Source organism: Bacillus cereus group sp. TH152-1LC, from assembly GCF_027710505.1.
Lineage (GTDB): Bacteria > Bacillota > Bacilli > Bacillales > Bacillaceae_G > Bacillus_A > Bacillus_A mobilis.
Genome location: NZ_JAQFNK010000033.1, coordinates 1 through 41,932 on the forward strand (window position 1 = coordinate 1; position 41,932 = coordinate 41,932).

Sequence of the window (41,932 nt, forward strand, 5' to 3'; positions counted from 1 at the left end):
CAATTTGGTAAACGTTGCTTAATAGACCCTACATGATGTAAAATAACTCATGAGAGTATAGCAAGTGTTTACCTGGTTGTGTCAGGTGGACGGTATATAAAGTGTTGGCGCACGATATATACACGCTGTGCTCTTTTGTTGTATTGGTTATTTCCGCCCACATTTTGCCCACATATTTTGCTTTCAAAAACGTTTTTTATCGATAAAGAAAAATTGTAGATGAAATGCAAGGCTTGTTGTATAAACGTTTTTAACTTTTTAACGTCTAATATCTGATGGTGGATTAAAATACAGTATTATCATTAGCTCCGGAAATTATTGAGGCAGTAAAAGAAGGGAAGATTAAGCGTTTCTTTGTTATCGCAGGTTGTGATGCCCCGGGAAAAGGCGGAGAATATTATCGTGAATTAGCAACGTCACTGCCGCCAGAAACAGTTATTTTAACGACTTCTTGCGGGAAGTTCCGCTTTAATGATGTGGATTACGGTGTTGTACCTGGTACAGAGATTCCACGTTACATTGACTTAGGGCAATGCAATAATTCAATTTCTACAGTGAAAATAGCAGCCGCTTTAGCAGATGCATTTGAATGCGAAGTGAACGAATTGCCAGTTAGTATTGTCCTATCATGGTTTGAACAAAAAGCGGTTGCGATTTTACTTGGACTATTTAGTCTTGGCATTCAAGATATTCGCATCGGTCCAAAGGCGCCTGAATTTATTTCACCTGGCGTGCTTGATGTATTACAAGAAACATTCGGTTTGAAATTGATTACAAATGCAGCGGAAGATATGGAAATGATGTTATCGTAATAAAAGGATGATTTGTCTTATTAAGAAGAAGAGCTAGTCTATAGCATCCCAAAACAAAAATGTAGAATATTTGTTTTGGGGTATTTTCTTTTCTTAGAGGGGTAGGTAATAGTTGATTTTAGAAAAATATAAAAATCGAGTTGACATTTACAACTACTCAGTCATACAATGTAGAAGTAGTAGGTGATACTGAGTAGCGTTGTTTCTCAAAATATTTTCAGTAAACGATAGGTAATAGCGGATTTTAGAAAAATTTTGAAAATCAGTTGACATTCACAGCTACTTAGTCGTACAATGTAGTTGTAATAAGTAATACTGAATAGTGTAATTTCACTCAAAAACTATTCAGTAAAAATTCGCCTTAGTACTCTGTGATACTGAATATAAGTCAGACAGAATAGGGGGTAAAGGAGGATCAGGATATGGAAAATTTAACTGAAATGCTGAAAGGTTCACTGGAAGGGTGTGTGCTGGAAATCATTAGCCGCCGAGAAACGTATGGCTATGAGATTACCCGCCACCTGAATGATCTTGGGTTTACTGAAGTTGTAGAAGGGACGGTTTATACTATCCTCGTACGATTAGAAAAGAAAAAGCTTGTGAATATTGAAAAGAAACCATCAGATATGGGACCGCCTCGTAAGTTTTATTCATTAAATGAGGATGGCCGTCAGGAGCTTGAATTGTTTTGGAAAAAATGGGATTTTGTATCTTCAAAAATTAACGTCTTGAAGTCAAACTAGCTTCATAATATAAAATGTTTCGGCCCATAATTGGAGAGTTTCTTGTTCTGCTTTATAAAAAAGGAGGAAAATAAGATGTTGGAAATGTTTAAAAAATTAATTGGTGATAAAAAAGAATACAAAATGATGATGGCACGTGTTGCAGCACTACCGGAAGACTATCAGTTTGTGTTTAAGAAAATTCAAAACTACATGTGGAATTTCTCAGCAGGAAACGGGATGGATATGCTACACATACAGTATGAATTAATCGATTTGTTTGAAGCTGGTGCAGCGGAAGGCAGACAAGTGCTTGATATTACTGGGGAGGACGTAGCATCATTTGCTGACGAACTAGTGGCAAACGCTAAAACGTATGTCTCTAAGTATCGTGAAGATTTGAATGAAAGTATTATGAAGAAATTGAGAAAAAAATAAATGCAATTAGTAATACCGATTGATTAGCTGGTTACAAATGTGGATTGCCGCCATCGCTATTCAGTTCTATTTTCACACCACTACTAAGTAGTACAGATTATCAGTGATACTAAATAGAGGTTGTAGGTAACCTATTTTAATAAGGGGGAAAAAGTATGAGCAACGCAGTGATTTCTGTAAAAGGGTTAAAAAAATCTTTTAAAGATAAAGAAGTCTTAAAGGGAGTGGATTTTGAGGTGCAGCGTGGTGAAATTTTCGCGCTGCTAGGTTCAAATGGAGCGGGAAAGACGACAACAGTCAATATCCTTTCGACGTTAATGAAACAAGATGATGGTGAAGTAAGTATTTGCGGTTTTGACGTCCAGCGTCAATCAGATCATGTTCGTCAAAGCATCAGTTTGACAGGACAGTTCGCAGCTTTAGACGGCATGCTTACTGGGAGGGAAAACTTGATAATGATCGCCAAGTTACGTGGTGTTTCTAGTCCCGCCCAAGTCGCTGACAATTTACTTGCAAGATTTAGCCTGACAGATGCGGCCAACCAAAGGGCAGATCAGTATTCAGGCGGGATGAAGCGCCGGCTTGATATCGCGATGAGTTTGATCGGGGCGCCAGCAGTTATTTTTCTTGACGAACCAACGACTGGACTTGATCCGGAAGCACGGATCGAAGTGTGGACAGTCAAGGAACTTGCCGGCAGCGGTACAACGATCTTGCTCACAACTCAGTACTTGGAGGAAGCTGAACAACTGGCTGACCGTATCGCTATTTTGCATGGCGGAAAAATTATCACGACGGGTACTCTTACTGAACTGAAAGAGATGTTCCCGCCAGCAAAAGTAGAGTATATCGAGAAGCAGCCAACATTGGAAGAAATTTTCCTTGCGATTATCGGTAAAAAGGAGGAGATGTAAATGAAAAGCAAAACAGGGGTATTACTAGGGCGCTTAATGCGCAATATTATGCGAAGTCCAGATACAATTATTACAGTAGCGATTACACCGATTATGATGATGCTATTATTTGTCTACGTGTGGCGGTGCAATAAAGACAGGAACGGATAACTACGTTAATTATTTATTGCCGGGAATTTTGCTAATGGCTATCGCATCCGGTGTAGCTTACACTTCTGTACGATTATTTACGGATGTAAAGAGTGGGCTGATGGCACGTTTCATTACGATGCCTATTAAGCGCTCATCGATATTGTGGGCTCACGTTTTAACCTCTCTTGTTGCTAATGTGCTTACTATCGTGGTGGTTATTCTTGTTGCACTCTTAATGGGTTTCCGTTCAAGTGCTAATATGCTAGATTGGCTTGCAGTAGCTGGAATACTGGGGATGTTTACGTTAGCACTCACATGGCTAGCTATCATTCCAGGGCTGAAAGCGAAGTCTATGGAAGGGGCGACAGCTTACTCGTACCCGCTAATTTTTCTTCCATTTATTAGTTCAGCCTTCGTACCTACTGAAACGATGCCTAAAATTGTTCGTGCGTTTGCTGAGAATCAGCCTGTAACTTCAATCGTGAATGCGATTCGTGCCCTTTTATATGAAGGTACTGTTGGCAACGATATATGGATTGCACTCGCTTGGTGCGTAGGCATCATGATCATCTCTTATTTTTTCGCTAGTAAAGCATTTAAACGTCAGTTAGGATAAGTGAATTAAGTCACTCGAAATCATATATATTTGAAAAAGCACGGGAGGTTTTCCGTGCTTTTATTATGTATTGTGCTCTCACGGTAAAAAATATGGGCAACTGTTAACGAATTAAACTCAATATTTTTGATTTAACGGATTATCGCTCAAGGGCAATATAAGGATAGTCGCTCTTGTAAATCGTTTAATACTTCTTCAGGCATTTTCCTGATCGTAATATCCTTTCCTAGGAAAAGCAGCCAATTTGCTATCCCTGTCACTTCATCGGAATTATTAACATCGATAAATATTTTTAAAATGGCTGTAGATTGGTAAGGATTTGTGTAAGATATTGAAACTTTGAAAGGGTGGTATTTTTTGAACTGGGCAATCGCTTTCGGCCCAAGTTCAAGTACAAGATTAATTACTTCGTCCTTCCTACTTAGTTTTTCTAAAATCTTTTTTTTACTTAACCTTTTTTTCGTCGTGTATGGTTCAATATTGATGAGGTCATCGACAGGAAAAATCAGCTTCTTTTCTTCTTTTAAGTCAAATCCTTCAATGATCCAATGGCTTTTTTCTTGATAAAGGTGTAATAGATAAATTGGATAAGACTTGATTTCTTCTTCTTTGACGGTAATCAATAAATGTCTATCCGAAAGAAGGATTTGGATGAGTTTTTCTAACATAGGGTGTGGGAGGTCAGAAAGCTCCAGTAGATCGGGATTATGAGGGTTAGTCCCTTCAAAAAGAAAAAGTTGATTTAAAAGAACAAGGTCATCTTGCTGGGTTTCTGAAATGAGACCTAGTAGTTTTTCGGCTAAAGATTGGCGACTTTTTAAATAGGGAAGTTGTTGGTTTCTTGTAGCCATAAAGGCAATAAAAAGAGCTTTGACTTCGTTATCAGTAAAGCGAACAACGGGCAGGATAGAATTATGCATGACAAAATAGCCACCAGTTCTCCCAACTTCAGCGACAAGTGGCATGCCCATAGCTTCAATTTCTCTAATATCTCTAATAGCTGTCGATCGTGATATGTTAAATTCTCGTATGATTTCATTAATTGTAAAGTGGGAGCGATTGTTGATATACCGCATAATTGTATTAATCCGTTCAACTTTTTTCATTGGAGTCTCCTAAACAGTATCATTTTTTGACATGATTTAAAGTTATTATAAACTCATCAGATGAAAAGATAAATCGTTTGATTCATTTTAAAAAAAGGAAGGTATTGAATATGAAAAATTATACGATAGAAGAAAAAGATAGCTTTATTGTGTTAGGTATTGGAACTGAAATTAAGAGTGACTATACAGACTTTGCTGGAATCAATAAAGAAAAGGAAGACTTTTGGTCAGCTGTTAAAGAAGATGGAAGGTTGGACACTTTAAAAGCTCTAGCTACAAACGAATACATTTTTTCTGTGAGCGAAGCAGTGAATAACAAGATGATGTATTATGCTGGTGTCATGACAGAAGCACAAATAGAAGAAGAATCTAGAGTGATCCAGTTTCCGAAGGGAGAATACTTAGTAGTGAAAGGGGAAGACAAAACGGCTGAAGAGCTAAGTAATAAGCTTACTGGTATCGCCTTCGGTCAAGCTTTACGAGAAGCAACGGACTTTGCTTATGTTGGTGGGCCAAATACAACAGTTGAGATGGGGCAAAGTGACGGCTTAGTATTTGGTGAAATGTGGATCCCAGTTGTTAGGAAGTAAAGTGATAAAAGGTACGAATATGGAAAGTAGAGGCTAACAATTTTGAATTGTTAGCCTTTTTGACATGAATATAATATTCATATACTGCTACACATTATGTTCTGTTAAAATGGAATAAAAGGGAATTATTGTAAGGTGGTGGCGGGGTGAATAAAAAAAGGATATTTGAGCTATTCATAATAGCGTTTGTTTTTCTATTCCTTCATGTAAGCACATATACCAATGAAAAATTTAACGATAAATGGGGGTCCTTTACTTTCGTTGTTCTACTTCTTATGGTTTATATTTACGCTTTATTTATAGAGCGGTATTTTGAGGATGTACAAAAGTAGGTTCGAAATATCACAATTTGTTTTGCTTTGTTAGTAGTTGCTGTAGTGTCAATATGGATAGGGTACTTTTAAAGCTTAACTTAATTGATCTTTTCTTTCCTCAGTCATGATAAGATTTACAATAGGAAGTTTTATGTAACATGAAGGGGGAAGGGTTATGGTCAGCTTTAGTACTTTGTTAGCATTTGCAATTGTTTCACTTAGCATGGTTTGTTCACCTGGGCCTAATATGATTTATCTTATCTCTCGTTCCATTACGCAAGGACGTATGGCGGGATTTATTTCTCTCTTGGGCATTATGCTCGGATTTGTAATTTATATAATCGCAACTATGTTCGGACTTACAGTTTTATTCCTTGCAGTACCTGCTGTCTACGAAGCGGTCAAGTGGGCAGGTGCTGCGTATTTACTTTGGCTCGCCTGGAATTCGATAAAACCGGGTGCTACTTCTATTATGGAACCTCGTACTATTTCTAATGAGCCACCACGGAAATTATTTCTAATGGGACTTATGACTAACCTGCTAAATCCAAAGATTGCTATTTTGTATGTGTCACTGTTACCTCAATTTGAAGATCCTGAGAAGGGATCGTTGCTTATACAAGGTGCAGTTTTAGGCCTTACGCAAATTACTGTTAGTTTTATAGTCAACCTTCTAATTGTGTTTACAGCAAGTAAAATGGCTACATGGTTTGGCACACGCCCAACGTGGCTGCGAGTACAGCGTTGGCTTATGGCAAGTGTATTAACCGGTCTTGCTGTACGTCTTGCTTTTGAACGCCGACAGTAGGAGTATCTAAAAATTTGAAGATCTTTTTTAATGTTACGGAAGGAATGTCATTTTTTATTTTAAGGGTAGGATAACAAGGAGAGGTATGTGCAGAATATACAATGATAAATGAAATTCCTACTTACTAGCGATAAGTCAGTTTTTATATAAATATATGAATACACCCCTCTCATAAACAGAAAATACTTTTTATGAGAGGGGTGTATTCAATTTAAGGCTATTAAAAATGGAATAAAAGCAATGCAAGTTCTCACTTATCTAGAATAAGTGAGAAGATGATGTTTTATTTGTTCAATAAAATACTGATGGTGTATATTATCGTTCGATACTCGACTTGCCATAATAGCGCCCTCCATTGAAGATGCAAGAAAAGAAGCGAGCGATATAATGTCCATATCTTCTTTAAGTTCTTGTTTCTCTATTCCTTCTTTTATGAGAGAAGCCATTAACATTACTGTATCATCATAACCCTTTGCTGCTGCTTTTTGTAATTCTGGAAATACTCCAGTACTTTCAATTGCGCTATTAAGCAATGGACAGCCTCCAGCAATAGGGGGATTATTAGCTGCATCTTGATATATAAGGAAAATGGCAAGGATTTTATCGATTGCTGTCTTTTTATTTTCCATTGCTTTATGAAAATGCCCCCACATAATCTCACCACTTTTGTCGTAGGCAGCAAGGACAATTTCTTCTTTATTTTTGAATCTACGATAAATAGCTCCTTTAGATAGTTCAGTAGCTGTCATTATATCCTGGATGGATGTGTAAGTTATCCCATTAGTATTAAATAAATATAAAGATGTTTCAATAATCTTTTCTTTTACCTTATCAACTTTAGTCATGCTTTGTGGCCCTCCTAATAAAACGAACTTAATATTTAAGGTGATTTTTACTATGATTTTTCTTGAATTTTTATTGTAAGTAAAAATAAGTTTAAAGTAAAAATATTTTATCATTCCCTATCTTATAGGAACCTAAAACAATACAGTTTGAGGTTAATTAAATTATATTATCTGCATTATTCGAATGAATTTTCTGTCAATTATAATATGACCAATTGGTTAATTCAGTCATATTATACAACTAATTTTACCTAAAATCGTAGAAGATGTAAAAATATATAGTTAATTTTAGTGCATAGACATATGAGTATTATATATAATCTTTATCAATATGTTTAGCTAAAGTGTTTGAACTACTCCCACTTTCACTTCTTATATAATATTACCTCTCGCAGTTCCTGTGGGTAAAAGCCTGATTACTTCATTCTATAAAAGAAATAATTAATGAGTACTGAAATTTGATTGTAAATAAGAAACTGAGTTATAAATATATTTGCTTTTTTCTATTTTGTTAATCATTTGTAAAAAGGGTTTAAAAAACTAGAAACTTATAGTATCATTAGACTCCGGACCGGACTGTTCGGTTCGTTTGTTTATATGAATATATTTAGAAGGAGAACTTTATGCGGAAAGAAAAATCAAAGATTGTAGGTAATTTAATTAGGAGGATAATAAAATGAACTTTATAAAAATGAATAAAAAAGAACTTATTATGCTAGTAATTTTAACACTGTTCTTACCATTTCAAATGGGTTTGTTCATATTATTTGGCATATCACTTTTAACTAACACCAATTTAGTTGAATCAGAATTTGCTCTTGGTGCCATTGGTTTTACTGTACCTGCTATTGTTGGAATAATTTTATTTAAGAACGAAATTATTGAGAGTTTTGTATATTTTAAAGAGAAAACAATTTTGAAAATAGTAAGTATTCCTATGGTGGTTTTACTTATGGTAATTATTGAAAATTCTATTATGCATTTTCTAGCAACTGGTCAGCCAGAGAACCAAGAACAGCTCCTTGAAGCAGGTGCGGAGGTACCTATTATATTTACATTGCTTGTATTTGGTATTCTGGGTCCAATACTTGAAGAAATTGTGTTTCGTCATATTTTAATAAATCGCTTTTCACATTATATTGGTACTGCTATTGCATCTATCATTTCGATTCTAATCTTTACATTCCTTCATACGAACCAGCTTTCGGATTATGCCATTTATTTACCAGGCGCGGTGATACTTACTATTGCTTATCTGATTTCTAAAAGATCCCTTGCATATGTTATGGCGATACATGTGTTAAACAATTGCCTTGGTTTCATTCTGTAAGAAATTAAACTTAGCTCTGTTACGAAGTTGAAAACTAGATACAGATATTGATAAATGAGGAGTACAATTTAGACAGTGATTTATGATTCATGTAATTCCTTATATAAAAAAACCACAGTTTTGGTGTGAACTGTGGTTTTTTTATATAAGGGCCCAACATATCGCCATCAAGCTTAAAGAACGATTTATCCCCAAACAATAAATACGAACAACATGCATAAAATTTCCGTTCTGGAGGTGGTATGAGATTTTGATTTGATGGAGATTTGACGTTACCCCTATAAAGGTATGGTTTTCGTACTTTTAAATACAATTATGTCACTTAAGTAATGTGAGCGTCGCTGCTATTACATTGTCGACAAATGAACGTTGGGGGCGAGATTTCATCATAACCGTTAGACCGATTAACGATACAATCATTGCCTGTGCCAAAGACTTTGCATCTGTGTTGACTTCCAGCTCACCTGATTGGATTCCTCGTTCGATCGTCTCCTGAAAAATGACGGCGAGGTACATTTGATGTTCTCTGGTCAAAATTTCAAATCTCTCATCATGAGGTGCTAGTTCAACCATTGTATTGATACAAAAACAACCTTTACTAAGATCCCCTGTGTATTCTTCATTGACGACATCGGCAAAGAAAATAGAAAATGCCTCTTTTACAGAGGAGTGACTTTGAAGCCTGTTTCGTATATCAGATGCCCGAGACATTGTATACCTGCGAAGTGCGGCTTCAAACAATTCTTTCTTATCTCCAAAAGCCGAATAAATACTAGGGCGTTGAATGCCCATTCTAGAAGTAAGATCACTTAATGAGGTAGCCTCATATCCCTTCTCCCAAAATAACTGCATTGCTGCATCTAAAACTTGATCCTCATCAAATTCACGGGTTCTTGCCATTAAGAATTCTCCTCTTCAAACTTTGATTTTATTAATTGTTTTAGGATAGGTGTGTAGGTAATTACAATTGGTTTTTTTATTACCAAACAGTATGTAATTATTATATAATTAGCCATTCTTCATGTCAAATCAAGCTCCATTCAGTTAATACAACATAAATTTTAGTGCAAAAAAATCGTTGACATCATGAATAAGACTAAGTTATATTTACCAATAATCATATTGTACTGAACGGTATGTTATGGTTAAAAATCTAATGTGATTGGAGGTCAAGGTATGTTCAAAACAGAGACAAATATAGAAGATGATCCACTCTACACTAAGATAAGTCATAAATCTTCCATAACAAAACCTAATTTGAATCAACAGCCATCCATGTCTCACGCTTTGGCATTATTGTTTGCGGCTGCCTGTGGAATGTCTGTTGCCGATATTTACTTTGCACAGCCGTTGCTTGATCAACTATCTAATGAGTTTGGTATTAACCATTCCATTATTGGTGTTGTTATTACCGTTACACAAATTTTTTATGGAGTGGGCTTACTGCTACTCGTACCACTTGGAGATTTGCTAAACCAGCGACGTCTAATTGTCGGTCAGATGCTATTATCTACAACAGCTCTGGTTATAGTTGGTACTGCTTCCTCCAGCATAGTACTTTTTGCAGGTATGGCTTTGGTGGGTCTGCTTGCAGTTGTGACACAGACTCTCGTGGCGTTTGCAGCGACCATCGCTTCCCCTACAGAAAGAGGACGTTTCGTTGGCATTGTAACAAGTGGGAGATTGTTAGTGGCATACTTCTTGCGCGTACTTTTGCGGGTATATTAACAGATGTTGCGGGATGGCGTTCTGTATATCTATTTTCTGCTGCGCTCATGCTTTTGATGGTTTTTATGTTTATAAAGATGTTGCCCAATGTTGAGCGCGAGGTAAAATCGCTATCTTACCCTCAGTTGATTAGATCGGTGCTTGCTTTGTTTATTCAAGAACGAACGTTACGCGTTCGCTCTGTTCTAGCCATGCTGATTTTTGCTGATTTCAGCATTTTGTGGACTTCACTAGTACTGCCACTTAGTACACCGCCAATTGCTCTATCTCATAGTGCAATTGGCGCATTTGGTCTTGTAGGTGTGGCTGGAGCCTTAGCTGCGGCACGGGCAGGGAAATTGGCCGATCAAGGTTACGGACAACGAACGACAGGCATTGCTTTAGCTCTATTATTGATTTCATGGTTGTTCATCAGTTATATAGAGCAGTCGTTAATCGCATTAGTAATAGGGATAGTTCTACTTGATTTGGCCGTACAGGCAATACATGTCACGAATCAAACCATGATCCTTCCATTGCATACAGAAGCATGGAGTCGACTTACTGCTGGATATATGGTGTTTTATTCTATCGGCAGTGCTGGTGGTTCAATTGCGTCGACTCAAATATACGCACACTTTGGCTGGGGAGGGGTTTCCTTACTCGGAGCCTCTGTCAGTGCTTTCGCTCTTCTTTTTTGGGCTATGACCAGACGAGTTAAGATTTTATGAAATAAACGTGTGTTAGCCAATATGAGAAACACGTTACTTCCATAAAGGAAATGATTAATTTTTTTGACTTAAAATCTAATTGGACTAGGAGAGATAACAAATGGAAATAGGTATTACGTCTTTTGTAGAAACGAAACCAGATGTACATAGTGGTGAAGTGATAAGTCACGCACAGCGATTGCGTGAAGTTGTTGAAGAAATCGTTCTTGCTGATCAAGTAGGACTTGATGTGTTTGGTGTTGGTGAGCACCATAGGGAGGATTATGCAGCATCCTCTCCAGCGATGGTTCTATCAGCGGCGGCACCACAAACGAAAAAGATACGGCTTGCGAGTGCAGTAACCGTGCTTTCTTCAGCTGATCCTGTGCGTGTTTTTCAGGATTTCTCTACACTGGATGGCATTTCAAATGGACGTGCAGAGATTATGGCGGGGCGTGGTTCCTTTATCGAATCTTTTCCACTGTTTGGTTATGAATTGAAGGACTATGATGAACTGTTTGAAGAACATTTGGACCTACTGCTCAAAATACGTCAGTCCGAAAAAGTGACTTGGGAAGGCAGACATCGACCGGCAATCAATAATTTAGGTGTGTATCCAAGACCTGTTCAACATTCTTTACCGATATGGGTTGGTAGCGGTGGGAATCAGGAATCTGCTATCCGTGCCGGTTTTCTGGGATTACCACTTATGCTGGCGATTATTGGTGGTAGCCCAATGCACTTTGCACGAATTGTACAACTATATAAGAAAGCGGCGGCTCACGCTGGTCATGATGTATCAAAACTTCAGGTGGGGTCTCATTCGATTGGATTTGTTGGAGAGAATACGGAATTGGCAGCAGATACATTTTTCCCTTCCACTCAGGCAGGCATGAATAAACTTGGTAAAGAGCGGGGGTGGCCTTATTATGATCGTTCCAGCTTTGATACTGCACGAAGTTTTGAAGGGGCGTTGTATGTTGGTGATCCAGATACAGTCGCCGAAAAAATCATCCATCTTCGTAAGCATGTAGGGATTACACGCTTTATGATGTATGTACCATTAAGTACCATGCCACATGATCAAGTCACGCGTGCCATAGAATTGCTTGGAACAGAAGTTGCCCCTCGTGTAAGAGAGGAAATTGCCAAATGGGAAGCTGAAGGAGAACAGGAGACACATCTATTCCGTTAATTATTCCATAAGGATTGCATCAAGTTTCATTATTTAATTGGAGGAATTTATATGAAAATTGACAGTCGAGTATTACCAGAATTAAAACAGGCTTTCTCACAATTTCCAGGCTTTCAATTAGAGGGGGATTTGGAGGCGAGTCGAAGTCTCTTGTCGAATCCACATTTGGAAAAATCAGAGCTTGTATACATGACCAAGCGAATGATTCCTGGCGCAGCCGGCGAGATGTTAGTTAAAATTTATGAACCCGTTGAGAAAAATCTTGATAAACTTCCAGCTATGCTGTGGATTCACGGTGGTGGATACGTAATGGGCCACCCTGATATGGACGATGTTTTGTGTGAACGCTTTGTTCAGACTGCTGAATGCGTTGTTGTGTCTGTCAATTATCGACTTGCGCCCGAAAATCCTTATCCAGCGGCTATTGAAGATTGTTATGCAGGCTTGGTTTGGATGACAAATGAGGCAGACTCGCTTGGAATTGATGTAAATCGAGTTGCGATCGCCGGCGCAAGTGGAGGTGGTGGGCTAACAGCAGCGCTTGCATTAATGGCTCGTGATAAAGGAGGTCCATCTATTATTTTTCAGATGCCGCTGTATCCGATGCTTGATAGCCACAACGTAACACCATCAAGCTATGAGATTATAGAAGAAAATGCAACATGGAATAGATCAAACAATTTAACGGCTTGGAATATGTACTTGGGAAAGAAGAACGATACTAACGAACAATCTCCCTATGCCGTACCTTCGAGAGCAGACAACTTAGCAGGACTACCACCAACTTATACATGTGTAGGTCAACTCGATTTATTCCGAGATGAAATTATGGAATATGTAACACGACTTGCACAAGCAGGAGTAGATGTTGAATTTCATCTCTACCCCGGCTGCTTCCATTGCTTTGAAGTACTTGTGCCTGAAGCCGAAGTGAGTCAGCGTGCCAGTCAGAATTATTTTGATGCGATGGCACGGGCGCTTCATCCATAACTTATCTTAGTTCAGTCATCGGGGTGTTCAACTGAAGGCATGAGTGATAGCTCTAAATTTATTCGATGAGTAGAGATTACAGAAAGAAGTACAAATAGTGCCACCAGATACTTTAAATTTTGCCCCTTACTCATTGATTAAAAACAGGAAATACTTCAAAGGTGGAATAGTTAACCAAGGTGTCAAAATAGTGTGCTAGCAATTCAACTTTTTTACTGCAGTTACGATGATAAGCACAATCAACACTTTGGAGTGTTTTTTTCGTAAGTCGAGTTACTTTTTTAATCGCATTCATACTAAACAGCAGCAGGAAAGGGTGCCAATTGAACATTTGCACCGTTTATAAGAAGCGATAGACTGCATCCTTAGCGGAATCTTCATTTCAAGCTCGGAAAAAATAGAATTAAGTTCTTTTGGTAGTTGATGATATTGGTTATTTTGAGCTATTGTAGTTAAGGCACCTCTTCTGTGGTAGTGATTTCTAGGTAATCTCACTATACTAAGGATCGAGGTGTTTTTCATCTTACTCAAGTTGTACAGTACACAATTGATAGACTCTAAATTCAATATTGCTAAATCTCCCAGCTTATTTTATAGGTGCGAAAGTTGAATTATTTAATTCCCATCTTAATGAAGAATTATTGAAATATATTTCTCCATCAGAATGGGAACACATTAATATTCTAGGAAAATACCGATTTAGTATAAAAGAAATTGCATCATTAGACTCCCTACAATCACTACAAACAACTTAACAGTAAGAAGCCAATTATTCTCTTAGAGTACTGGAAATCGGCTTTTTCTTATGAAATTTTGCTTAGCGTACGAAATTCGCGTTTTGATGGTGCTCCCCCATTATGTTGAAAAGGAAAAGAACATCTGTGGAACTAGTGGTGACGATAGAGTTGTTCCACAAATGAGACAGAAGAATAGTGTGTCCTATCTGATAAAATTATAATATTATGATTATAGAAACTGAAGCTATTGAAAATAGAACAAATAAAAGCTAAATAACAATAATATAATCTCTTTTCTAGATATGCCTTTATCAAGAATCAAAGAACTTAATACCACTTAGTACAAAAGCATCAGAACTTGTGCTATAACCAACTAACTTTCTTGTTCCTTCAATATCAATTCGTTTAAACCTGTTGTTAGATACACCATGTAAAATTGAAAATGGAGGTAAGTTCTTTGCCGTCATCGACTTTAAAAGAAGGTCCATAAAATCTTCTGGGCTTAAGTATGCACTCATATCTCTAGCTGTTAGTGGTTTACCATATGGATTATAATCATCATATGCACCTATACGAATAGCAAGACTTTGTAACCCTTCTTCATAAGCAAAATAAGAAGCAACAGCCTCTGCAAAACACTTACTTATCCCGTACATATTTTTGGGCCTCGTGGGTGAATAAGCATGTGGTTGATAATCCAAAGGATAGTCTTCAATTGTTTGAGTACTGGAAGCGACTATCACTTTGGATACATTATTATCACTAGCAGCTCTAAAAATATTATAGGTTCCCTTTATATGATTTTCTAATAAGGAGCCATAAAAATCAGCATTTGGCGAAGGATTACCTGCCAAGTGTATAACTATATCTATCCTTTTCGTAAATTCTTGACAAGCAGCTAAATCAAAAATATCTAAATATATGATTTCATGATTTATATCTTTAAAAGTTTCTAAAGCAGATAAGTTAATATCTGCTAGCCGTAACTGGTAATTTCCTTGCTTATCTAGGAATCTTGTAACATCTTGGCCAATCTTACCTGCAGCACCTGTAACTAAAATTTTTTGCATTTCACTTTATCCGTCCATAAAAAATATATCCCTTGTCAAGGGTCATATAATAGAGCATGCACTTATTGTATGTTGGTAATGGCATTAAATAAAACGAAGAAATATAATGAAGGCATGAATAAAATTCATGAGGAGGACCATAGTTAACTTAAATTAACAAGTAATGATTTGGAACGAATGTGCAATCAAAGTTGACACGTCATTTACGCATTTGACGAAAAATAATTAGTGGGTATGGGACGTGTTATTTCAGATGGTGTAATTACTGGAGTAGTTTGGGGAATGTGCGTTCTACCAATCTATCTGTCCGAAGGAATCGCCGCATGTACAAATAGCGCTGGGAAATTGAATCATTTTTCCGCTGGATTTAGCTGAATTTGAACGTTTCCGTATTGTTTGGCACAACATCCAATGCGTTGTTCAATCAGTTATTCACAGCTATAATTGCCTATGCTTTGCTGAAATTTCTTCGTGCACAAGGCCAAAAGAAAAAATAAATACTTGTCATTTGTAGGTTTCACACGCCTGTTTCTTTGTGAAGCCTTGTCAATTGAGTGGCAAATTGGTTTGAAAGAAACACTTGAATTCTACAGGTCGATAAATCAAGAAACTGTATTACTTTGGTTAATCAACATACGTGTTAATTTATAGTATAATAATTGCTTGAAATAATGCGGTGGAAAACAGAGAAAAGAGGGAACCGATGCCTACTATACTAGTTGCTGACGACGATGCGAACATTCGCGAACTCGTCTGTTTATTTCTACGCAACGACGGATTCGCAACAGCTGAAGCAGCGGATGGCAAGGAAGCATTAGCTGTCTACATCTCAACGAATGTCGATCTTGTCGTACTTGACATTATGATGCCGATTATGGATGGTTGGACGTTAAGCAAGGAGCTCCGAAGAGCCAATCCTGATCTACCTTTACTTATGCTGACTGCAAGAGGAGAAACATGGGAGAAAGTGAAAGGTTTCGAACTTGGGACGGACGATTATTTAACCAAACCATTCGATCCGTTAGAGTTGACGGTTCGTGTTAGGGCACTACTCAAACGATACAAGATTGGCTCCACGCAGACAATCCATTTAGGGAACGTCATCCTTGATCGACAGACCTATAAGGTGATGAAAGGGACGGAGTCGCTTACGTTGCCACTAAAGGAGTTCGAATTGCTGTATAAGCTCGCTGGAACACCCGGACAAGTCTATACGCGCGTGCAGTTGATCGATCAGATTTGGGGTATCGATTACACCGGAGATGATCGAACGGTAGACGTACATATTAAACGGCTGCGTGAACGGTTCGCGACAACACCCGATTTTCGGATCGAAACGGTGCGCGGGCTTGGGTATCGGCTTGAGGTTTATGAATGATCAGATCCTTATATATACGTGTTGTCCTGACATTTTTAGTCTCCATCATCGGGGGCACGATTATTTCTTTTTTGGTGTCAACTTGGATATTCGAAGATAAATTGAACGAAAACGCTCAAATCAACTCACGTAACTTTGGCCAAGACATCGTCCGGATTTACAAGACCTTTCCGTTGCGTGAAGCGGACTTGTTCGTAAGTGAAATGAAGCAGCTCGATTCTTATTATATTCGAATTTACGAAGCAACGGGTCAGTTCAAGTCTTACGGTAAACTTCACGGACACAAACCTGCGACTGTGACGATGGAGCAACTAAAGAAAGTATTAGATGGAGGTGTTGTTCAGGAGACTCCTAATGGTATTGCCACGGTCCTCTTAGGGTTGCCGTTGAAAACGGAAATGGGAACGAAAGCGATATTTTTGGAAGCGCTCGCCCCTCCTTCAGCCTCTTTTGTCACAAAGTGGGCATTGGTCTTTGCAACATGTTCGTTGATTGCAGGAAGCATATTGATTCTAGTTGCCTCTGTATTCCTGGTAAGACCGATAAAAAAGCTGACAAAAGCGACCAGGCGGATAGCATCTGGAGATTTCAACGTCAAGTTGAATATTAAGCAAACGAGTGAGCTGGGTACTTTGGCTCGCAGCTTCGAAGAAATGATGCACGATCTGCAGCAACTTGAGCAGATGCGCAGGGAATTCGTAACGAACGTGTCGCACGAGGTTCAGTCTCCGCTCACTTCGATATCCGGTTATGCCCTAGTGCTTAAGCAAGTTGACCTTTCAGAATACGAACGAAGCCGTTATCTTGATATTATCATCGCTGAAGCGAAAAGGATGTCCAAAATGAGCGATAACCTGCTAAAGCTGAGTTTTCTTGAATCGCAGTCAAAGCAACTGCGGCTCGTCACGCTCAGCCTCGATGAACAAATCCGACGAATAATCGTGGCGCTCCAGCCACAATGGTCTGCTCGCGATATACATTTCGAGCTTGATTTACAGACAGTTAAAGTAACGGCTGATCATGACCTGTTAAATCAGGTATGGACGAATATCCTCAGAAATAGCATCAAATTTTCCGAGGATACCGGCGTGATTAACGTAAGTATCAAACAAGATATCAAAAACGTCACAATCCTAATATCCGACACTGGTATTGGTATTCACCTTGACGACCAGAAGCGTATATTCGAGCGTTTTTTTTAGGTCGATCGTTCCCATAGTCGTAAGTATGACGGAAGTGGTATGGGACTCGCTATCGTTAAACAGATCGTGTCGCTTCATCAAGGTGACATCCGAGTGAAAAGTGAACTTGGTCAAGGAACGACCTTCATTGTCACCTTGCCAATCACTACACCAACAGATTAGTTAGGTTCATTCTCTATGCTACGATTCATATGCAAGCTTACTTGTATATAGAGCCGTAGCATTTTTTTTGGCAGTTCATATTCAGTTCATATTGTCGTCATGGCGAGTACATCTTCATTGGTTAAGTTTTCATTACAGGCACATGAAGGAAGGCAAACAGATCAGGACAGGAGAAGATGACAGTGACACAACAAGAGGAAAAGAAAACGCTGAGTGGAATGAAAATAAAGAAAGTGCGAAACATCTTACTTAAAATCATAGGAGCAATCGTTCTAGCCATTGTACTTTTTTTAGGTATTGTTTATATCGTAAATGTGATGAGTAGTCATTCGGAGCAAAAACGAATAGTGCCCTACGGGCAGCACGTATCTGTAGACGGGAAAAACATGAATGTGTTAATTCAAGGTGAGGGCGAGGAAACGATCGTGCTCCTGCCTGGTTATGGAACAGCTACTCCAGGGCTTGATTTTAAGCTTCTTATCGATGAATTATCTCCATTTTACAAAGTTGTTGCGGTAGAACCTTTCGGTTATGGATTAAGTGATGAAACTGTAAAAGAGCGAATCACGGAGAATATGGTAAGTGAAGTTCATGAAGCTCTACAGCAGCTTAATATTAACAGATACATGCTCATGGGCCACTCCATTACAGGTATTTATGGAATTGATTATGTGAACAAATATCCAAACGAGGTGACTGCATTTGTCGGAATCGATAGCAGTGTTGCAACACAACCGGGTATGGATATCAATTTCCCATTAAAAACGTTTGCATATCTCAAAAAATCAGGTCTCTTAAGATTGGCTATGAAAATTAGTGCTGACCCCTATGCTGGACTGGCATTTGATGAAAAAACCGTAGAGCAAATGAAAATGATTTCGAATAAAAACATGTATAATGACACAACCTTGAATGAGATGGACCATATTTCGTCTAATTTTAAAGGGGCTCAAGGTTTAATCTTCCCTAAATATCTTCCACTTCTGCTCTTTGTACAAGCGAATAATGAAGATGTAGCAGGATGGATACCTCTGCATGAAGGGCAGATCAAAGACTCGGTACATGGAAAAGTAGTAACTATGGATGGATCACATTATTTACACCATACCAAATTCAAAGAAATCGCTGAAAACGTTAGACTATTTATAAAAGAAGTAAAGTAAGTGTTCAGAGAAAGGTTCATTCGTTATTTTATGCATTTGTCTACAGTCTGCAAGACCATCATTTCGATGGTCTTTTTTATGTCCAAACAGTTGTATATTTCCAAACCAAGATTATACTTTCGCTTGAACGACATTGGGTTTCATTTTCATATTAACTAACGAGGCAGGTGTGCGGCCGGTCCTAGGTCGTATCATATAACGGGTGGTATTCCCGTCGAGTAAGAACTAGTCATTCGCTCGTAGTGAGTCTTGGGGGGCTAAAGGTAACTTTAGTCTTTAAGCGTAGACAGTTAGGTGACGGATTTGATTTACTGATTGTTCTATTCATCCCGTTAATCATTATAGGATGTAGTTTGTTGGGGCGGCGGATTCGGTTACTAAAAAAAGGGGCACTCATAAGAGTGTCTTTTTTCTCAATATAAGAACTCAAAGAATATGATATTATTTTAATGCAAATTCCCTTTTGTGCAATGAGATAGTAATGCCCAACAAAAAAACCACCTATTTCCGTAGGTGGGCCTTATCTTTATTACACAATATCAAAGTATACTCTCATTTTCTCGTGAATTTTATGTAATTATACATATTTGTAAAAATTACATGTAGTAAAATATAAATTGTGGATACGTTCTATAAAGCTGATTCTCCGATTAGAAGGTGTAACACATCTCAACCATATAGGTGTGGTGTGGCGTTGCTTTAATCTAGCCAAACAAACGATCTCGATTCTCTTGTATTTGTACACTAACAATCTGTTGAAAATAAATGATTCTGTTTTATAGGACGTGTTTACTTAATGTCCAATACATATTATTAAATTAAAGTGGTTCAAGTCGGAGGAAGGCACCTTAGGGTGTCTTTTCTTTATGGGTCTCATCACATCGTCATCAACTAAAAAAATATATAAAACCCCCAAAAAGGAATTTTATATATTTTCAATTTGAAGAGATCAATTTTCTCGTTTGAGGTATTTGTTTACCTTATCATGAGGAGAATAACGTATTTTACGCTATGTTTTTTGAAATATCAGTAAATTATTTGATGAATTAATAAGTTACCATATGATACCCATCAATATCCAAGTCAAATTTTCCTATCCAGTGTCCTTTCCACGCTCCCGTAGTACCCCTGTCCACTACCGCCCACATTTTAACGAAAATATATGTGAGAAAATTTTGACAAAAAAGCTGATTTTTACCCAGTTAAGAGTACATTGGCTCATTAATATTTAGCAGTAATTTCATATTCATGTGTGCATAAAGATCTTTCAGTTACCACTCCCTCTGATAGAATCCATTTTCATATATATTTCTACCATAAATTTGAAAATATAAGTGTGACAGCTTGATAATTCACTTCGAATGATTTATATTTATATCAAATGATAGATTTATCTATCAAAAATGACTTTGTACAGAGAAAGGAGTGATTGAGATTGTTAAACGCCACATTGATGGAAAGCCTTTAGGTGCAGCAGCATTGAAAAGATTGGGAAGAAATGAGTGAGCTTATAGAATAAAGAACGCTATAAATTAATGTAGTGTTTGATACCCTTGTATTGGATTATTTGGTAAAAACATCGAAACTCATTGAAATATATTCTCGTATAGTAACTACATTAATTTCAAGAGATAAATAATGAATTGAAAAATCTATTAGTTGTTATCGTATCTTGATGAAAAACGTAAAAATAGATAAGAGAAAATCCTGAAAAAACTGTTCAGAAAGTATGGTATGAAGGCAAGCCTAGTGAGGGGAATTCAAAAATTATTGGACAAAAGCGAGGTAAATAATATGACTTTTGAAGAAAAATTACAAGCATATGCGGAACTTACGGTGAAAATTGGTGTCAATATTCAACCAGGGCAATACTTATTAGTCAATACATCAGTGGATGCATTGGATTTCGTCCGTTTAGTTGTGAAAGAGGCCTATAAGACTGGAGCAGGGCGTGTTCATGTTAATTTTTCTGATGAGGAAATGGATCGTGCTTACTTTGATCATGCCTCAGATGAGGAATTTAATCATTTCCCAGAATGGATAGTCAAAATGAATGATGAGCTGATTGAACGTAAAGGTGCATTATTAATAATAGATGCTACAGACCCTGATAAATTTGCAGGTATTTCAGCTGATCGTCTAGCCACCTATCAAAAGGTATCAGGAGCTGCTCTAGGAAACAATCGCAACGCCGTAATGAAGGATTTAATAGCTTGGTCGATGGTAGCAGTTCCCTCATCAAAGTGGGCATCGAAGGTGTTCCCGAATTTAGCAGCTGAGGAGCAAGTAGCAGCATTATGGGAGGCTATTTTTAAAACTGTTCGTATCGGTGAAGACAATGCTATTGAAAAATGGCGTGAACATGTAACAAATCTAGAATCTCGTGCGGTCCTACTGAACAATAAAAAATATGCGAAGCTTCACTATACAGCACCAGGCACTGATTTAACAATTGCATTAGCACCAGAGCATAAATGGATTACTGGAGGTGGTAAAACGCCAGAAGATACTATCTTTATGGCTAATATGCCGACGGAAGAGGTTTATACGTTACCGATGAAACAAGGTGTCAATGGCTATGTAAGCAATACAAAACCATTAGTCTATCAAGGGAATATTATCGACGGCTTTAAACTGACATTTGAAGAAGGAAAAATTATTAAAGCTGAAGCACAGATAGGACATGATTTATTACAGGGGCTTATTAATGTGGATGAAGGCTCTTGCTATTTAGGTGAGATAGCACTTGTACCACATGAATCGCCAATTTCAGCATCGGGGATTTTATATTTTAATACATTGTTTGATGAAAATGCATCGAACCATTTAGCGATTGGTAAAGCTTATCCAACTTGTTTAGAGGATGGAAGGGATTTAGAAAACGATCAACTCGAAACATTAGGTGCAAATATTTCAGTAACACATGAGGACTTTATGATTGGCAGCAGTGAGATGGACATCGATGGTATTTTACCAGATGGAACTGTAGAGCCAATTTTCCGTAAAGGTAGCTGGGCATTTTAAGTTTTTAATTTGAAGAAGGAGTATATGAAACGATTATTAAGCATAATTGGTGCAACTATATAGGTGTTTCATCTGTTTTTGCTCAGATTGAAAATTACCTCTTTAATTAGAAGTAAAATGCATTCAAAGGAGATAGGCCAATGAATTTCTGGGAAGTCGTTTTGATAGTTGTGAATTTTAGTCTATTGAGTTGGATACTGTTAGTAGGCAGAGAAACGAAAAAGTGGTCTAAATTAGCTACTTTGGTTGCTGTTGTAATGGTTACAGTTCAGCTATTGGTAGAAGGTTTTAGATGGCAGATGATTCCGGCATATGCATCCCCAGTTATCTTGATTTTATGCTATCTATTAGCTGGGCGGAAAAAGGGCTTTAGAAGCCGGGGTATATTCATAGTTAAAACTTTGTTGTTGTGCATCTATTTGTCTGTAGCAGTTGCGCTACCCTTACTTATGCCAGTATTTTCATTTGAAGAACCAACTGGCCCACATAGGGTCGGTACGAAGCTATATCATTGGGTTGATCATCAAAGAAATGAAGCATATTCGCAAAATCCATCTGATCGACGCGAACTGATGGTGCAAATTTGGTATCCTGCAGCTGAAAAAAGCAAGGGGGATCAAGAACCTTATATTCGTAACATAAATGAACTCTCTAAGGGATTGGAAAAAACATTGTCCATTCCTGCATTTGCATTCAGCCACTTAGAATTGGTAAAATCTCATTCGTTTATGGATTTACAACTCTCAAACTCAGAGAATCATTATCCTATATTACTTTTCTCTCATGGTTTTAATGGTTTTCGTAATCAAAACACGTTTGAAGTTGAGGAGTTGGCTAGTCAAGGCTATATTGTTCTAAGTATCGATCATACCTTTGATACTGCAGCTACCGTCTTTCCAGATGGTCGAGTTGCTTACGTACAGCCCTTCAATTTAACTGATGACGCAGGGGATAGCCACATAAAATTATGGGAGGAAGATGTCACCTTTGTGCTTAATCAGATAGAGAAACTTAACCAAAACGATGAGACCGGTTTCTTTACAGGAAGGCTTGATACCACACGAATTGGAATGTTTGGGCACTCTTACGGTGGAGCTACCACAGCACAAATACTTACAAAAGATTCTCGCGTCAAAGCAGCTATCAATATGGATGGCGCTTTGTATGGGGAAATTTTACCTGAAAGTGGGATTGGAAAACCATTTCTGCTCATGAGTGCCGTAGAGCCTGATGAAGCAGATCCCGATAAAGTGACGGAGCGATATGGGCGTGGGCTAGCTGGCGGTGGTATGTCAATGGTCATTCCTCATACAGATCATACAAGCTTCACTGATTTACATTTGTTCTCCCCACTGTTGCAGGGCCCAGGTGAAAATCCAAAGGAAGTTCATCGCATTATTAACGAATTCAGCCTGGCATTTTTTGACCAGTATGTAAAGCAGAAGGATGACGGCTCAAACCTTAAAAGGCTTATGAGCAAATACCCGGAAGTTAATTTTAAAGTAAACCGATAACTTGATGCAGAAAGTAACTTCATTAAAAAATATTCAGTAATTAAATGAAGTACAAACGGATTCAATGTAAGCAGAAAAATTACGGTAATTATTAATTCGTCATGAAAAAATGCTGGAAAATTGGAAAGAAGGATAACCATATTAGTGAAAAATAGCTTGAAATACTCAGCTAAAGTGATTATTTTCTCTACTAAGAAAGCGACTTGTACCATTTTCTTTGGCTTTTGTATTTATTACATCAAAAAATTAATTTCTTCATCGTCATCTAAATAATGAAACATTCAAAGTACTATCAGTTTCAGTAATATATTTCTTTTGGAAAAGCTACATTCACCAGCTGGACACTTTGTTTGAGATTGTATATCATTATATCAAATGATATATTTATCTATCAAAAAATGACGACTTTATATAGAAAAAGGGAGAGATTGACGATGAAGAAAGACTTATCAACGTTAAAGGAAGCGAGATTTAACGCAATTCTTGATTCGGCTACTATATTGCTTGTTGAAAATCCTACAGCTTCAATGAATGAAATTGCGGAATATGCGGAAATTGGCATTGCGACACTCCATCGCTACGTCGAAAGCAGAGAGAAATTGATGCTATTCTTGGGCCATCGAGCTATACAATTGGTAAGTGATACCGTAAACCAGATTCCACTGAATGAGGATAGAAGCGAAAACTATATCCCAGAACTCATTGAAGCGTTAATCCCTTTAGGTGACAAAATCTATTTTCTAGGTCATGATGCATCTGTATTTAACAACAAAGAATTAGGTGAAGCCGAAGAGAAGCTGAGGGAACCCTTACGACGCGTTATTGAGCTGTTACAACAAAAAGGTTACTTTCAGCAAACAGTTAGCAGCGAATGGATTTTGAATACGCTTTATGCTCTGCTTTTCCATACTTGGGAACAGGTACATGAAGGAAATGTGGCTAAAAAATCTGCTGCAGAGCTTGTTTTAAATACATTTTATTATGGTTTCAAAGCTAAGGATGAGTCGAGAGGGAAGTGAAATGATACAAATCCATGATAATTAACAGCAATAATATAGAAAGCGAAAAGGAGTACTGGGAAATGAATAAAATCTCTATTGTAAAGGCTGTTTATCAATCCATGGTCGGTGCCCAGCTAAATGTAATGGCATTAGAATACATGGCATTTGCACTTGCAGGATCTGAGGAGAAGAACACAGTTGAAGGGACTTTTTGTAAGCTATGGCGGCAGGAGAACAACCGTTTCAGTCATCAATACGCTTATGAAGCTCAAATGGACGGGAAAACTTTAGGGATGATTACTTGCTATCCTGTACCCGTTTTAAATCGTCTTGCCTGGCCCACTTTTAAACAGCTGCTTTCATCCCGAAAGTTGGATTTTGTTGTTTATAACATTCGGAATATCAAACTGCTTTATTCCATGATTACCTTGAAGGAGGGAGAAGATGACGAGTTTCACATCGGAACAATCGCTTTATTGCCCGAAAGTCGTGGATTGGGGATAGGTACCAGACTACTTGAGTTTGCCGAGGAACAGGCTTCCCTGCAAGGCTTCGCCAAATGCTCTCTGACAGTAAAGAAAGAGAACCAACTTGCTATTAAATTGTATCAGAGGTTAGGCTACCAGATTACAAGTGAAATTAATAAACCAAAGTTATCGTTGTACAGAATGGTCAAAAACGTAGGACGTTACAACCTTTTATAAAAAAGTTCTAACGTATTAGGAGAGTACCAGGGGGTACGGCCACATCACTATTAAGCTAAGCTCATTCAATGTTAATTATAGTAGAGGCTGTTTCTTTCGAAATAGAGTAGATAAGTGATTAAAAGAAGCAGGCATTTATCCAAAGCGAGTGATAGAATTCGGTACAATTGAAGCAATTAATAGTTGTGTGAAGGCTAGAATGGGCATTGCTGTCATGGTCAAATCAATTTTGAAAGACCATGAGCAATCTTTAACCATGACTGATTCACCTGAGAAATATTCTAAAGTACCAACTTATTATATTATGAGAAAGGATGTATTTTTTTCTGCTGCTTTACAGAGATTTGTTGAGATGATAAAAGAAAAAACTATGTAACCTAATTTTGATTATTGAAGATTGTTTTAGTGCGGCATAAAATGTAGAACCCCACATCCATCAACTTAAAAAGTTTTTTACGACCCCAAATAAGATTTTTGTACATTTTTACCCAGAAATATCAATTTTACTGTTTTTGAGGTGTTTTTTTCACTAGCTTGATAGCGATGTGGCAGGACCCCATCACTATCAAGCTAAGATTAAATAAAAATCAATTAAACTAGACCTTTTTTCTGTTTTCTAAAAATTTAATATAAATAATTTGAAAATTCTTACTGTAAATTTAAAAATAGAAACAATCTCACCTGAAATTAAACGTATATAACCTTAGCTTGATGGGCATAGGGTCCTACCAACATAACGCGAATTTCGTACGCTAAGGATTTTCTAAGTTGAAAAACTTAAGTTTACTGCGAGTTAGGAGGGTTCCTTAAACGACCATTTTTGGTGTGAAAAGAATTTCTTTTTATTTATTGACTATGAAGTAACCACATAGTTTATAGTATAAATATTATTCCTTAATAGGAGGCAATATAATTAGATGGATAGCTATAAGTTAACTAAAAGTGATGTAATTAAGATTTTTAATACAACGAAAGAAACACTTCGATTCTATGAAGAAAAAGGATTAGTTCAGCCAAAGGTAGGTAAAAATAAGTATAGGCTTTATGGAGATGAAGAACTACAGAGAATTAGCCAAATCTTCTTTTGTAAAGATATAGGTTTTTCAATTGAAGAAATTGATTTAGTAATAAATAAGAGAAAAACAATAAACAATATAAATATCTTACAGAACAAAAAAGGTGAAATTGAAACTGAAATTTATCGATATATGGAAATGCAAAAGAAAATTACTAGGCTCCTCGATCTCCTACAAAATAGAAGTAAAAACTTCAATGAAATTCAGAGTGTCTATTTTGAGGAAAGAAAATATTATCACATCAAAGGAGAAGATTTTAATAGTGTAAAATCCTTTTTTGATAAATTTCGTTCTATTTTTAAGCAAGGTGAATTTTTTCAAGAACAATTTATAACAATGTGTCCTATTAAGAATTTATTCAATGATGATCTGGGACTATCAGTTTATTATCCTGTTTTGAATGATACAGAGATAGAGCATGTTGATATTCTTAGTATACCTGCAGGTAATTATCTTTGTGTTGATTACGTATGTACAGAAGAACATATGGATGAAGTACGACATCAAATATATACAAATATTACAGACTATATAGAGAGAAATGGTTTACAGTTTAGAACATGTAATGTAATTGAAACAGATTTACATGAATTGAATCTGTTTTATTCAGAGGGACAGATAATTATGAATATGCAGATTCCTGTTGAAGAAAAATCAAAACACAAAAAGAAGTAAGCATTTAGATATTCAACACTATTTACAAGGAAGGCGTAAAAATCGGCTCGGTAAAAAAATGTTCGCATTTTACAAACTATAATCGACGATTAAATACAAAAATACATTGCTAGTAGAATATAAAGCATGAAAAGCATGCATTTCGATAGGACGGAGCACTGAAAAGTGGAATTAATTTTACATTATGCGGGGGTTAATTTAAACGATAAATATTTTGGAATGTTACATATAGAAAAATCTAAATAGTCATTCAAAAAAACTGTGCATAAAAACCTGCATTATAACAAGTTTTTAGCACAGTTTTTTTATTTTATGCCTCTCATTAAAACTTGGATCTTTGGGGCCATAAAATATAAAATTACACTTAAAATGATTGAAAGGCCACCAATTGCACCGAAATAAATAATTTCTGTTTCAGGATTATATAATCGAACTAGTTGAGCATTTATAGCTAGTGCAGCTGCACTAGTTAAGAACCACAAACTCATTGTGTAAGCAGAGAAGGCAGCTGGTGCTAATTTGGTTGTAATTGATAAACCTACAGGTGATAAACAAAGTTCCCCAATTACTACTAACAGGAAGCTAATCGCTAACCACATAGGGCTTACAAGGGATTCTGTACCATGGATATATGCAGGAATAATCATAACTAAGAAGGATAAACCAGCAAATAATAAACCAATAGCAAATTTATTAGCCGTACTTGGTTGACGTGAATTAAGCTTTATCCATAACCAAGCAAAGTGCTAACAAAACAATATAAATGGGGTTTAATGATTGAAACCATGAAGATTGAAGTTCAATCCCGTCCAATTTTAATTGAGTACGCTGATCAGCATATGAAGCTAAAATGATAGCTCCTTGTTCTTGAATGGCCCAAAACATTGTAGTAGCTATAAATAATGGTATGTAAGCAATTAAACGAGACTTTTCAATTTTTGTAGTTTTCGGGCTACGATACATAAAAATAAGGTAATCAGTTAGAATGAGAATACCTAAGATACTTACTAATAAAGTGAATCTATTAATAGTTAAAATACCTGTTGGTATCTTTAAAACCCTATATAATAATGTTGCAGAAATGTGAATTGCTGATTCTAAAACACCGGCATTTAAAGCTGAAAAAGAATTAAGAGAAGCGGTGAAATAATTATACATAGTAAAAAAGGATTTGATATTCATATCAGATCCTTTTTTCATTATTGGTTTTGTATAATTGCTCATCGAGGCTACTTAACCAAGGTTTAGAAACTAGATATTTTTCAGGTACTACAATCTAAAAATAATACTTTTCTTTGTTGGTGGTATTCACTTTTCCTAGCTTAACGGATATGGGTGCACTATAGCATAAAAAGAAAATTAGCTGTTTAGTATCAATACAATCTTGGTCCTTTAAGGAAACCAAATTAGAGAGCAACATTTCAAAGAGTATCCTGTGATATAACTAAGTAGAATTTTAAACAAGGGGATGATGAGATGAATAAATTGAAGGGGAAAGTTGCATTAGTAACAGGGGCTAGTAGGGGAATAGGACGAAGTATTGCCTTACATTTGGCACAGGCTGGTGCGTTAGTTGTAGTTCACTATAGTAAAAGAAAAGAAGAAGCAGAAAGTATAGTGGATAAAATTAAACAAGATGGCGGTGCCGCATTTGCAATCAGTGCAGATTTAAGTACTTTAAACGGCATTAATAACTTGTATTTAATGATGGATCAATCTCTTCAAAAACATATAGGTAATACTACATTTGATATTCTTGTAAACAATGCTGGAATTGGGCAGATTTTAACGTTAGAGGAATCTACAGAGGAGTCTTTTGATGAGGTTATGAATATTAATGTTAAGGCTCCATTTTTCATTATTCAAAAGGCTTTGCCACGTTTAAAAGATGGAGGACGCATAATCAATATTTCATCATTTGTTACACGTGTAGCCACCCCAAGTGTTTTTGCCTACAGTATATCTAAGGGGGCAATTAATACACTCACTCATACTTTAGCACAACAACTTGGTGCTCGTGGTATTACAGTGAATGCAATTCTCCCGGGTATAATTAATACAGAAATGAACGCTGAGACATTAGGTAATAAAGATGGCCAAAAATATGCTGCAGGTTTATCGACTTTTAATAGGTGGGGAGAGCCTAATGATATAGCTGATATTGTAGGTTTTCTTTCTTCATCAGACAGCCGTTGGATAACTGGTGAGTTAATTGATGCAAGTGGGGGATCTTGCTTATAATGCTAGAGAAAAAGCCGGCTTAAATAGAGTTGGATTTGCAATTTTATTTTTTACTTGTTAAATAACCGAACTACGCACCATTTATTAGCTCTTACAAAAGCCATCTTGAAACGAGTCCAAGTATTGATAGTCAATCAAGGTAGAGAACCAATTATGCTGTAGTAGGATTAATGGTAAATGCAATGAATATGCACAATTTCATATGTAAATAGGTACTTTTTGTTAACTCTTTCACAGGGAACGAAATGTATGAAATTAGTATGATAGAATCAATTTGTATTTAATATAAAGGGGATGATTGAATGCTAAAAAGAATAATCCTAGGGGTTTCGTCATTAGTAGTGGGAGCAACAGTTGGCATAGCGACAGATGTATCTGCGGCACCTGCACCACCATTAACGTCATTAAATGTAGTAAAAGTTGAATCTCAATTAGGCGGAGTTGAATTTATCGGTCCAAACAATTTTAGTACAGTTAAAGATCATGGAGGAAGCTATTTATACATTTATACAAATGAAATGGGATATGGTAGAAATCCGATTGCTCAAATGAGTGGTCAAAAACTAAAAAAAGTAGATTCTAAGATGATTGATATTAATGGTGATAGAACAGTTGATGGATGGGAATATAAATGGGATGCTTCGGGACAACAAAATGGACAATTCAAATATCAAAACACATCTACAAATGCACCTTGGAATACATTATCTACTTCATTAAATATTAAATAAGCTAACAGAAGAATTTAATGTTAATTTTTGGTCGGCTGCAATATTTAATGTTTAGGTAATTAAAGGAGTCTACGTTTCTTGTGGGCTCTTTTAATCTATTAAAAAGACACGTGCAAATTGATAAGCTATTTTATCTAATTATCACGATGTATGTTTACATAATGTTATTTCCGTAAATAAATTTATAGTTAATAGCGTGAGTAATTAAGGGAATAAATCTATTGAAAAATAATGAAATATTAAAGGAGTCTTTCAGCATAAAAATCTAAGACTATATATTTATGAATTTTTATAATGTTTTTAGCCAACATTTAGTCACAAATCATACGATATTCTTACTAAATACTATAATTTAATTAGTAATAGTAGTGAAAAAAACATTAAACATAACTAGGTATTATAGCTAATGTTATTTTTTTACATAATTTGTTTAATAGTATGTACATCATTATTATTCAATGTAACTAAAATAATTTAAAAGGAGATAGGAAGTTATGTTTAAAGAAAAAACAAATAGAAGACTAAAAAAGATTGTTATAATTACTGCGGCTTGCACCATGATGTCAATGTATGGAGCACCAATTTCTAGTACAGAGGCAGCAATCCGATCTCATGCTCCATCGGTTTATGTAACACCACAAAATACTGCTGCTTCAGATATCATTAGCGTAGACTGGTCACCAGTCCAAACAGCACCTTATACGTATTGGGCTGTGCATAACTGGAATCAGGGGGGAGAGGGTGGTGGTTATGCTGGCTTCCAACAACAAAGTGGCTTTGATCAAACCGGTAAACGTACTCTTCATTTTGCGCTTTGGGATCCAATAGCATCAAACCAAGCAATAAAAGCTGAATATTTATCGCCGACTTCAGAAGCCAGTAGATTTGGTGGAGAAGGAACAGGTCTGAAGGTACAAACAACTTATAATTGGAAAGATAGTGAATGGTACCGAATGACTCTACGTTCTTGGCAAGAAGATGGCCATACAAAGTTTGGCCAATGGATAAAAGATAATAAATTAAATCAATGGAAGTTAGTTGCTATTATGGATCATCCAGTTGCGAATGTTGCATTTAACTATGGTCTATCGATGTTTCAAGAGGATTGGGCTGGTAATGGGCAAGATGTAAGAGAAGCACGCCTTAAAAATGGATACAGCAGAAAAGTTTCAGATAAACAATGGAATTCTTGGAATAATCAGCGTATCTCTGGGCAACATGATACGTCCTATCAATACGATGGAGGTGCAACTTCAGAATATCTCTGGGTTAAGGCAGGAGGAAATACTCAATCAACTATTGGTTCTGGAAAAAATTTCAATGTAAATCAGCCTAGTCAACCAGAAATGGGAATTTTAGATTTTGATCTTCAAAATATTCGCTTTGAAGATCAGAAATTAAATGTTTCTTGGCAATTGAAAGAACAAAGTACTCCACAATTTAAAGGGAAAATTGAAATCTATGACAATGAAAAGTTAATGGGGCAACCTTTGAAAGTAATTGATAATATTAAGTCCTACCAAACTGAGGTAAGTCAAACTATGCAATTGCCTCAAACGGCTTTTGCTAAAATTACATTAACAGACATATTTGATCGAACTGTAGAGAAAAAAGTAGGAATTACAAATGGAAATTCTGATATTTTAGTAGGGACCCAATTTGCATGGTCCCTAAAGGGATATAGTGATCGAGAAATTGCAAAAGTAGATTATAATAAAACAGCAGAAGAGTTGAAAATCAAATTAGAAGCTGGTGTACCGCATTCTTACTTCAATAGCACATATGCAAGTATTAAGGTCCAAAACGCATCTGGTAGCGTATTATACAATAAGGAAATCGTGGGGAATAGACAACAAAATACCGAAAGCCAAACTGTGTCTGTAAAAGTGGGGGATTACATTGAATTAACTCATATAGAAGGAGACGCAGTAAAGGAAAAGACACGCGCAACATTAACGAATCTTCAAAATAACAAAAATGAGACTATTGGAAAGACAGCAAGGTATCTGGTTAGTAAAGAGGGATTAAAGAAAGTTGAAAAAATGCCAGAGACAACAATTCTAGATGGAAAACAATTTGCATGGTCATTAAAAGGATATAGTGATCGAGAAATTGCAAAAGTAGATTATAATAAAACAGCAGAAGAGCTGAAAATCAAATTAGAAGCTGGTGTACCGCATTCTTACTTCAATAGTACATATGCAAGTATTAAGGTCCAAGGCTCATCCGGTAGCGTTATGTATAATAAGGAAATCATGGGAAATAGACAACAAAATGCTGAAACCCAAACAGTACCTATAAAAGTGGGAGATTATATAGAATTTACTCATATAGAAGGGGAAGCAGTAAAGGAAAAAACTCGAGCGACTTTAACGAATCTTGAGAATGGAAAACAGGAATATATAGGTAAGAAAAGAATATATCAGGTCACATCCACTGGATTATTAAGACAATAGATGTATTAGAAAGTTGGGGGCATCCCCAACTTTTTCTATAGAAATGGAAGAATAACAGTTTTTGTAACATCAAATGGCCAATACTTCTCAAAATACATAAAAAGCGTCACAATACTGCGATGGAAGAAAAATAGAGAAAATTTGAATTGTCAAAAAACTGTGCAAGTTTTTGAAACAATCAAGAGTGTTTCACATCATGGCATCGTTCAGATTCTGAGTCAGTTAGATGTAACTGTTATTAATCCTGTTCTTCAAAAACAAGATTTAGTGGAATTCCTCTTGCGAAATGGCACCAACACAGATATATCAAAGTATCTTATCGAACAAACGACGGATTTAAATCACGGTAGATAAATACTGTGTTTTTTAATAAGTTTGGCAATTTTAATGTTAACTATAAGTTGATTCAATACCATTGACCAATTGGGGAATATGGCTGCCATTCCATTTGTTTTTGGGTTCTTTTACAGCCCTTCTCCAACGAAAAAGCCCATCGCCTTTAGGTATGGGATGAAAGTGAGGTTGGATACGGAGTGCTACTAAATAACCGCAAGGTTTGTGGCACTTTAGGTATCCAAAGTGTGGATATCCATTACGACGATTTTCCTGTTCTTTTCACTTTTTGAGTTTAAATCTAAACCAAGAAGGTGATTCATTTCTCCTTGAACCATTGCCTCAAACATAGATCCAACAACGTCTTTCAAAGCCTCTTACATATCTTCAACAGTTTCCGATTGATAAGCTTTTAAAATTGATTGAACTAAATTTACGGATTTTGGATCTCTTTTCTATCTAACAATAAGTGTAACCACTCCCTTATAGTAATTTTAAAAAAGGAAAAACCGTGAAGCAGCCCTCTATCTAGGATAGTAGGTTATTTACACGGTTTATATTACACTCTCCAATAATCGATTATTATTTATTCGTAGCTTTTAAAGTATCTAAGACTATTTTGGTTGCTTCTGCAATAAATTTATCATCGTATTCAGCATCCTCTTTATCATGATTAGAAAGTATTGCAAGAACAATTGGCTTTTTATTTGGTGGCCAAATAATTGCAATATCATTCCTTGTCCCATAAGATCCTGCACCTGTTTTATCAGCAACTTCCCATCCTTTTGGTACGCCTGCACGAATTAATTTATCCCCAGTTGTGTTTCTCTTCATCCAATCTACTAATAGTTCACGTTTCTCAGATGGTAGTACAGTTCCTAATGTAAAAGATTGAAGCGTCTTAGCGATTGCTTCTGGTGTACTTGTATCATGTGTTTCTCCTGGATTTACTTCATTTAATTCAGGTTCAAATCTCTCGGAATTAGTAACAGTATCACCAATTTCCCTCAATATTTTTTCAAATGCGGATGGACCACCTAACTTTTTAAGAATTAAATTATGTGCCGTACTGTCACTATATCGAACAGAAGCATCTGCAAGTTCTTTTAACGTCATTCCTGTATCCAAATGCTTTTCAGTAATTGGATTATAATTAGAAAAGTCTTCTCGCTTATACGTAATCCTTTCATCAAGAGCTTCTATTGAGTTCTGACGTAAAAGAACTCCCGCTGCTAATGATTTAGATGTAGAGGCAAATGCAAAACGATCATTTGCATGGTAAGAAACGGTTTGATTCGTACCTGTGTCCAGTGCATAAATACCAAGCTTAGCATTATATTCTTTTTCAAGTTTTGCAAAAGAATGGTTATCTGTATTTTTTTGTTTGATTTGATCCGTTTGTTTCGTTTGTTTAGGTAATTCAGATTGCGTATTACTATTGGAACAGCCTATAAGTGTTACACATGAAAGCAATGCTACAGGTACAATCTTTTTGTAATGTGAAATGGTAAAAAACTTGTCTAAAATGAACATTAATTTTCAACCTCTTTCAAGAATATATGGATTTTGTCTAGGTATTCTAAATACCGATGTAATTAAAGAGAGTATAGGGTAGCCGTGCTTCTACAGCTGAAATCTTACAGTTTACAGCACTTCTAAAACGTTTTAAGAAGTGATAAGTAACTATTTAAGGTGTTTTTTCTCTACCTGCAATGATTTACTCGTAAAAATAGTAAACTGCTAATCCCTAAACGTAGTCTTCAAATACCCACCTTTTTTACATCCTTTTACTTTTCAAAACAATATGTCCTTTCATATTTTTGTAAAATACAAAAATATGTTTCCAATGAAATAAATGGTATTAAATTTGGACTACTATTTTTAGGAATACACGTAATAGACATTCTAAGTAATGCATTTGTTCCATTTTTAGATGAGGAAGAACAGGTTAATCAGTAAAGAATAACAATGAATTGTAATCAAAAACGATATAGTTATTTATTTCGGAAAATTAACTTGTATATGAAAGTCTCTTTTTGCTTTTTTTACAAAAAAGAACCATACTTGCAGGCTTAATAAATTGTATTTTCAGAAACATTGCAAGTGTGTAAGAAAAATGAAAGGTAATTCAATATGAGAACGGCAACCTTACTATTACAATGAAAAACAGAAACATGCTTAAAAATCCTGAGGTACGATAACAAGTTATTTTAGTGCCTAATACATTCGAACAAGTATGACAGCTTAAATAAGAAAAACTGAAAAAATTATTAATGAGTAGTACATTACTCGTATTTTAAATAAGTCAAAATGTTGGCGGGCATTAGTTATCAAATCTCATTCTTGTCGATAAAATTGGAGGGAATTTCTCATATGAAAATAGTAGAAGTAAAAGAACTTAGAAAAGAATACACCGGAAATGTTTCACATACAGCACTTTCAAATATTAATTTAACCATAACAGAGGGAGAATTTGTTGGGGTTATGGGACCGTCGGGTAGTGGAAAAACAACGTTATTGAATATGATATCTACTATTGACTCGCCAACATCAGGTAGTGTATTCATTAATAGTAAAAATCCGTATCAGCTTTCAGTCAATGATTTGGCTTTATTTCGCAGACAGGAATTAGGGTTCGTCTTTCAATCTTTTAACCTGCTGCATACATTAACAGTAAAGGAGAATATGGTTCTTCCGCTTGTATTAGAGGGTATGAATGTGAAAAGAATAAATAAACGAGTAGAATCTATTTCTGAAAAATTAGGTATTAACGAAATTTTAAATAAACGAACATATGAAATATCAGGAGGACAAGCGCAGCGAACAGCGATAGCCCGTGCACTCATTCACTCTCCTAAATTAGTTCTTGCCGATGAACCGACAGGGAACTTAGACTCTAAATCCTCTCAAGATGTAATGGAGATATTAACACTATTAAATAAAGAAGAAAAGGCAACAATGATGTTAGTAACGCATGATCCAGTTGCTGCTAGTTACTGTGATCGCATTATATTTATTAAAGATGGACAGTTATACAATGAAGTTTGCTGCAGCGGTGATCGCGCACTATTTTATAAAAATATTGTGGACAGTCTTTCTAGGTTAGGAGGTAATAAAAATGACATTTCGACAGCTCGCATTTAATAATGTTATACGGAATAAACGAATATATCTTGGGCATTTTTTTAGTAGCACATTTGCAGTAATGATTTTCTTCACTTATGGTTTACTTGTCTTTCATCCAAACCTACAAGGCGAACTGACTCATGTAAGCACTATAATGAGTACGTTTGGGAAGATAGGATTTCAACTATCATATTACTTAATCTTTGTCTTTTCATTCTTATTTATTTTCTATTCAGTTAGTGCCTTTTTAAAAAATAGAAAAAAAGAGTTTGGATTATTAATGTTACATGGAATGTCTCATCGGCAGCTTCATCAATTAATTTTTTTCGAAAACATGTTGATTGGAATCCCTTCTATACTGGTAGGAATTGGGCTTGGGATGGTTATTTCTAAATTGTTTTTACTAGTTACTGGGTCCTTATTGGGAGTAGGGCATAGGTTAGCATTTTACTTTCCATTAAAGGCTATGGGAATAACAGCTATCTCCTTTTTTGTTCTATTTCTACTTATTTCATTATTTACATCGAAAATGATGAAAATAAATGAGCTTGTAGAACTCATAAAATCAGAGGAAAAACCAAAAGCTGAGCCGAAAGTTTCCGTCTGGATATCCATGTTGGTACTTATTTTATTTGGGGCAGGTTACTCCTGTGTTCACCACAGTATTGTTGCAGTGAATTACATGGATTTAGATCAATTATTACTACTTGTAGGGGTAGGTGTCTTATTAATTGTTTTTGGAACCTATTTTTTCTTTAATCAATTGTGTGTATATGTGTTATATACTTTAAAAAATAGAGAAACTACATTCTTTAAAAGAACCAATCTTCTTGTTATTTCAGAATTGATGTATCGAATGAAAGATAATGCGAGAACATTCTTTATCGTTACAATTATATCTGCTGTTTCTTTTACAGCAATTGGAGTTTGTACAGCTATTGGAAATCCAGAACTAGCAAAACATGAGACCCCATATGCATTTACGTATCGATCGGATAAGGGGAATATACAAGAAAAAGCCCATATTGAAGAGATAAAGAAGCAATTAAAAGAATATGGATTTTCTTATAAACTTGTTGCAATAGAATTTAAAAGGACACTAAACGGATTGGCGTTAATTAATCTATCTATGTATAATGAATATGCAAAACAATTAGGGTATGAAATAGAGAAATTAACAAATGAAAATGATAGCATTGCTGTACGACTAAATAAGAACGAGAAAAGTGCGGGGGATATAAAAACTCTTGAAATAATACATGGTCAAATAGAGGTTCCACTTTCTGTGCAAAAAACAATTTATATCCCAGAATTATCGTTAATAGAAAAGCCTGTTATTGTCTCTGATGCTGTTTATAATAAGGTCCAAAATGCTCAACAAGAAAACGTACTCCGAGATTACACCATATATGGTTTTATCGTTGGAAATTGGTCTGAAACGAATGCAGTTTCTACTAAACTTATGAAGATTATTGGTAAGAATCAAGATGATTATTATATGTTTTCATCTTTGTATTTAAGATGGCTTGAATTGAAACAACAAAACGGATTACTTTCTATCTCAAGTGTAATGGTGGGTATTGTATTTTTCGTATTTACGCTAAGCTTTTTATATTTCCGTCTATTTACTGATTTAGAACGTGATCAAGAGCAATATCAAATGATTTCAAAATTAGGATTAAGCCAAAGTGAGTTAAAGCAAATCGTGACAAGACAAATGATGCTACTATTTTTCTTACCGATTATAGTGGCTATGGTTCATAGTAGTTTTGCATTTCTAACGTTTCATCAATTAGGACAAACAGTAAGTAAAGAAATGTCCGTTATTCAAAGTTCAATTGTTGTATTAATAAGCTTTATTTGTATTCAAATTATTTACTTCCTTATTATTAGAAATCACTATTTAAAACGCATATATACAAAAATGTATTCATAGAAAAAGAATGTATAAAAATATAAGTAAAAGCATCCTTATATTGTAAGGATGCTTTTGTATTTACTTCAGTACAGAAGGCATCGTCTTTTCTAACCAAACAATGCCATCATATTGTTCTGTCGGAATCATGATTTCTTCTTTATCTTTTATTCCCCAATAACTTGCTGCAGTAGGAGTAAACATCCATGAAGTTTCTGGTCAGTTACTTTCTTCCTCTAGGTTAACAAAAATATGGGGACTTCCCACCGTACTGATAATTTTTTCAACGCTTTGTTCTTCATGTTCATTATTTACAGGAATAGTATTTTCATATAGTTTATTAATATGTACTTGTAGGAACGGAAAAATTGAATATATTTAAATATGAATAGAAGTATTATAGAGAAATGCTATTAAAGAAAGGAATTTTATAGAATGGGAAATGTATTAGATGTAAAAAGAATAATAGTCACAATAGTGGCTATTATTGCAATCGCAATTGGGTATTTTATGTTTCAATCAATTACTTCACCGGCTAGAGCAGTAGCCAGCCAAGTGAATGCAGTACATCTTGCAGGTGAACAATCGAAGGTGAAGATGAATAAGGCTGTACCAGATCAATTTAATGGTCAAGTGAGGAAAATTGCTTATCTTACATTTGATGATGGTCCAGGAAAATATACAGCTGAATTATTAAATATATTAAAACAAAATGATACGAAAGCAACTTTTTTCTTAATTGGTGCAAATGTAAAGCAGTATCCGGATTTAGTAAAACGTGAAAAAGCAGAAGGGCACTATGTAGGTATGCATAGTATGACACACAATTCCAAGAAGTTATATACAAATGGCGAGTATGTCAATGAAATGAAAGAAGACCAGGGGTTAATAGCAAATATTATTGGTGAATCGCCAAAACTAACACGCCCTCCATATGGTTCTTCTCCTGGATTAAATGAAGCACTTCGTAATAAGGTTGTAGAAAGTGGTTTAAGAGTTTGGGATTGGACGATAGATACTTCAGACTGGAGATATGGTAACATGCCAGTGGATGCTGCTGCGGAAAAAATTGCTGAAAGTGTAATTACAGGTGCAACAAAATCCAAAGAGATTATTTTAATGCATGATATTCATCCACAATCTATTGCAGCGATACCAGCAATAATAGAAGGGTTAAAAGCAAAAGGTTATGAATTTGAAGCATATCATGAAGATGAGCATTTTTCGTTAAACTTTTGGCATGATAATCGTATATAGCATAGGAAGAAATGAAGTTGACTTATAAAAAAGGGTTCTGTTGCAAATATTTCAAAAACACTTGTAGAATTCGAGTTTTCTTGCAAGTTTTTTGAAAATGCAGGTGTAATATCTCGTTATAATTCTTTGTCAAATGTTTGTAATTTATCTTGAATTATGTGATTCATAAAAAACGTTATTCTTTCTAATCTAGCTTATTTAGAAAGAATAACGTTTTTTGGTAATTAGGCGTAGTTAATATTCTAAAGTTGATGGATGTGGTGTTACCTCAAATATAATTATTTTATTTGAAGGTCTCTTTTAAATTTTTATCAAATCCTTTCATAGGTTTATATACAAGGACGTGTAGTGATAAACCTATCACTGCAATAATGTTTAAAATGATACTTATAATCATTAAAGACCATTCTATAACTGGAGATAAGTATCCGTTCGTACTTAATGTGGAAGAACTTACACCTAGTATTAAAATCACTATTAGTAAAGGTAAGTTTTTAACCAATTTGAACCCTCCTTAAACACGATATATTTATATTATAATAAAATGTGTTGTGTAATTAATATAAGATAGTTATATATGGGGATTTAATATGTATTTTCGCTTTGAGGGTACCAATTTTTTTAGCTTGATAGCGATGTGGCGGTACCCCATTAATAGAAAACTACTGCAAGAGTTATAGTTTTATGTTTTCATTTCCCTTTTGGCATTTATCTTTTAATCAGATGAATGCTTTTTTAGTACATAATAAAAAAATAACCAAAAAAACTGTCACAAAATCCGTTTTTCTGGTTTCTCTATAGTACAGGCATCAAATTGAAAGTGAGGTTTAAACTAACATGTTAACCATAGAAAATGAAGAAAGTCATGCTTCTGATATGCCTTTTGAAGATTTATTTAAGCAGTACTATGCTGATGCTGTGAAACAGATTATATGGATTGTTAAAGATCAATCTATCGCTGAAGAGTTAGCACAAGAAGTATTTTTACAATTATATCGTAGCGACTGGAAAGTAATTGAAAACATACCTGGATGGTTGATTAAATCTTCTACTTATGTAGCTTATAACCATTTGCGATCTGAAAAAAGGCAACAAGCGAAGATTGATAAAGAAATACAATACCATGAAGTACAAAATGTTTCATCATTAGACGATGATTGGATAAGAAAAGAGGAAATTACAAAGGTACAAACGATACTAAATAAAATGAATGATCGAGAACGAACCCTTTTACTAATGAAATTCTCTGGTTTTCAATATAAAGAAATTGCAGAAATACTTCAAATTGAAATATCTTCTATTGGAACATTATTGGTCCGAGCCAAAATGAAATTTCGCAAGATTTATAAACAAATGGAGGAGGCATAACAAATGAAATGTTATGATATCGGATTTATTCAAACATATATTGATGGAGAACTTTCTCATGATATAAGAAAGGGATTCACAAAGCACCTAGATACATGTGAAGCATGCCAAGATTTATTAGTAGAAATCAGCAAATTAAATCAATGGGAAAGCGTAATGCTAGATGAAGAATCTGCAAATTCACCACAAGAAATCAAAATTGATATAGAACAAGCATGGAAAACATTTGAAAGTCGTTCCAAACTAGACAATGTTTCTAATATAAATCACAAAAAACAACAGAAGAAGGGACTCTTTACAAACATGGGTAAAAAATCAAAACGTTTCATGTATACAGCAGTAGCTGCAGCATCACTTTTCACAACAGCAATGATTCCACAAGTACAAGTAGCGGCTACAAATGTTGCTTCATATTTTTCTGATGCAATTACAAATGATAAAGTTGTAAATGAAGGAATACAAGATGAAAATGGTGTCACACAAGATATGATGAAGAATGGTAAATATATTCCTATTGATGAAAAAATTACAGATCAAGGTATTACTGTACATTTCAAAGAATTATATATCGCAGATTCGCGTATATCAGTTCATTATAGAATGGAAAAAGCTGACGGAAGTTTAGTGCCATTTGAATTTGATACATCAGGATTAGAGCTCGAAAGTGATGGTAAAATTAATGGGCAACAAGAGGAAAACCCTGAGATTAAACATGAAGGGAGACTATCATTTATCCATGATTCAGATGACCGTCTTCCTTTTGAACTTATGGTAGCAGGTAAAAAATTAAATGATGTAGGCATTCGTGATAATGATAAACCCGAGGGTGTTGCTACATTTGTTATAGTTACTGGAGGAAAAGACGATTTTAAACAGCCCCTTACTTTAGATGTAAATATAAATAGAATTGGAAAAGTAATTGGATCTTGGAAAGGTGAAATTCAAATTGATACTTCACATCTGAAAAATAATACTAATTAAAATGAAAAAAAGAATAGAACAATATGTATCTAATGCTCAGTTTATATGTTTTCTTGTTTTCGTTACATTCATTTCTTATATAGTTTTTACTGTATATTTTATTTATGATTTAAGTTTATAACCTTAAATTAATCATTTAAGACCATTACAAGAAAAACCTCCCTAAAAAAAGTAGGAAAATAAATAACCGGTCCCTTAACGTATAAGGAATCGGTTATTTTGTATCTAAAATGTGTCTAAACTTACAATTTTCTTTTTTGATATGGTGCCCCATGCCCATCAACTTAAGAATTTAGAACTCCACCAAAAAATTATGAGTTTTTTGTTACGAGTTATCACAAAATTCCGTTTTTGGAGTAGTTTTATTTTCTTAGATTGATTGCGATGAGCGGTACCCCATAAAGACCCCTGATACATAATTGATGTTCTGCCATTTGTAGAAAACAATCCACTTATACCATTTTAACAAGAAGAAATATCTCGTCCATGTTGTAATATTGGCTTACGTTAAGCTTGTGAAAAAATCATATTCATGTATAATACAATTGATGTATGATACATTAGTTGTAGGAGGGTGACCTTTTTGAAA

The 41,932-nt window shown here is 35.5% G+C and carries 31 protein-coding genes and 10 pseudogenes; 32 read left to right on the plus strand and 9 right to left on the minus strand.

Annotated elements, in window-relative coordinates:
• Positions 1-287 precede the first annotated feature (287 nt).
• From PDL00_RS32060 to PDL00_RS32080, 5 genes and pseudogenes are all read left to right on the plus strand, one after another.
• Positions 288-812: pseudogene (locus PDL00_RS32060) on the plus strand (hydroxylamine reductase); the annotation flags it as partial.
• Positions 813-1,234: 422 nt separating this feature from the next.
• Positions 1,235-1,555, plus strand: a complete 321-nt coding sequence (locus PDL00_RS32065) for a PadR family transcriptional regulator (RefSeq protein ID WP_000429486.1) — start codon at positions 1,235-1,237, stop codon at positions 1,553-1,555.
• 75 nt (positions 1,556-1,630) lie between these two features.
• Positions 1,631-1,972 (plus strand): DUF1048 domain-containing protein, encoded by a 342-nt coding sequence (locus PDL00_RS32070; protein WP_000891984.1) that lies wholly within the window; start codon positions 1,631-1,633, stop codon positions 1,970-1,972.
• 155 nt (positions 1,973-2,127) lie between these two features.
• A complete protein-coding gene (locus PDL00_RS32075; protein ID WP_270733588.1) occupies positions 2,128-2,886 on the plus strand; it encodes an ABC transporter ATP-binding protein in 759 nt (252 codons plus the stop codon).
• A pseudogene (locus PDL00_RS32080) lies at positions 2,887-3,634 on the plus strand (ABC transporter permease).
• A gap of 146 nt (positions 3,635-3,780) precedes the next feature.
• Here PDL00_RS32080 and PDL00_RS32085 read toward each other — a convergent pair.
• Entirely contained in the window at positions 3,781-4,740 is a 960-nt protein-coding gene (locus PDL00_RS32085; RefSeq protein WP_242257306.1) for a helix-turn-helix transcriptional regulator, read from the minus strand.
• A 110-nt stretch (positions 4,741-4,850) separates the two neighbouring features.
• Here PDL00_RS32085 and PDL00_RS32090 point away from each other — a divergent pair, with 110 nt between their 5' ends.
• From PDL00_RS32090 to PDL00_RS32100, 3 genes and pseudogenes are all read left to right on the plus strand, one after another.
• Positions 4,851-5,330 (plus strand): GyrI-like domain-containing protein, encoded by a 480-nt coding sequence (locus PDL00_RS32090; RefSeq protein WP_132136519.1) that lies wholly within the window; start codon positions 4,851-4,853, stop codon positions 5,328-5,330.
• Between the two features lie 146 nt (positions 5,331-5,476).
• Positions 5,477-5,734 (plus strand): annotated as a pseudogene (locus PDL00_RS32095) (DUF3963 domain-containing protein).
• Between the two features lie 85 nt (positions 5,735-5,819).
• Positions 5,820-6,452, plus strand: a complete 633-nt coding sequence (locus PDL00_RS32100; protein WP_270733591.1) for a LysE family translocator — start codon at positions 5,820-5,822, stop codon at positions 6,450-6,452.
• A 254-nt stretch (positions 6,453-6,706) separates the two neighbouring features.
• Here PDL00_RS32100 and PDL00_RS32105 read toward each other — a convergent pair whose 3' ends face one another.
• The gene (locus PDL00_RS32105) at positions 6,707-7,297 is read right to left on the minus strand and encodes a TetR/AcrR family transcriptional regulator (protein ID WP_270733593.1); all 591 of its coding nucleotides are present in this window, start codon (positions 7,295-7,297) and stop codon (positions 6,707-6,709) included.
• 676 nt (positions 7,298-7,973) lie between these two features.
• Here PDL00_RS32105 and PDL00_RS32110 point away from each other — a divergent pair.
• Positions 7,974-8,627, plus strand: a complete 654-nt coding sequence (locus tag PDL00_RS32110; RefSeq protein ID WP_270733595.1) for a CPBP family intramembrane glutamic endopeptidase — start codon at positions 7,974-7,976, stop codon at positions 8,625-8,627.
• A 318-nt stretch (positions 8,628-8,945) separates the two neighbouring features.
• Here PDL00_RS32110 and PDL00_RS32115 read toward each other — a convergent pair whose 3' ends face one another.
• Entirely contained in the window at positions 8,946-9,527 is a 582-nt protein-coding gene (locus PDL00_RS32115) for a TetR/AcrR family transcriptional regulator (RefSeq protein WP_270733597.1), read from the minus strand.
• A gap of 276 nt (positions 9,528-9,803) precedes the next feature.
• Between PDL00_RS32115 and PDL00_RS32120 the strand changes: the two are divergent.
• The 3 genes and pseudogenes from PDL00_RS32120 to PDL00_RS32130 all read left to right on the plus strand — a co-directional run bounded on the left by PDL00_RS32120 (position 9,804) and on the right by PDL00_RS32130 (position 13,229).
• Positions 9,804-11,065, plus strand: a pseudogene (locus tag PDL00_RS32120) (MFS transporter).
• Positions 11,066-11,165: 100 nt separating this feature from the next.
• On the plus strand, positions 11,166-12,239 hold the full coding sequence (locus PDL00_RS32125) for an LLM class flavin-dependent oxidoreductase (protein ID WP_270733599.1): 1,074 nt from the start codon (positions 11,166-11,168) through the stop codon (positions 12,237-12,239).
• Positions 12,240-12,290: 51 nt separating this feature from the next.
• On the plus strand, positions 12,291-13,229 hold the full coding sequence (locus PDL00_RS32130) for an alpha/beta hydrolase (RefSeq protein WP_270733601.1): 939 nt from the start codon (positions 12,291-12,293) through the stop codon (positions 13,227-13,229).
• Between the two features lie 1,048 nt (positions 13,230-14,277).
• Here PDL00_RS32130 and PDL00_RS32135 read toward each other — a convergent pair.
• On the minus strand, positions 14,278-15,036 hold the full coding sequence (locus tag PDL00_RS32135; protein WP_270733603.1) for an NAD-dependent epimerase/dehydratase family protein: 759 nt from the start codon (positions 15,034-15,036) through the stop codon (positions 14,278-14,280).
• A 147-nt stretch (positions 15,037-15,183) separates the two neighbouring features.
• Between PDL00_RS32135 and PDL00_RS32140 the strand changes: the two are divergent.
• The 11 genes and pseudogenes from PDL00_RS32140 to PDL00_RS32190 all read left to right on the plus strand — a co-directional run.
• Positions 15,184-15,354 (plus strand): annotated as a pseudogene (locus tag PDL00_RS32140) (GNAT family N-acetyltransferase); the annotation flags it as partial.
• Between the two features lie 385 nt (positions 15,355-15,739).
• Positions 15,740-16,414, plus strand: coding sequence for a response regulator transcription factor (locus PDL00_RS32145; protein ID WP_270733605.1), 675 nt, complete (start codon positions 15,740-15,742; stop codon positions 16,412-16,414).
• Positions 16,411-17,778, plus strand: a pseudogene (locus tag PDL00_RS32150) (sensor histidine kinase). Before PDL00_RS32145 ends, PDL00_RS32150 begins: the two are co-directional and overlap by 4 nt.
• Positions 17,779-17,960: 182 nt before the next feature.
• Positions 17,961-18,941: an alpha/beta hydrolase gene (locus PDL00_RS32155; protein ID WP_270733607.1), complete on the plus strand. Its 981-nt coding sequence runs from the start codon at positions 17,961-17,963 to the stop codon at positions 18,939-18,941.
• Positions 18,942-19,183: 242 nt separating this feature from the next.
• A complete protein-coding gene (locus PDL00_RS34950) occupies positions 19,184-19,363 on the plus strand; it encodes a YjcZ family sporulation protein (RefSeq protein ID WP_442868354.1) in 180 nt (59 codons plus the stop codon).
• 1,372 nt (positions 19,364-20,735) lie between these two features.
• Positions 20,736-21,965 (plus strand): aminopeptidase, encoded by a 1,230-nt coding sequence (locus PDL00_RS32165; protein ID WP_270733609.1) that lies wholly within the window; start codon positions 20,736-20,738, stop codon positions 21,963-21,965.
• A gap of 140 nt (positions 21,966-22,105) precedes the next feature.
• Entirely contained in the window at positions 22,106-23,479 is a 1,374-nt protein-coding gene (locus PDL00_RS32170; RefSeq protein WP_270733610.1) for an alpha/beta hydrolase family protein, read from the plus strand.
• Positions 23,480-23,913: 434 nt separating this feature from the next.
• Positions 23,914-24,498 carry a TetR/AcrR family transcriptional regulator gene (locus PDL00_RS32175; protein ID WP_270733611.1) on the plus strand — a complete coding sequence of 195 codons (585 nt, stop codon included), beginning with the start codon at positions 23,914-23,916 and terminating at the stop codon, positions 24,496-24,498.
• A gap of 62 nt (positions 24,499-24,560) precedes the next feature.
• Positions 24,561-25,184, plus strand: coding sequence for a GNAT family N-acetyltransferase (locus PDL00_RS32180; RefSeq protein WP_270733612.1), 624 nt, complete (start codon positions 24,561-24,563; stop codon positions 25,182-25,184).
• Positions 25,185-25,314: 130 nt separating this feature from the next.
• Positions 25,315-25,560: pseudogene (locus PDL00_RS32185) on the plus strand (LysR substrate-binding domain-containing protein); the annotation flags it as partial.
• A 541-nt stretch (positions 25,561-26,101) separates the two neighbouring features.
• On the plus strand, positions 26,102-26,935 hold the full coding sequence (locus PDL00_RS32190) for a MerR family transcriptional regulator (RefSeq protein WP_270733613.1): 834 nt from the start codon (positions 26,102-26,104) through the stop codon (positions 26,933-26,935).
• Between the two features lie 305 nt (positions 26,936-27,240).
• Here the strand turns inward: PDL00_RS32190 and PDL00_RS32195 are convergent.
• A pseudogene (locus PDL00_RS32195) lies at positions 27,241-28,003 on the minus strand (peptide MFS transporter); the annotation flags it as partial.
• A 408-nt stretch (positions 28,004-28,411) separates the two neighbouring features.
• On the opposite strand from PDL00_RS32195, the gene PDL00_RS32200 reads away from it, so the two are divergent.
• The 4 genes from PDL00_RS32200 to PDL00_RS32215 all read left to right on the plus strand — a co-directional run bounded on the left by PDL00_RS32200 (position 28,412) and on the right by PDL00_RS32215 (position 32,717).
• On the plus strand, positions 28,412-29,176 hold the full coding sequence (locus tag PDL00_RS32200) for an SDR family oxidoreductase (protein ID WP_270733615.1): 765 nt from the start codon (positions 28,412-28,414) through the stop codon (positions 29,174-29,176).
• Positions 29,177-29,478: 302 nt separating this feature from the next.
• Complete coding sequence (locus PDL00_RS32205) at positions 29,479-29,907, plus strand: DUF4879 domain-containing protein (protein WP_270733618.1); 429 nt, start codon at positions 29,479-29,481, stop codon at positions 29,905-29,907.
• A gap of 494 nt (positions 29,908-30,401) precedes the next feature.
• Complete coding sequence (locus tag PDL00_RS32210) at positions 30,402-32,363, plus strand: DUF3472 domain-containing protein (RefSeq protein WP_270733619.1); 1,962 nt, start codon at positions 30,402-30,404, stop codon at positions 32,361-32,363.
• Between the two features lie 141 nt (positions 32,364-32,504).
• Positions 32,505-32,717, plus strand: coding sequence for a hypothetical protein (locus tag PDL00_RS32215; protein WP_270733621.1), 213 nt, complete (start codon positions 32,505-32,507; stop codon positions 32,715-32,717).
• Between the two features lie 231 nt (positions 32,718-32,948).
• Here the strand turns inward: PDL00_RS32215 and PDL00_RS34955 are convergent.
• A pseudogene (locus tag PDL00_RS34955) lies at positions 32,949-33,115 on the minus strand (IS256 family transposase); the annotation flags it as partial.
• Positions 33,116-33,278: 163 nt separating this feature from the next.
• A complete protein-coding gene (gene blaIII, locus PDL00_RS32220; RefSeq protein ID WP_270733623.1) occupies positions 33,279-34,229 on the minus strand; it encodes a class A beta-lactamase BlaIII in 951 nt (316 codons plus the stop codon).
• 840 nt (positions 34,230-35,069) lie between these two features.
• On the opposite strand from blaIII, the gene PDL00_RS32225 reads away from it, so the two are divergent.
• On the plus strand, positions 35,070-35,840 hold the full coding sequence (locus PDL00_RS32225; RefSeq protein WP_270733625.1) for an ABC transporter ATP-binding protein: 771 nt from the start codon (positions 35,070-35,072) through the stop codon (positions 35,838-35,840).
• Positions 35,815-37,758, plus strand: a complete 1,944-nt coding sequence (locus tag PDL00_RS32230) for an ABC transporter permease (RefSeq protein ID WP_270733627.1) — start codon at positions 35,815-35,817, stop codon at positions 37,756-37,758. The genes PDL00_RS32225 and PDL00_RS32230 overlap by 26 nt, the downstream gene beginning before the upstream one ends.
• 60 nt (positions 37,759-37,818) lie before the next feature.
• On the opposite strand, the pseudogene PDL00_RS32235 reads toward PDL00_RS32230, so the two are convergent.
• Positions 37,819-38,067: pseudogene (locus tag PDL00_RS32235) on the minus strand (erythromycin esterase family protein); the annotation flags it as partial.
• A 105-nt stretch (positions 38,068-38,172) separates the two neighbouring features.
• Between PDL00_RS32235 and PDL00_RS32240 the strand changes: the two are divergent.
• Positions 38,173-38,994 carry a peptidoglycan-N-acetylglucosamine deacetylase gene (locus PDL00_RS32240; RefSeq protein WP_270733628.1) on the plus strand — a complete coding sequence of 274 codons (822 nt, stop codon included), beginning with the start codon at positions 38,173-38,175 and terminating at the stop codon, positions 38,992-38,994.
• A gap of 283 nt (positions 38,995-39,277) precedes the next feature.
• Here PDL00_RS32240 and PDL00_RS32245 read toward each other — a convergent pair whose 3' ends face one another.
• Positions 39,278-39,496, minus strand: a complete 219-nt coding sequence (locus PDL00_RS32245; protein ID WP_270733630.1) for a hypothetical protein — start codon at positions 39,494-39,496, stop codon at positions 39,278-39,280.
• Between the two features lie 335 nt (positions 39,497-39,831).
• Here PDL00_RS32245 and PDL00_RS32250 point away from each other — a divergent pair, with 335 nt between their 5' ends.
• Together PDL00_RS32250 and PDL00_RS32255 are read left to right on the plus strand one after the other, a co-directional pair.
• The gene (locus PDL00_RS32250) at positions 39,832-40,362 is read left to right on the plus strand and encodes an RNA polymerase sigma factor SigX (protein ID WP_270733632.1); all 531 of its coding nucleotides are present in this window, start codon (positions 39,832-39,834) and stop codon (positions 40,360-40,362) included.
• A gap of 3 nt (positions 40,363-40,365) precedes the next feature.
• Positions 40,366-41,343 carry a DUF4179 domain-containing protein gene (locus PDL00_RS32255; protein WP_270733634.1) on the plus strand — a complete coding sequence of 326 codons (978 nt, stop codon included), beginning with the start codon at positions 40,366-40,368 and terminating at the stop codon, positions 41,341-41,343.
• Positions 41,344-41,932: the final 589 nt, after the last annotated feature.

Excerpts from the sequence above, each read along its gene's own strand:
- PDL00_RS32065 (WP_000429486.1), top strand. The coding sequence starts at position 1,235 with ATGGAAAATTTAACTGAAATGCTGAAAGGTTCACTGGAAGGGTGTGTG.
- PDL00_RS32070 (WP_000891984.1), top strand. The coding sequence starts at position 1,631 with ATGTTGGAAATGTTTAAAAAATTAATTGGTGATAAAAAAGAATACAAA.
- PDL00_RS32075 (WP_270733588.1), top strand. The coding sequence starts at position 2,128 with ATGAGCAACGCAGTGATTTCTGTAAAAGGGTTAAAAAAATCTTTTAAA.
- PDL00_RS32085 (WP_242257306.1), bottom strand. The coding sequence starts at position 4,740 with ATGAAAAAAGTTGAACGGATTAATACAATTATGCGGTATATCAACAAT.
- PDL00_RS32090 (WP_132136519.1), top strand. The coding sequence starts at position 4,851 with ATGAAAAATTATACGATAGAAGAAAAAGATAGCTTTATTGTGTTAGGT.
- PDL00_RS32100 (WP_270733591.1), top strand. The coding sequence starts at position 5,820 with ATGGTCAGCTTTAGTACTTTGTTAGCATTTGCAATTGTTTCACTTAGC.
- PDL00_RS32105 (WP_270733593.1), bottom strand. The coding sequence starts at position 7,297 with ATGACTAAAGTTGATAAGGTAAAAGAAAAGATTATTGAAACATCTTTA.
- PDL00_RS32110 (WP_270733595.1), top strand. The coding sequence starts at position 7,974 with ATGAACTTTATAAAAATGAATAAAAAAGAACTTATTATGCTAGTAATT.
- PDL00_RS32115 (WP_270733597.1), bottom strand. The coding sequence starts at position 9,527 with ATGGCAAGAACCCGTGAATTTGATGAGGATCAAGTTTTAGATGCAGCA.
- PDL00_RS32125 (WP_270733599.1), top strand. The coding sequence starts at position 11,166 with ATGGAAATAGGTATTACGTCTTTTGTAGAAACGAAACCAGATGTACAT.
- PDL00_RS32130 (WP_270733601.1), top strand. The coding sequence starts at position 12,291 with ATGAAAATTGACAGTCGAGTATTACCAGAATTAAAACAGGCTTTCTCA.
- PDL00_RS32135 (WP_270733603.1), bottom strand. The coding sequence starts at position 15,036 with ATGCAAAAAATTTTAGTTACAGGTGCTGCAGGTAAGATTGGCCAAGAT.
- PDL00_RS32145 (WP_270733605.1), top strand. The coding sequence starts at position 15,740 with ATGCCTACTATACTAGTTGCTGACGACGATGCGAACATTCGCGAACTC.
- PDL00_RS32165 (WP_270733609.1), top strand. The coding sequence starts at position 20,736 with ATGACTTTTGAAGAAAAATTACAAGCATATGCGGAACTTACGGTGAAA.
- PDL00_RS32170 (WP_270733610.1), top strand. The coding sequence starts at position 22,106 with ATGAATTTCTGGGAAGTCGTTTTGATAGTTGTGAATTTTAGTCTATTG.
- PDL00_RS32175 (WP_270733611.1), top strand. The coding sequence starts at position 23,914 with ATGAAGAAAGACTTATCAACGTTAAAGGAAGCGAGATTTAACGCAATT.
- PDL00_RS32180 (WP_270733612.1), top strand. The coding sequence starts at position 24,561 with ATGAATAAAATCTCTATTGTAAAGGCTGTTTATCAATCCATGGTCGGT.
- PDL00_RS32190 (WP_270733613.1), top strand. The coding sequence starts at position 26,102 with ATGGATAGCTATAAGTTAACTAAAAGTGATGTAATTAAGATTTTTAAT.
- PDL00_RS32200 (WP_270733615.1), top strand. The coding sequence starts at position 28,412 with ATGAATAAATTGAAGGGGAAAGTTGCATTAGTAACAGGGGCTAGTAGG.
- PDL00_RS32205 (WP_270733618.1), top strand. The coding sequence starts at position 29,479 with ATGCTAAAAAGAATAATCCTAGGGGTTTCGTCATTAGTAGTGGGAGCA.
- PDL00_RS32210 (WP_270733619.1), top strand. The coding sequence starts at position 30,402 with ATGTTTAAAGAAAAAACAAATAGAAGACTAAAAAAGATTGTTATAATT.
- blaIII (WP_270733623.1), bottom strand. The coding sequence starts at position 34,229 with ATGTTCATTTTAGACAAGTTTTTTACCATTTCACATTACAAAAAGATT.
- PDL00_RS32225 (WP_270733625.1), top strand. The coding sequence starts at position 35,070 with ATGAAAATAGTAGAAGTAAAAGAACTTAGAAAAGAATACACCGGAAAT.
- PDL00_RS32230 (WP_270733627.1), top strand. The coding sequence starts at position 35,815 with ATGACATTTCGACAGCTCGCATTTAATAATGTTATACGGAATAAACGA.
- PDL00_RS32240 (WP_270733628.1), top strand. The coding sequence starts at position 38,173 with ATGGGAAATGTATTAGATGTAAAAAGAATAATAGTCACAATAGTGGCT.
- PDL00_RS32250 (WP_270733632.1), top strand. The coding sequence starts at position 39,832 with ATGTTAACCATAGAAAATGAAGAAAGTCATGCTTCTGATATGCCTTTT.
- PDL00_RS32255 (WP_270733634.1), top strand. The coding sequence starts at position 40,366 with ATGAAATGTTATGATATCGGATTTATTCAAACATATATTGATGGAGAA.